Consider the following 56606-nt stretch of genomic DNA (forward strand, 5'->3'; position numbering starts at 1 on the left):
TTCGGACCGCCTTCCAGCGGACCCTCCGGGCTTCGTTCTTTCGTGTTTCCAGCTTATCAGATGTTTTCCGCTCCGTTTTCCGGAGTTTCATTCATTCGATTCGCTTTCGCCTTTCGGCGCTCCCGAACTCTATCAGAGCTTTTCGGTCCGTTTTCCCCGGTCATTCTCGAATTACTATTCGAGCTTGTTCCGAGGGGCCGTCCCGTGGGGCAACCCGGAGAACACTACTCCCCTCCGGGGCGGAGACCAAATGCTCAGACCGCCGGGCTCGGCCGGGTGACCCGCTCGGCGACCGCAACCGTGGCGCGTCGCGGCAGGAGCCGGGGCGCCAGGGTCCCGAGACGGTTGAGGAAGCCGTCGACGACGCTCGGCCGCCCCTTCTCCAGCGCCGCCAGCGTGGTGGCGACGACCTGCTCGGGCCGTCGGCGGATGCCCACAGCGGCCTGCTCGCCGGCGACGTCGAAGAAGGGGGTGTCGGTGGCACCGGGGCAGATCGCCAGGGCGCGGACGTTGCTGCCGCGGAGTTCGTTCGCCAGGGCTTCGGTGAAGGAAAGCACGTACGCCTTGGTCGCGCCGTAGACGGCCATCCGGGGAATCGGCTGGAATGCGGCCGTACTCGCCACGTTGACCACCGCGCCCCGGCCGCGCTCGACCATGCCGGGCAGCAGCCGGGCGGTCAGGTCGGTGAGCGTGGCGCAGTTGAGCTGCACCTCCTCGGCCATCCTCGTCGGATCGCTCGTGGCGACGGTGCCGAAGGTCGCGAAGCCCGCGTTGTTGATCAGGACGTCGACCGTCACCTCCAGCTTCTCGACGCGGTCCTGCAGCTCCGCGGCGGCGCCGGGGCGGGCGAGGTCGAGCGGGACGACGTGCACGGTGACGCCGTGCGCCGCTGTCAGCTCCTGCTGGAGGCGGTTCAGCTTGTCCTCGCTGCGGGCGACGACGACGAGGTCCGACCCGCGGGCGGCGAGCTCGCGGGCGAAGGCGGCCCCGATGCCGGTGGACGCTCCCGTGATCAGGGTGGTCTTGCGGGCGAAGTCCATGACTCTCCTCGATACGACGGGGTGCGGTTGTGGTTGGCGGCTGGCAGTTGGCGCTCGGCAGTCGGCGGTCGGCGAACACCCGGGTCCGCTCCACGGGCCCCAATGTAGACACCGACAACAATGTTGTCAATGACTACATGCTCGTATGCTGATGCCCATGCGAACGGGCCACTACCACCACGGAGACCTCCGCGCCGCGCTACTGGAACGCGCCGAACAGACCCTGCGCGAGCAGGGCGCCGACGCGCTGTCCCTGCGCGAGCTCGCCCGCTCGCTCGACGTGAGCCACGCCGCGCCCAGCCGCCACTTCAAGGACCGGCGCGCCCTGCTCGACGCCCTCGCGCTCGCCGGCGTCCAGCGGCTCACCGCCACGGCCCGCAGCGGTCTCGCCAGGAGTGGGGACGGCTTCCGCGAGCGGGCCTTCGCCGTCGCCCGCGCGTACGTCGACTTCGCCGCCGACCACGGCGCACTGCTGGAGCTGGCCTTCGCCCGCAAGCACGACCCCGCCGTGACGGACGGACTGGAGCTCGCCTGGCAGCCGCTGAAGGACGACCTCCGCGCGCTCATCGCCCTCGGCCAGGCCCAGGGGCTGATCCGGGCCGGCGACGCCGACCGGATCGGCGCCATCCTCTTCACCGCCGTCCACGGCGTGGCCGCCCAGACCGCGAGCGGTCGGCTCTCCGGCCCGGCCCTGGACGAGGTCTTCGACGACCTGCTCACCCACCTGCTCCGCGGCCTGGCGCCGGGCACCGACGACGAACCGCTGGCCGCGCCCGCCGCCCCGACCTGCTGACCGCCGCCCAGCGGCTGCCACCCCACCGGCTGTCACCCCGCCAAAGAGCGGCCGACCGCACCCGGCCTGCGCCGAGTGCGGTCGGGTCGGGCCGGGCCGTCTCCTACTTGAACAGGCGGTCGCCGCTGGTGGCCATGCGGTGGGTGCCGCTGTGGCGGTTCACCCAGTCCTTGACCAGGTTGACGGCGTTGGCGCACTGCCAGCTGTTGTCGTACTCCCGCACGCCGGTGAAGGCGCCGTAGCCGGCGATGATGCCGTCCACCTGCGCGTCGCCCAGCAGCTTGTCGACGTACCAGGGGTCGTTGTAGGTGGTCGTCCAGGAGAGGGTGGCCGCGAGTCGTCCGGCGGCCCGGTCGGCGGCTCCCTTCTTCAGTTCCGCGCAGGTGTTGTAGGTGGCCTCCGTGCAGTTGCCGAAGCCCTTGGTGATGTCGCTGTCGCCGTAGTCCATCGCCCGGCGGCCGGCCGGGAAGCCGGCGCCGGACTTGGCGAAGGCGCTCTGCACCTGGTCGCGGGTACCGGTCGTGGTGATGCCCTCCAGCGGGCCGAGCCTGCCCTCCAGGCTCTTCCAGCCCCGGCCGCCGGCGTCCGGGGTGCTGCCGCCGTGGTACTCGTAGAAGCCGTAGAGCACCTGGATGCCGGCGGCCGTCAGCCGCTGGGCCTTGTCGCGCAGTCCGGCGACGCTGCAGGTGCGGTTGGGCTCCTCGCCGCAGTAGTTGGGGTCCTTGATGTCCAGCCAGACCAGCGACAGCCGGCGTCCCGCGTCGGCGTTGGAGACGATGCGGTCGAGCATGCTGTCGAAGCTGGGGCCGAGCCGGTTCTCGCCGGCCGAGGAACAGTCGTGGTAGGCGCGCCACTCGTTCGGGTTCCACCAGGCGCAGACGTCGATCTCGATGGCGTTGGCGCCGTGGTTGATCGCGGCGTCCACGCCGTCCAGGGTGTCGACCCGGTGCGCGATGGCGTAGATCGGGTGACGCTGGTCGGCGGCGGCCGCCGCCGGGGTGGTGCCGAGCGCGGTGGCGCCGACGATCCCGCACAGCGCCGCCGCCAGTGCCGGGAGGGTTCGCGAGCGGGCGCCGCGCCTGGGGTGAGTGGCCAAGGGGAACACTCCTTCTTGTTGGTGTACTGACAGGACGATCCCACCAACTGCGCCTCGGCGTACGGCGAACGGGCGATGAACGGCATCCGGGGGACTCGGCCAGGACACCGGAACGGTCGTCCGTCAGCCGAGCGGCGCCAGCACCCCGTGGTCGTCGGAGGAGTACGCGTCGAGGCCGGGGTGGCGCTTGAGCAGGTCCGCCACGTCGTCGAGCGCCCCGGGCTGCTCCGTCATCCGCCGCGGCACCACCAGCCGGCCGCCCTGCTCGGGCGGGACCAGCCCGCCCACCAGGGTGCGGCGGACGGTCCGCTCGTGCCGGGTGCCCCGGCCGGTGCTCCCGTACGGGTCTCGGGCCAGGGCGCTGACGCCGCCGCGGGCGGAGAGCTGGTCGAGCTCCGGGACCAGCCGCCAGACCTGCTGGGCGTGGTGGCTCTGCACCGAGCCGGCCAGGTTCGCCTCCAGGCCGTGGGCGTGGCACAGCTCCACGAAGAACCGGATCTCCTCCAGCGAGAGGATTCCGGCCCTGGCCAGACCGTGCCGGTCGGTGTCGTGGCGGTCGAGGTCCGCGAGCTCCGGGCTGCCGGCGGTGGAGACCAGTCCGATCCGGGCGACCTTCAGCAGGATGCTGGTGTCCACCATGATCGCGTCGGCACCGGCCGCGGCGCTGGCCTCGACCACCGCGCGGATCGCCTCCCGGTCGGTGCGACGGCCCGGCGTCAGGCCGTGACTCCGGTGGGCGAAGGGCTCGTTGACGGCCACGAAACCGGTGGGCGCCTCCGCCGGCAGGGCGCCGGACGCCCTCAGCCCGGCCAGGTCCGGCCGCCGGCCGTCGAAGAGCGGCCCGCCGTGCACGTCGAGCAGCGCGTCCGCGTATTCGGCGAGGTCGAACGCCCCGGGCGTGGACGGCGCGCACGGGTAGTACTCCCGCAGGCCCACCAGGGCGCGCCGCACCTGCGGCAGCGTCTTGCGGGCGTCCCACAGGTCGAGGTCCTGGGCGAACAGTACGGACATCACCCGGGTGTGCGACAACTGCTCGCTCCGGCGCAGCGTCGTCGTGATCTCGCCGAGCACCTCGGCCAGTTCACCGGTCCGCATGCCGTCCAGGCCGACCTTGACGATCCCGCAGGGATGCACCCGGGTGCCCATCGCCAGGGCGACTCCGAGGGCGGCCTGCGCCGCCTTGCCGACCTGCTCGTACGCCGACTTGGGCAGGGCCAGGCCGTTCTCCGCGCGCCGGAACAGCAGCTGGTCCTCACCGATGTTGGTGCTCAACTGGACCGGGAGGTCCCGCCGGGCGGCCAGCACCGCGTCCGCGATGTCCATGATCCGGCGCGGCTTGATGGTCCCGAGCGCGCTGCGCGGATCCTCGCTGTCGATGATCCGCGCACCGCCGAGGACCGCCTCCCGCGCCTCCTGCGGGTCGAAGACGCTGACCAGCAGCCGTCGATCCGCTCCGACCGCGCCGGGTATGCCGGACATTCCGATGGTCGACACCGTTCCCCCTCCGAAAGCTGACGCTCGTTTCGGGGGTCAGTCTTGACCGCCGGGGGACCCCTGCCGACCGATCGACGATCGGCCACCACTCGAAGGAGTGAAGATCCTTGACATTCCCCCTCCGCGACCTGCGCCCGCTCGCCCGAGGACCTCGCCGAACTCGCGGGCGGGCCCTGGGTCAGCGCCTCGGGCCGACAGCGGCGTACAGCGCGCCGCCGGTCACCAGCAGCGCCACCGCGGTCCAGGTGGACGCCTCCGTGCCGGGGGGAAAGGTCATCCAGCCGAAGGCCTTCCCCACGGTGGTGGGCGGCAGCGGCGGGACGAGGACGGCGAACGCCAGCCAGCCGGTCGGCAGGACCCAGGCCAGGTGCGCCCCGCAGAGCACCGCCCCGAGCGCGGCCAGGCCGACCAGGCCCGCGCTGTCCCGGACGACGACCTCGGTGGGGACGAACGTCGGGCCCACCGCCTGGACCGCCAGCAGCGCCGCACCGGCGGCCGCGCCGATCAGCACCGTGTGCGCGGCCCGGCGGGGCGCCCAGCGGATCGCGGCCGTCCGGTCCAGTGCGAGGTCCTGCCCGCCGAGCCCGACGGAGCCGGCCGCCACGCCCGCGGTGAGCAGGTAGAACGCGGTCGGGTCCATCGCATCCGTCGCGCCCGTGCCGTAGCCCCGGGTGAGGGCCCACACCGCCAGCGCGACGAGCACGACCGCGGCGGCCGAGGCGGGCACCTGCCGTGAACGCGCGTACAGCGTCAGCCACCTCATCGCGACACACCTCCCACCGGCACCTCGCGCAGCCTTGCCGTGCAGGAGAGGGCGGCGGTGCGCAGCTCGGCGATCCGCGAGCGCTGCTCGGCGGGCGCCATCCCCTTCAGCTCCTGCCAGAGGGCGTCGGCGTCCGCCCATGCCCTGCGCGAGAACGCGTCGGTGTCCTGCTCCGCCATCGGCCGGAGGGCGGGGTCACCGAGGGCCCAGCTCACGACGGCGCTCTGGAGGGCGACGTCGTTCTGTGACCCGCCCTCCCGGGAGGTGCGGGCGTGGCAGCTCGGTGCCAGCCCCTGGGCGACCAGTGCGCGGGTCAGGTCGTTGCCGGTCGCATCGATGAACAGCTGATCGTCGAAGTCGACCAGCACCGCGTCGGCGGGGAGCGAGCGGGGATCGCCGAGCGCGCGCAGCGCGGTGTCCTCCCGTACCGAGGTCGGCGCCTTGTCGCCCAGGGACTCGTGCAGCACGCGCAGCGCCTCCCGGCCGCGCGGCGCGAGCTCGGCCAGGTGCGAGCGGCTGGCCCGCGTCACGCACACCGGTCCGTCGCACACCATGGCCGCGGCGGCCTTGTCGACGACGTAGCTGTCGCGCGCGGCGGCCGGCAGGACCAGCAGGGCCACGGCGGCGCCGGCCAGGACGGGGGCCACCGCGAGCAGCCGGGCCCGGCGGGTGGCGGCCGCCAGCAGCGCGAGGCCGGTGGCGAGCAGGCCGAGCAGCCAGACCGTCTGGCCGAGGTGGACGGAGTCGGAGAGGGTCAGCAGCATCTGCCGCGGGTCCGCGGTCACCGGGGACAGCAGGCCGATCCGGTTCGACGTCCTGCTCTCCGGCACCTCCCCTTCGATCCGTATGCGCAGCATGCCCGTCACCGCGAGGCAGGCCACCACCAGGGCGGGCGGGGTGAGGACGGAGGGCAGCGTCCGCGCGACGCCCATGGCGAACACGGCGGCCGCGACGAGGCCCAGGACCGCCACCAGCGAGATCGGCAGCCAGCCGAGGCCCATGTAGGTGGTCGGGCCGAACGCCACCTGCGCTCCGCCCACGACGACGAGGAGGCCGAAGCCCACTGCCAGCGCGAGCGCGATCGCACCCGCCGGCAGCGCCGCACGGCGCCAGGCCGGCAGCGGCGTGGTCGTCAGCAGTTCGGTCATCCGCGAGCGGGGTTCACGCAGTCCGTACACCGCCCCGATGCCGACCACGAGCGGCAGCCAGAAGGCCAGCAGGGAACGGGTCCACATGGCCATGGTGGTCCACTGGGCCGTCCACCCGGCGGTGCCCCTCGACCAGATTCCGTCGTACAGGAGGAAGACCGCCAGGCTGCCGCCCAGGACGACGGCTCCGGCCCACGGGGCGGCCGAGCGCTTCAGTTCGGTTCGCAGCACACGTCGGTTCACCAGGCGCTCCCCTGCTGTCCGGAGGTGCGGAGCAGCGCCGAGTAGCCGCGCTCCAGGGGGCTGTCGCCGGGGTGCTCGGTGCTGCCCGCGGCGGCCAGTTCGTCCGGCGTGCCCTGGAAGACGAGGCGGCCGTCGGCGAACAGGACCACGTCGGAGCAGGCCGCGGCGACGTCCTCGACCAGGTGGGTGGAGACGACCACGCAGGTGTCGCGGCCCAGGTCGTGCAGCAGCTCGCGGAAGCGCAGCCGCTGTGCCGGGTCGAGGCCGGCCGTCGGCTCGTCCAGCAGCAGCACCGCCGGGGAATTGACGATGGCCTGGGCGATGCCGGCCCGCCGCACCATGCCGCCGGAGAGGGTCTTCATCCGGTGGTCGGCGCGGTCGGCCAGGCCCACCCGTTCCACGGCGCGCTGGACGGCCTCGGGGACGTCCTTCTTCGGGACCTCCTTCAACCAGGCCATGTACTCGACGAACTCGCGCACCGTGAAGCGCTTGTAGTAGCCGAAGTCCTGCGGGAGGTAGCCGATGCGGCGGCGCAGGGCCCGGTGGTCGCCCGCCCGGCCCAGGGAGGTGCCGAGCATCTCCAGTTCGCCCTCGGTGGGGCGAAGCACCGTGGCCAGGGTCCGGATCAGGGTGGTCTTCCCCGCCCCGTTGGGCCCCAGGAGGCCGTGGGCGCCGATGCCCAGGGAGAGGTCGAGGCCGTCGACGGCCATCTTGTTCCGTCCGACGCGGACCTTCAGGCCGTCGGCCCGGATCTCCCAGGCGTAGGTCTTCGGCGCGGTGTCGGCCGCGCTCGTCACGGGTGTCATGCGGTGGTCCCTTTCGATGGTGGACGTTCGAGGGTGGACATGGGTTTCACAGCGTCGAGTACGCGTCCCTGCGGGCGATCACGGCGCCGGCGCCGAGCGCGAGGAGCAGCCCCCACAGGGGCAACCGGTCCGGTTGCAGGGCCAGTTGCAGGACGGAGGGGACGCGGCCGGTGAGCGACGCGGGGGCCAGGACGACGGCGCCCCAGGCGAGCGCCAGCCCGACGGCGGCGCGGGTCACCCCGACCACGCTGCCCAGTGCCAGGGCGGTGGAGGTGAAGGCCAGGGAGGGCAGCAGCCACTGCGCGGCCGTCATGGTCCCGGTCAGCCATCCCCCCAGCAGCAGCGGGGGCAGGACCACCACGAGGACCGCGGTGGTGCGCCTGAGCAGCAGGGGCAGACCGGCCCGGGCGGTCGAGGCGGTCAGTTCGTGTGCCGGGTCCAGGCCGCTGGACCACGACGCGGCGACGCCGCACAGCGGCAGCACCGGCGCGATCAGCGACACCAGTGAGGCGCCGCCGAAGCGCTCCGCCGGCGCGGCCGCGTCCAGCAGCAGCGCCAGCAGGGTGACGACGGCGGTCATGGCCAGCCACGGGGTCATCACCGGCGTCAGCCAGGACGACACCCATCCCGGCCGGTGCCGCCGCGGGGCCACTGCGGCCGCCGCGTCCAACTGCGGTTCCAGGCCGGCCCGGACGGTGTCGACGAGCGCGGCGATGCCGGGTACCCCGGTGGCCACGGAGGCCGCCAGCCGGCTCCGGCAGGGCGCGCAGGTCTCCAGGTGGGCCTCCAGTGCCCAGACCGTGTCCGCCGCGATCGTCGTGTCGCCACGTGCGTAGTCGTCGATCAACTGCCTGGACGCGTGTTCCCTGCTCATGCGAGTGCCTCCCGCATCGCGATCCGGGCCCGACGGGCACGGGTCTTGACCGTGCCTTCGGGCAGTCTGAGCAGGACGGCGGTCTCGCGGACGGAGAGCCCGTCGAGCACCGTGGCCTGCAGTACCTCGCGGAGTTCCGGCGCCAGCCGTCTCAGGGCGTCGCCGACGTCGCCGCCGACGGTCCCGGCGAGCGCCTCCTCCTCGGCCGCGGGCACCACGGCCCGCTCGGCCGCGGCGACCGGCGGTTCGGCGTGGTGGGCGCGGCGCCGGAACGCGTCGACGAGGCGGCGTGCCGCGATCGTCCACAGCCACCCGACGGCCGTCCCGCCGACCGCGCTCCCGGCGAACGCGCCGGCCGCGCGCCACACCGCGAGATAGGTCTCCTGCATGACTTCGGCGACGATCTGCTCGTCCGCGCAGCGGCGGCGCAGCCGCACCGCCAGCCATGGCGACGTACGCCGGTACAGCTCGTCGAACGCCCCGCGGTCTCCCCTGGCCACCAGCCGGAGGAGGCGCTCCTCGTCCACCTCGTCCAGTGCTCTCCTGCGTGATCTCACACCAGCCAGACGCGAGATCCGGCGCCCGGGTTCTGGATCCGGCGTGACCTGCGCCACATTCCGCGCCCGGGCCGCCGGCTCCGGCTGATCGGTCGGTCAGCCGGAGGGCGGGACCGGCGCCCGCGCCGCCGGTAAGGTGGTGGATCGTGGCCAGTCGTAAAACGTCGATCATGGAAGCAGCGGCGCGGGTGATCGCGCGGCGCGGGGTGCGCGGACTGCGGGTGGAGGAGCTCGCGGCCGAGGCGGGTGTGTCCACCGCGCTGATCTACTACCACTTCAAGGACCGTACGGGGATCCTCCGGCAGACGCTGGAGTTCATCAACGACCGGGCGGAGCGGTACACGACCGAACGTGCCGAGGACGCCCCGCCGCTGACGCCCCGCGAGGAGTTGGAGCAGACGCTGCTGCTGGAGCTCCAGGACACCCCGGAGGTGCGGGAGAACAGCACCGCCTGGGGCGAGCTGCGGGCGAGCGCGGTGTTCGACGAGACGCTGCGCGAGGACCTGGCGCGGGCCACCCGGATCTGGGTGCAGGAGGTCGCGGAACTGCTCGGCGACGTGCGGCCGATGGCCTCCGCGGTCGCGCTGGCCGGCGCGGCGGAGCGGCTGACCGCGCTGCTGGAGGGGCTGAGCACGCGCTGGCTCAGCGGCAGCCTGCCGCTGGCGCACGCCCGCACCCTGCTGACCGAGGCGATCGAGGTCGAGGTGGCCCGGCTCGGGTCCTGAGCCGTACGGACCGCGCAGGGCTTGTCACGCTGCGCGGGGAGCCCGTCAAGGATGCGTTATGGCGCGCCCATGAGTTTGACTGAACTTTCAGTCAGTGCGAGCCTGAAGCCGCAGGAAGGGTGCTGCCGCCGGCCCGTCCCCGTGGTGCGCCACCGCGTCGCGGCGCGAAGAGTGGGATCCGGCGGCCCTCGGCGCCCTTCCCGGCACCGTCGCACGATCTGGAGACCCTCATGACCCACTACCCCGACGACCGCTCCACCGGGCCGTACCCCTGGGTGCCGGCGGACGACGTCCCGCACGCGCGGACCTGGATGTCCTGGCCCTCCCGCAGGGGCGTGTGGGGACTGCGCCTGGGCGGCGTCCAGGAGGACATCGCCCTGATCGCCCGCACGATCGCCGAGTTCGAGCCGGTGGTGATGTGCGCCCCCGACGACTGGACCGCCGGCAAGGCCCGGTCCCGGTGCGGCTCCGGGGTGGAGGTGATCACCGCCATCCCCACCGACGACCTGTGGATGCGCGACACCGCGCCGGTGTTCCGCCGGGACGGGTACGGCGGCCTGGACGCCGTGATCCTCAACTTCAACGGCTGGGGCAACAAGCAGGTGCACCACGACGACGCCCGGGTCGCCGAGCGCCTCGCCGCCCGCCGCGGCCTGCGCCACACCTACGCGGACTTCGTCGGCGAGGGCGGCGCGATCGAGACCGACGGCGACGGCACGGTGATGGCCACCGAGAGCAGCCTGGTCAACAAGAACCGCAACCGCGGCATGAGCCGGGCCGAGATCGAGGAGTCCGTCCTGGAGGCCTACGGCGCGGACACCATGATCTGGCTGCCGGGCATCAGGGGCGAGGACATCACCGACGACCACGTGGACGTCACCTCCCGGTTCGTCCGCCCCGGCGTGGTGATGGTGCAGCTGCCGCCGGCGGACCGCAACGACTCCTGGGCACGGGACGCCCGCGAGCAGTTCGCGATCCTCTCCGCCGCCACCGACGCCCGGGGCCGCCGCCTGCACGTCATCCCGGTGCACGGCCCGGACACCGTCCGCTCCCGCAGCTCCAAGTTCGTCGACTCCTACCTCAACTTCGTCCTCGTCAACGGGGGCGTCATCACCGCCGAGTTCGGCGACGCGTACAAGGACGCCGCCGCCCGGGAGACGCTCGCCGCGGCCTTCCCCGGCCGCGAGGTGGTGCAGATCGACGTCGACCGCCTGATGGCCGGCGGCGGCGGCATCCACTGCTCGACCATGCACGAACCGCTGCCGTAGCCACCGGGCGGCCCGCGTCGCAGCCGCGGCCGCCGCACCGCACATCCTCCACCGCACCGACCACCACAGCCGGAGTGCCCGTATGTCCCCTGCCCTGTCCCGCCGTACCCTGATGCGCCGCCTCGCCGGTGTCGGCGCCGGTGTCGGCGCCCTCACCCTCGGCCTCACCGCCTGCGACCCCAACGGCATCGAGGACGGCGCCACCCTGCCGCCCCCGCAGCCCGGCGGCACCCCCGGTGTGCGCCGCTTCGGCGCCGAGTGGGAGAAGCACCTGCGCACCGTGATGTCCTGGCCGGCCTCCGAGAACATCTGGGGCGAGCAGCTGCCGGACGTCCGCCGGGACGTCGCCGGCCTGGCCCAGGCCATCGCGGCGCGCGAACCGGTCGTGCTGATGGCCCGCCCCGAGCAGCAGGACGCCGCCCGGAAGGCCTGCGGCTCGGCCGTCGAGGTGGTGCCGATCGCCGTCGACGACCTGTGGGCCCGGGACACCCTGCCGGTGTTCGTCGAGGAGGGCGGCACGGTCAAGGGCGTCGACTTCAACTTCAACGGCTGGGGCGGCAAGCAGCAGCGCGGCAACGACGCCAAGGTCGCCCGGACGGTACTGGCCAAGTACGGCGTGGAGCGGGTCGAGACCCGGCTGGTCGCCGAGGGCGGCTCCTTCGAGACCGACGGCCAGGGCACCCTGATGGTGACCGAGAGCTCCGTCGTCAACGACAACCGCAACCCGGGCATGACCCGGGACCAGGTCGAGGCCGAGCTGAAGCGGGTCCTCGGCGTGAGCAAGGTGATCTGGCTGGCGGGCGTCAAGGGCAAGGACATCACCGACGCCCACGTCGACTGCCTGACCCGCTTCGCCGCCCCCGGCGTCGTCCTGCTCGACCAGGCCTTCCCCGGCACCCCGCCGGACGTCTGGTCCCGCTCGGCCGACCAGGCCCGCGCCGTCTTCAAGGACGCCACCGACGCGACCGGCCGCAAGCTCCAGGTGGTGGAGCTCCAGCAGCCGGACCCGGACCGGATCACCGGGCGCGGTGACGCCTTCGTCTCCTCGTACATGAACTTCTACATCGGCACGAAGGGCGTCTACCTGCCGAAGTTCGGCGATGCCAGGGCCGACGACCGGGCCCAGCAGATCATGAAGCAGTACTTCCCGGGCAGGGAGATCGTGCCGGTCAAGATCGACGCGATCGCGGCCGGCGGCGGTGGCATCCACTGCGCCACCCACGACATCCCCGCCCTGGGCTGAGCGGGCGGCGGGCCGGCTCCCCGGGTCGTCCCGGAGGGTCGGCCCGGCGCCCGGGGCCGGGTCCGGTCGGCGGGCCGGACCCGGCCCCGCCTCGTCACGCCGCGGGCTGCTGCTGGGTGACGCAGTGGATCCCGCCGCCGCCCGCGCCCAGGCTGTCGATGTTCAGCTGTTCGACGGTGCGGCCGGGGAACATCCGGGCCAGGGCGGCCCGGGCGGCACTGTCGGCCTTGGTGTCGCCGAACTGCGCCGCGATCACCGCGTTGTTGCACAGGTAGTAGTTGGCGTAGGAGCCGACGAAGTTGGGGTCGGTCGAGCGGATCAGGTTGTAGTCGGGCCCCTGGATCTGGCTGACCCCGAACGGAGTTCCCTGGGCGCTGGTGGAGGTGGTCAGGATCCGGTACTGCTGCCGTGCGTCGTTCGACCAGGCGTCGGTGTCGCTCGCCAGCGGCATCTGGACCGCGGCCGTCCCCGCGCCGAGGAAGCGGGAGGTGGCGTCCACGTGGTCGTCGGTGATGTCCTGGCCGGCGACACCGTTGAACCAGATCACCTTGGTGGCGCCGTAGGCGGCGCACATCGCGCTCTCGACCGCGGCCTGGGACATGCCGGGGTTGCGGTTGGCGTTGAGGATGCTGCTCCGGGTGGCCATCAGCGTCCCGGCCGCGTCCGTCTCGATGGCGCCGCCCTCGGCGACCAGCCCGGCGGCGGTGAACGGCAGGCCGAGGTAGGCGGCGACGCGCCCGGCGACCAGGGCGTCGTTGCCGTGCGGGTTCTGGTGGTTGCCCCAGCCGTTGAAGTTGAGGCCGATCGTGTCCAGGCCGCCCGCGCCGTCGGTGCGGAAGACCGGGCCGGTGTCGCGCATCCAGCAGTCGTCGACCGGGACGTCCCCGATGACGGTGACGGTCGAGCCGCACATCGACCGCGCCTTGGCCACACTGGCCGGGTTGGCGCACATGGTGACCGGCTCGTACTTCGCGATGGTTCTGGCGATGAGGGCGATGTTCGACTGGACACCGCCGAGCTTGTTGCGCCAGATGGTGCTGCTGTCCGGCCAGGCCATCCAGGTGCGGGTGTGCCGGACGGTGTCCAGCGGCACCCGGAAGCCCGCGGCGAGGCCGGCGCCGGCGGCGGCACCCGTGGCGGTGCGGCGGTGCGCCGCCTGGGCCGGCCCGCCGGTCGCGGCCGTCAGCGCGGTGCCGGCGACGACGATCCCGGCGGCCGTCAGGAACCGGCGGCGGCCGAGCCCCTCCGCGGCCGTCGTCTCGGTTCTGGAGCGGTCGTCCATCACTGCCTCCATGTCAACGTCCACTGCTTGTGCAGCAGTTGACCGAAAAGGTAAAACTGGCCAAGCGCTCGGTCAATACTTTGCGCAGCCATCGTTCCCGATGCGCCCCTGCGGCACTCCCCCGGTCGTTACAGTGACGGCCATGGCGACACAGGCGACAGGCACGGCCGCACGAACGGCCTCCGCGGCGGGCGGCCCCGGCCGGACCCGCGCTTCCGCCAAGGGCGAGCAGACCCGGGCCCGGCTGATCGCCGCGGCCCGCACCCTGCTCGCGGGCGACGGCGCCGGGCGGTTCACCACCCGCAACGTGGCCGCGCTGTGCGGGGTCTCGCACGGGATGTGCCACTACCACTTCGCGGACCGCACCGACCTGATCGTCGCGGTCGTGGCGGACATCCGGCCCGAGTGGATCACGCCGCTGGAGGAGGCGGTCGCCGGTCCCGGCGGCTACGCCGAGCGCTCCGAGCGGGTCCTGACGCTGCTCACCCGGCCCGAGAGCCCCGACCTGGCCCGACTGCACGCCGCCCTGCACTGGCTCGCCCTCAACGACGAACGCGTCCGCGCGAGCCTGGAGGCCGAGTACGCGCGCTGGCGGGCCTCCTTCGTGGGCCTGTTCCGCTGCCTGCTGGAGGAACGCGGCGACGGCGGCGACCCGGTCCCGCTCGGGGAGGCCTTCGCCGCCGCCGTGGACGGACTCGCCGCCATCGGGTCGCTGGACGGGACGGTGGACGCCGAGCGGGTGCTGCGGACCCTGCTGGAATCGCTGTCGTCCACCCCCCGGCCGTCCACCCCCCGGCCGTCCGGCGCCTGACGGTCCGCGGAGGGACCGCACGCCGCCCGGACCCGCGTCACCCGACCGTCCGGAGCCCGACCCGCGCGGCCCGCCCCCGCGCCGCCCGACCCTCCGCAGCCCGACCGGTCACGGGGTGGAGCCGGGCGCCACGGGCTGCTGCTGGGTGGCGCAGTGGATGCCCCCGCCGCCCGAGGCGATGTGGTTGATGCCGACCTGGGTGACCTTGCGGCCCGGGTGGAGGTCGCCGAGGATGCCGGCCGCCCGGTCGTCGGTGGCCTGGTCCCCGAAGCGCGGGACGATGACGCCGCCGTTGCAGACGTAGTAGTTGATGTACGTGGCCAGGAAGTCCTTGCCCGCGCCCGGGATCAGGGCGGTGTCGGGCTCGGGGAGGTCGACCACCTTGAGCGTGCGGCCCTGGGCGTCCGTCTCCGTCTGCAGCACCTGCAGCGCCTGCGCGGAGGCGGTGGTCCAGACGTCCGGCGGGGCGTCGGCGGCGGGACGGTGCAGGACCACGGTGCCCGGCTCGGCGAAGCGGGCGAGGGCGTCGACGTGGCAGTCGGTGATGTCCTGCCCGGCGACGCCCTGGAACCAGATCACCTTCTCGACGCCGAGCAGGTCCTTGAGGCTCGCCTCGATCTGGTCGCGGGACTTGCCGGGGTTGCGGTTGCCGTTGACCCAGGAGCTCTCGGTGGCCATCAGCGTCCCCTCGCCGTCCACCTCGATGCCGCCGCCCTCGCCGGTGATCGGCGCCTGGATGCGGGTGATGCGGTAGTGGTCGAGGAGGTAGCGGGCGACCAGGCTGTCATTGGCGTGGGTCTGCTTGTCGCCCCAGCCGTTGAAGTTGAAGTCGACCCCGGCCAGCCCCTGCGGGCCGGTGACGAAGGTCGGGCCGGTGTCCCGGGCCCACAGGTCGTCGACCTTCAGTTCGAGCACCTCGACCGAGGAGCCGACGGCCTGCCGGGCCTGGGCCGCCTGGTCGGGGCGGGCCAGCAGGACGACCGGTTCGAAGCCGGCGATCGCCTGGGCCAGCCCCGCGATGTCCTGCCGGACCCCGGGCAGCTGGTCGCCCCACACCTCCTCCAGCGCCGGCCAGGCCATGAAGGTGCGGGTGTGCGGGCCGGACTCGGCCGGCATGGCCCACCCCCCGGCCGCCGGGCTCGTGGACGGGGCCGCGCCCGAAGCCGTACCGCTCCGGTCGGACTGCTCCTCCGATCCGCCGTCGGAGGAGCAGCCACCGGCCAGGGCCAGCGCGGCGAGCGCGGCCCCGGACCGCAGGAGTGAGCGGCGGGACGGCCGGGGGTGAGCCATGGGGCCTCGTTCCGGTTGGTGTCGGGGTTCGGCTCCGCAGGCTACTGACCGGAAGGTCAGATTCCGGCGCGGCGCGCACCCGCCGTTCGGGGGAATCCGCTCACGGCCCCTCGGCCCTCTCTTTCGGATCACGTCAGGCGGCCGCCTCCCGCTCGCGGCGCAGCCGGTGCTCGGTGCGGATGCCGGACCAGGCGGTGCAGGCCAGGCTGGCGGCGATGACGCCCTCGGCCCAGAAGAACGCCACGTAGTCGATCAGTGATCCGATCGGCGGCGACCCGGGGGCCGCGTTGCGCATGCCGATCAGGGCGAACAGGCTCGCCGCCATCCAGCCCAGGGAGGGCCAGACCAGCCCCTCGCGCTTGCGGTACAGCACCTCGGCGGCGCCGAGGACGGCCAGGGCGATGGCCCACATGGCCGCGATCATGAACCAGGAGAGGATGAAGGTGCTGCGGGACCGGGTGATCCGCGCGTCCAGGGTCACGGCACCGGAGCTCGCGGTGGTGACCTGCGGGCGCAGGACGAAGAACGGGTCGGTGTCGGTGAGGACCAGGCCGACCGGCACGGCCGCGCCCCCGCTGGTGGCGGTGAAGCCGGCCTCGGTGCGGTAGCGGTCGAACGGGTAGTCCGTCTTGGTGCCGTCGTACGTCCCCACCTGGACGAGCTGGGACGCCGCGGCCTCCCCCTCGGCCGCCCGGATGGTCACCCTGGGGGTGCCGGTGACGGTGATCTCGACGGGGCGGGCGAATGTCTGGGAGTCCGGCCCGGCGGCGAACCTGCCGTGCGGGACGGGCGTGACGTAGAGGGTCAGCTGCTGGGCGGTCGGGTCCACGTCCTGGGCGGTGACGTCCAGTTCGATCCAGTCGGGCGTCGACGGGATCGCGAGTTCCCTGGTCTGTTCGCGGGTGTCGCGCTCGTTGAGGTACAGCCCGATCCCCGACCCGCAGAGGGTGATGACCACCGCCAGGACGGCGGCGAACCGCCAACGGCGGCGGGGGGCTCGGTGCGCGGCCCGGTCGGTCGCGCTGGTGTCGTCGGTGGTGACCTGCACGGTCGTCCTTCCTGCGGCGGTGGCGCCGGGCCGGCAGGTTCGCTGCCGCCCGGCGTCGCCCGCCGGTGTTGCTCGGTCACCCCGGCCCGGCGGGTCCCACCACCTGCCGGGCCGGGGCCGTCTTACAGGGCGCGGCGCGCGGCGGCGATCCGGTCGGGATCCCAGCCGGGCCGGGGGACGGACTCCAGCAGCAGCCGGGTGTAGGCGTGCTGCGGGGAGTCCAGGACGTGGGCGGTGGGGCCGGATTCGACGATCCGTCCGTGGCGCATGACGACGACCTCGTCGGTCACGCAGCGGACGACGCCGAGGTCGTGGGTGATGAACAGGTAGCCGATGCCGGTCTGTTCGCGGATGTCGGCGAGCAGGTTCAGCACCTGCGCCTGCACGGACACGTCCAGGGCGGCGACCGCCTCGTCCAGCACCAGGACGGCCGGCTGGACGGCCAGCGCCCGGGCGATGGCGACGCGTTGGCGCTGGCCGCCGGAGAGCTGCCGGGGCAGCGCGTCGGCCGCCCGGGTGCCGAGGCCGACCTGGTCGAGGAGTTCCCGGATCCGGGCCTCGTGGTCGGTGCCGGGGAAGTGCAGCCGCAGGGTCTCGCGGAGCACGGCCTCGACGCTGGTGCGCGGGTCCAGGGAGAGGTACGGGTCCTGGAAGACCATCTGGACCTCGCGGGCGCGGGCCAGCCGCTCGGCCCTCCCCCGCACCCGGCCGCCGCGGGCCCGGCCCCGGACGGCGACCCGCCCCTCGTCGGCCTGTTCGAGGCCGACGACGATCCGGGCGGTGGTGGTCTTGCCGGAGCCCGACTCGCCCACGATGCCGAGCGATCCGCCGGCGGCGAGGGTGAAGGTGACGTCGTCCACCGCCCGTACGGTGCCGAAGGTCCGGCACAGTCCGGTGACCTCCAGTGCGGCCTCAGGCATCGGCGCGGCTCCCTTCGAGCGGGTGGTGGCAGGCGACCGGGAGCGCCACGGGGGTCTCCTCGCGGCACCGGGAGGTCGCGTACCGGCACCGCGCGGCGAACGCGCATCCGGTCAACTCCTGGCGCAGGTCCGGCGGTTGGCCGTCGATCGCGGCGAGGCGGCGGCTGTCGGACTCCAGCCCCGGGGTGGAGGCCAGCAGCGCGGCGGTGTAGGGGTGGCGGGGACTCTCGAAGAGCGCTGCGGCGGGGCCCGTCTCGGCGATCCGCCCGGCGTACATGACGTAGACGCGGTCGCTGATGGCGGCGGCGAGGCCGAGGTCGTGGGTGACGAACAGCAGGCCGGTGCCGAAGCGTCGGCGCAGCTCCCCGAGGAGTGCGATGACCTCGGCCTGGCTGGTGACGTCGAGCGCGGTGGTGGGCTCGTCGGCGAGCAGCAGGACCGGGTCGCCCATCAGCGCGGCGGCGATCATGACGCGTTGGAGCATGCCGCCGGACAGCTGCCCGGGGTGGCGGTTCAGCAGTTCCGGGCCGAGGCCGACGGCGTCGAGCAGTTCGGCGGCGCGCCGGTCGGCGTCCTCCCGGCCCATGGCGCCGGTGAGGCGGACGCTCTCGGTGAGGAAGTCGCCGACGCGGCGCAGTGGGTTGATGGCCGCCCGGGGGTCCTGGAAGATCATGGCGGCCCGGCCGGTGCGCAGGGCGCGCAGCCGGTCGGGGCCCATGGTCAGGACGTCCTCCCCGTCGACCAGGACGCTGCCCTCGGCGGTGGCGCCGGGCGGCAGCAGGCCGAGGGCGCTGCGGGAGGTGAGGCTCTTGCCGGAGCCGGACTCGCCGACCAGGGCGACGGTCTCCCCCGGGCCCACGGTGAGGTCGACGCCGTCGAGGACGGGTCGGGCGGTGCCGGGCAGGCGGAGCCGCAGGCCCCGGACGTCGAGGGCGTTCACACGCTGCTCCGGTTCGTGGCTGCTGCGGTTCATGGGGTCCTCCGGGCGACGCGGTCGGCCCAGCGCTCGCCGACGACGTTGAAGGCGACGACGGTGAGCACGATGAGGACGCACGGCAGGATCGCGGAGAGCGGGTAGCCGTGCTGGATCGCGGTCTGGCCGTCGAAGACCATCCGCCCCCAGTCGGGGGTGAGCGCGGGGACGCCGAGGCCGAGGAAGGAGAGGCCCGCGAGGTCCATCAGGGCGTAGCCGAAGTTGATCGTGGACTGGGCGAGGACGATCGGGGCGATGTTGGGCAGGACGTGCCGCAGACAGATCTGCAGGGTGGAGTGGCCCTGGACCTGGTAGGCGCTGACGTAGGGGCGGGACCGTTCGGCGAGGACGAGCGAGCGGGTGAGCCGGGAGACGTACGGCAGGTAGGCGACCGCCAGGGCGACGACGGGGGCGAGCAGGCCCTCCCCGTACACCGAGACGATCAGGATGGCGAGCAGCATGCCGGGGAAGGCGAAGACGAGTTCGGTGCTGCGGGACAGGACGGAGTCGAGCCAGCCGCCCCGCCAGCCCGCGGCCAGGCCGACGGCCACGCCCGCGACGGTGGAGAAGGCGACCACGCCGAGCGGGCCGAGCAGGGAGGTGCGGGCTCCGAGCAGGAGCCGGGAGAGGGTGTCGCGGCCGGCGGTGTCGACGCCGAGCAGGTGGTCGGGCGAGGGGCCGGCCAGGGCGTTGCCGAGGTCGACGGCGTTGGGGTCGTCCGGTGCGATCCAGGGGGCGAGCAGGGCGGCGAGCACCACCAGGGCGACGATGCCCAGGCAGGCCAGGTGGAGCGGGGCGCGGGCGGCCTTGAGGCGGCCGAGACCGGGCCGGCGGGCGAGGGCGACACTCATGCGTCGGACCTCCTCGTGCCGAGGGCGACCCGGGGGTCGACCAGCGGGTGGAGCAGGTCGACGACCAGGTTCACGGTCATGAACAGGGCGACGACGAGCAGGGAGATGGCCTGGACGGTCGGGAAGTCCTTGGTGGTGGTGGACAGTTCGAGGAGCTGGCCGATGCCGCCGACACTGAAGGCCGACTCCACCAGGATCGTGCAGACCAGCAGGGTGGAGACGATCAGGCCGCCGGTGGTCAGCACGGTGCCCAGCGAGTTGCGGAACACGTGGCGGCGGATCACCTCGCGTTCGGGCACGCCCCGGCTGCGGGCGACGGTGACGTGCTCGCCCTCCAGGGCGTCCAGCATCGCCGAGCGGGTGACCCGGGCGAGCATCCCGATCAGGTACAGCGCGAGGGCGACCGCGGGCAGGGTGAGGTGCCACAGCAGGTCGGCGAAGCCGTCGCCGGTGCCGCTGGTGGGGAACCAGCCCAGCTTGACCGCGAACAGGCCCTGCAGTAGGACGGCCGCGACGAAGGAGGGGGTGCCGACGGCGAGCGTGGTGGAGAGCAGGATCGCCGAGTCGGTCGCGCCGCCGCGCACCGCGCCGATCCAGCCGAGCGCCAGACCGATGACGACGACCACCACCAGGGCCATGGCCACCAGCGTCAGGGTCGCCGGCAGGCGGTCGGCGAGCAGCGTGGAGACGTCGGTGCGGTAGGTGATGGAGCGTCCGAAGTCCCCCTGCAGCACCTGGCCGAGCCAGCGGAAGTACCGGACCAGGAACGGGTCGTCGAGGTGGTACTGGTCGTTGATCGCCTGCAGGGCGGCCGGCGAGGCCGACCGGCCCGACAGGAGGAAACTCGCCGGGTTGCCCGGCGCCAGGTACATCGCGCCGAAGACCACGAAGGAGGCGCCGAGCAGGGTCGCGGCCATCTCCGCCAGTCGCCGGGCGGCGAATCTCAGGAAGTTCACCGGGCGGCCCCCACGTCGGCGGCCCACGGGTAGTACATGTACGCGATGGTGGTGGGGGCGCCGGTGATGCGCTTGTTGAGGAAGACGGCGGTCGGCCACTCGGCGACCGGGATCCAGAGCAGCTGCTGGGAGGCGGTCTGCTGGAGCTTCGCCTCGATCGCGCCGCGCCTGGCCGGGTCGTACTCGGCGGTGGCCTGGTCGACGAGGTCGTCGTAGGCCTTGTCGCTGTACCCGGCGAAGTTCTGGTAGGCGCCGGTCCGGAAGTTGACGAGCAGGTCGAGCGGGTCGGTGATGGAGTCGTAGTACGTCTCCGGGAACAGGTCGATGCCCTCGCGCGCCTTGGGGTCGGTGAACAGCGCGGTGAAGGCGTTCGGGGCGATCGTCCTCAGCTGGACGTCCAGCCCGATCCTCGCCCCGGCGGCCTGGACGGCGGTGGCGAGCAGGGAGACGTCCTGGCCGATGGTGCTGGTGGCCATGACGATCGTCCGGCCGCTCGCGCCGGCCTCCTTGACCAGGGCCTTGGCCTTGTCGATGTCCTGCGCCGTGGGGGTGAGGCCGTCGAAGGCCGTCCTGCGGACGTCGTCGGGGGCCGCGCCCCAGGCCGCCCTGGTGGTGAGGGAGCCGGTGACGGTGCCGGCGCCGGAGAGGCCGGCCTTGACGAAGCCGGAGCGGTCGAGGGCCAGGGACAGGGCCTGGCGGACGCGCAGGTCGCCGAGCGGGCCGTGCATGCTGGTGACGTTGACGTTGACGGTGCTCAGGCCCTCGCCGAAGTAGAGCGTGCCCGGGCCGTCCTTCTTCAGCCGGTCGTAGCTCTCGGTGGGGATCAGGTAGCCGCCGTCGACGTCCCCGGTGAGCATCGCGTTGGTGCGGGCGGACGCGTCGGTGAGGAAGCTGAAGACGACCTTCCCGGCCTTGGCCCTGGTGCCCCAGTAGCCGTCGAAGCGCTGGAGTTCGATCGACTGGCCCTTGGCCCAACCGCCCAGCTTGAAGGGGCCGGTGCAGTCGAGGCCGCCGCTGGTGCCGTAGTCCTTGCCGGCCGCCTCCACCCCGGCCCTGGCGGCGACCACGCCGGCGGCCGTCGCCATGTACTGCGGGAACTGGGAGTCGGGCTGCTTGAGCTTGACGGTGACCTGGAGCGGGCCGGTCGCGGTGACGGAGTCGACGTTCTGGAACACCTGCGCCCAGGCGGAGGCGTTGTCCGGGTTGGTCTGCCGGCCGAGGCTGTACACGACGTCGTCGGCGGTCATCACCGTGCCGTCGTGGAAGTGCACGCCGGCCCGCAGGTCGTAGACCCAGGTGGTCGGGTCGGGGCTGGACGCCTTCTCGGCCAGGCCGGGGGCCAGGGTGAGCTGGGGCGTCCAGCGCATCAGGCTCTCGCAGACGTTGGCGAGCACGGTGTTCTGCGGGTAGTCGAAGGCCTGGACGTAGTCCAGGGTGGGCGGTTCGGCGTAGGTGGCCCAGGTGAAGGAGTCGAGCTCGCCCTTGGCCGCCGGGGTGTCGGCGGAGAGCTGTACGGCCGACCCGCCGGCGCCGCGGGGCGGGCCGGAGCAGGCGGCGACCAGGGCCGCGGCCGAGAGCAGGGCGGTGGCGAGGACGAGCCGCCGCCGGGCCGCGGTGCGTCTCGCGGGCGCGGTGGGAGTCATGAGGGTTTTCTCCGTTCGCTGGCGAGGGTCAGGCGCGAGCAGCCGCGGACGGCGTGGCGGTGGTCTGCGTGGCATCGGCCTGCGTGGCGGTGGCCTGCGTGGCATCGGCCTGCGTGGCGGTGGTCCGCGTGGCGGCCGGGATCTGCTGGGTGATGCAGTGGACGCCGCCGCCGCCGTAGGCGATCACCCGGGCGCGCACGCCGACGACCTTGCGGTCCGGGTAGGCGGCGGCCAGCACGGCCAGCGCCGCCGCGTCCTCGGGGTGGTCGGCGACCGGCACCACGACGCCGCCGTTGGCGAGGTAGAAGTTCAGGTAGCCGACCTCCACCTCCCGGCCGTCGACCTCGACGAAGGCGGCCTGCGGCAGGTCGACGATCTCGAAGGGCCGGCCCTGGGCGTCCGTGGAGTGCTCCAGCACGGCGCGGTTGGCCCGCATCCGCACGTAGTCCGGGTGGTCGGGATCGGCCGGGAGCTGCACCACGACCTTGCCGGGGGCGACGAAGGCGCAGACGCCGTCGACGTGCCCGTCGGTCTCGGTGTCCAGCGCCCCGCCGTACGGCAGCCAGACGATCGTGGTGACGCCGAGCCGGGCCTTCAGCTCGGCCTCGATCTCCTGCCGGGTCATCTCCGGGTTGCGGTTGGGGTGGAGCAGGCACTGCTCGGTGGTGATCAGCGTGCCCTCGCCGTCGACGGTGATCGCACCGCCTTCGAGGATCATCCCGGAGCGGATCGCCGGGGTGCCGAGGTGCTCCAGCAGCAGGCCGCTGATCCGGTCGTCGGCGTCCCAGGGGCTGTGCTTGCGGCCCCAGGCGTTGAAGCGGAAGTCCACGCCGGCCCGGCGGCCGTCGCCGTCGAGGACGAAGATCGGCGCGGAGTCGCGGAACCAGGAGTCGTCGGTGGGGAGTTCGACGACGGTGATGCCGGTGCCGGTGCCGGTGCCCGTGCCGCAGTGGGCGCGCGCCTCGTCGCCGTGGCCGGGCGGGGCCACCATGGTGACCGGTTCGAACTCCGCGATGGCGCGGGCGACCGCCGCGTACTCGCGCTTCACCTCGGCCAGGGTGTCGCCCCACAGGTCCGGGCGGACGGGCCAGGCCATCAGGCAGCCCTCGTGCTCGGTCCACTCCGCGGGCATTCGGTACGTCACGGGAAACCTCTTCTGGTCGGTCCCCGGCCGGTCCGGCGCGTTCGGGGCGCGGGCCGGTCGAGGGGGAGGGTGGTGGGAGCGGAAGGATCCCCGGCGGCCCGCCTCCGTGGGGTACCGGACGGGCCGCCAGGGGGTCTCAGAGCGCCGGCGGGACGGCCGGCTGGGACTGGGTGGCGCAGTGGATGCCGCCACCGCCGGAGGCGATGGTGTCGATGTTCAGCTGGACGACGTCGCGGCCGGGGAACTCGGCCCGCAGGATCGCGTAGGCCCGGGCGTCGGCGTCGGCGTCGCCGAACTGCGGGACGAACACGGCGCCGTTGGCGACGTAGAAGTTGGTGTAGCTGGACAGGAAGTCCTTGCCGCGGCCGCGGATCCGGGCGCGGTTCGGGCCGGGGAGTTCCACGACGGTCAGCGGGCGGCCCTGGGCGTCGGTCGCGGTCCGCAGGACCTGCCTGGCCTGCTCGTAGACGTCGATCCAGATCCGGTCGGTGCCGGGGCCGGGCCGGTCGAGGAGCACCCGGCCGGGCGCGGTGAAGCGCGCCAGGCAGTCGATGTGGTAGTCCGTGATGTCCTGGCCCGCCAGACCGGCCAGCCAGATCACCTTGTCCATCCCGAGCGACGCCTTCAGGGCCTGTTCGACCTGGTCCTGGGACATCCCGGGGTTGCGGTTGGGGTTCACCAGCGAGCTGACGGTGGCCAGCAGGGTGCCCTGGCCGTCCGTCTCCAGGGCGCCGCCCTCGCCGACGAAGGGGGCCCGGACGCGGTCGACGCCGTACTCGGCGAGGAGGGCGGCGGCGACCGCGGCGTCCTCGGTGTAGCGCTGGTAGTAGGGGGTGCCGGTCTTGCCCCAGCCGTTGAAGTTGGTGTCGACGCCGGCGACGGCGCCCGGTGCGACCACGAAGGTCGGGCCGAAGTCGCGGATCCACAGGTCGTCGTTGGAGATCTCGACCACGGTGATCGCGTGGTAGGCGCCGGGGCCGCAGTAGTAGCGCGCGTCGGCCGCCTGGCCGGGGCGGGCGACCATGACGACGGGCTCGTAGCGGGAGATCTCGTACGCGACGCGGGCGATGTCGTCGCGGACCGCCGAGAGCTGGGTCCGCCAGATCGAGGACAGGGCCGGCCAGGCCATGAAGGTGCGGTCGTGCCGGTCGCTCTCGGCGGGCATCCGCAGCCGCGTGGTGCTGCCCGCCGCGGCCGGGGCGACGGCGTCCGCCGCGGCGGGGGCACCTGGCGGGCCGGCGGTCGCGGCCCGGGCGGTGGCCGGAAGGGCCGTCCCCAGGGCGATCAGGGGTACGGCGGCGGCGCCCAGCCGGAGCAGGCCGCGTCGTGAGGGTGTGGGGGTGTGCATGGCGCTCCCTGGATGACGTGGGAGGTGGGGGGTTGCCCCGCATCCTCTACCGTACTGAAAATTCAGTCAAGCTTTTGATGCAGGACTCCTCGAAAACCCTGAAACGATCATCAGGCAGCTGGCCCGACCAGCCGAGGAGCACATAGAGTGGGCGCCCATGTCGGACCGTCGGACAGAAATACTCAAGGCCGCCACCAGGGTCATCGCCCGGCGCGGCGTACGCGGACTACGGGTGGGCGAGCTGGCGAGCGAAGCCGGGGTGTCCACCTCGTTGATCTACTACCACTTCACCGACCGGGCCGGCCTGCTGCGCCGGACGCTCGACTTCATCAGCGACCGCGCCGACCACTACACCGCCGAACCGGACCCGGTGCCCCGGACCGAGGACCCCCGCGCCGACCTGGAACAGGTGCTGCTCCTGGAGCTCCAGGACACCGTCGAAGTACGGGAGAACAGCACCGCCTGGGGCGAGTTGAGAGCCACCGCGGTCTTCGACCCGGAGCTTCGCGAGGACCTCGCGCGAACCACCCACACCTGGGTGCACGACGTCGCCGAACTGCTCGCCCGGGCCGATCCGGGCGGTACCGCGCCGGCGCACGCGGCGGCCGCCGAACGGCTGACCGCACTCGTCGAGGGCCTGAGCGTGCGCTGGCTCAGCGGCTCGCTGCCGGTCGAGCACGCCCGCCGCCTGCTGCGCGGGGCGATCGAGGCGGAGCTGGGCGACCCCCGGTGAGGCGCCGGGGGCGGCGGGGACGCCGGGACCGGCGGGGCCCCGGACGAGCCGGCGGCGACGGATTCGGCCAATCCTGACGGAACCTCTAAACTCTGCGAGGCCGTGCCCGCCGCACGCCGCTTCCGCGGCCGTCGGGCCCCGCGCGCCCGAGTCCCCGACCGCCGACGTCCCGACCGCCGACACCACCGACCGCCGACGTCCCGACCGCCGAGAGAGGCAGCCCGCATGTCCGCTGACCGATCCCCTTTCGCCCTCCAGCCGGTCTTCCAGGAGCTGACCCCGGACGACCCGCGCGAGGTCGGCGGCTACCGGCTGTACGCGCGGCTCGGGGCCGGCGGCATGGGCCGGGTCTACCTCTCCTACACCCCCGGCGGGCGGCCGGTCGCACTCAAGGTGGTGCGGCCCGAACTGGCCGAGGACCCGGAGTTCCGCGCCCGGTTCGCCCAGGAGGTGGCCAGCGCCAGACGCATCCACGGACTGTTCACCGCCCAGCTCGTGGACGCCGGCGTGGAGGCCGCCCCGCCGTGGCTGGCCACCACGTACGTGCCGGGCCCGTCCCTGCAGCAGGTGGTCCGGCGCTTCGGCCCGCTCCCCGAACGGACCGTCCTGCTGCTGATCGCCGGCATCGCCGAGGCGCTGCAGGCGATCCACGCCACGGGGGTGGTGCACCGCGACCTCAAACCGGGCAACGTGCTGATCGCCCCGGACGGCCCCCGGGTGATCGACTTCGGCATCGCCCGGGCCGCCGACGCCACCGCGCTCACCGGCACCGGGCTGCGCATCGGCTCGCCCGCCTACATGGCACCCGAACAGGCGATGGGCCGGCCCGCGACCCCGGCCACCGACGTGTACGCCCTCGGCGCCCTCGCCGTCCACGTCGCCGGCGGCAACCCGCCCTTCGGCGACGGACCGGACCCGTCGACGCTCTACCGGACCGTCCACGAGGAGCCGGACCTCACCCCGGTCCCGGCGGGCCTGCGCGAGCTGCTGCTGCACTGCCTCGCCAAGCGGCCCGAGGACCGGCCGACCACCGCCGAGGTGATCGCCGCCGCCCGGAGCCACCCGGCGGTCGGCGGGCACCTCAGGTTCGGCGACGACTGGCTGCCGCACCGTCTGACCAGCCAGATGACCCGGCACGCCGAGCTGCCGCAGGTGCCGGCCGAGGCCGAGCGGGGTGATTCCGGCGGGCAGGGCGGTATCGGTGATCCGGGCGGTTCCGGCGGGCAGGGAAGTTTCGGTGATCCGGGCGACCGGACGGACGGGCCGGGCTGGGCCTCGGCCCGTACGGTCCTCGCCCCGGTGGCCGTCCCGACCCCCACCGTCGTCGCGTCCGGGCCGCTGCCGGAGCCCGCCGCGGCCTCCGGGCGGGTGCCGGCGCCCTCGGCGTCCGGCTCCGTCCCGGTGCCCTCGGCCGGGGGCGGCCCGGCGAGGCGCGCCCGGGCCGGAGGAGGCCGCAGAGGGGCCCTCGGACGAACGGCGCTGATCGCCGCCGTGGCCCTGACCGTCGGCGCCGCGTCGGCGGTGTTCCTGCTCGACGACCCGGACCAGGTGGAGGCCGCCACCGAGGAGGCCCCGGTGTCCGGCACCGCCGCACCGGTCACCCCGGCCCCGCCCGGCCCGTCGGCCCCCACCGGATCCCCGTCCCCCACCCGGTCGGCCCCGACCGCGCCGACCGCTTCCGCACCGCCGCCCGTCACCGACTACGCCGCCGTCTACCGCGGGGTCGAGCTGACCTCGGCGGACTCCTCCTACGAGTTCGACCTCGCCACCGGGACCGTCGTCCCGGTCGACAGCGCGATCTGGTACGTCGGCCGCGGCGACGGCGAGTTCCTCGTCCCGGAGGCCGCCGACACCTTCATCGGCCGGGACGCCGGCCTGGGCGTCGCCGACTGCCTCAAGGGGCTCGGCGCCCGGCCGGCCGGGCGGGTGCCGTTCGGCGCCGTCGGACCGCGCGGCGCGTTCTGCGTCCGGTCCGCGGACGGCCGGGACCTCGCCGTGGTCCGGGTGCTGTCGACCGCCGGCGCGGACGGGCCGGTCAGGGTGTCCCTGGACCAGTACCGCCGCAACGGCTGAGAGCCGCCGCTCCCGCACCGACTGGTGGGGAGCGGCGGCTCTCGGACGTCCCGGGCGGTACGCGGCCGACGGGACGGTCAGGGGTGCCGGGCCGGTTCGGCCGGACCGCCGCCGGACGGACCGCCGCCACCGGAGGGGGCCGTGCCTGACCGGCCGGTGCCTGACGCGGCTCCACCCGGCTGGGTCCCGCCGGATGGGGCACCGCCGGACTGGCCCTCGCCCGCCGGGGCGCCGCCGGGCGGGGCCGCCTCCTCCCGCAGGGCCGCCGTCTCGGACTTCAGGATCCGCATCGACTTCCCCAGTCCGCGCGCCATGTCGGGCAGCTTCTTGGAGCCGAACAGCAGCACCAGCACGGCCACCGTCACCAGCACGTGCCAGGGTTCCAGACCATTGCGCAGCATCGCCGCCTCACCCGGCCTTTCATCGTCGTGACCGGGCCGTCCGTTCGGCGGCCCGGTCGTCTCGGGGTGGTTTGGGTGACTTCACCGTAAAGCTTGACTGATTTTTCAGTCAATGCGAGAGTTCAGTCTCGGTGATGCCGGACGACCCCGTCCACCGGGACGACCTCGTCCACCGCCCAACCGGCGCCGCGCGACCGCTCCCCCGGAGCCCGCCCCTCCCGCCGAACCGGAACCACCCCCAGCCCCACCGGAGTCCAGCGTGTCCCAGCCCTCCCTCGCCCGCCGCACGGTACTGCGCTCGCTCGCCGGCGCCGGCGCCATCGCCCTCGGTGCGACCGCCTGCGCCGCCTCCGGCGACGACCCGGCCGACTCCGCGGCCCCGACTGCCTCCGGCACCCCCGGCCAGGCGCCGACGCAAGCGCCCGCACATCCCCCCGCGTCCACCCCCGCCCCGGCACCGGCCCGCGGACGCCGGCTCGGCGGCGAGTGGGAGAAGCACGAGCGGACCTTCATGGCCTGGCCCGCCTCCGAGAACGTCTGGGGCGAGCAGCTCGGGGCCGTCCGCCGGGACATCGCCTCGGTGGCCAGGGCCATCGGCGAGCGCGAACCGGTGGTCCTGCTCGTCCGCCCCGGCCAGGAGGCCTCGGCCCGCAACGCCTGCGGCTCGGACGTCGAGCTGCTCTCCGTCCCCGTCGACGACCTGTGGGCCCGCGACACCGTCCCGGTCTTCGTGGAGGAGGGCGGAAAGGTCCAGGGCGTCGACTTCAACTTCAGCGGCTGGGGCGGAAAGCAGGAGCACACCAACGACGGCCGGATCGCCCGCACCGTCCTGGAGAAATACGGGATCGAGCGGATCGAGACCCCGGTCACCGCCGAGGGCGGCTCCTTCGAGACCGACGGCGAGGGCACGCTGCTGGTCACCGAGAGCTCCGTGGTCAACGAGAACCGCAACCCGGGCCGCACCCGCGACGAGATCGAGGCGGAACTCAAGCGGGCACTGGGCCTCACCAAGGTGATCTGGCTCGCGGGCGTCAAGGGCAAGGACATCACCGACGCCCACGTCGACTGCCTCGCCCGCTACGCCGCCCCCGGGGTCGTCCTGCTGGACCGGGCCTTCCCCGGCACCCCGCCGGACGTCTGGTCCCGCTCAGCCGACCAGGCCCGCGCCGTCCTCGCCGAGGCCACCGACGCCGCCGGCCGGAAGCTCAAGGTGATCGAGATCGGCCAGCCCGACCCGGACCGGATCACCGGCCGGGGCGACGCCTTCGTCTCCTCGTACATGAACTTCTACATCGGCAACAAGGGCGTCTACCTGCCGAAGTTCGGTGACGCCAAGGCCGACGGCCACGCCCAGGAGGTCTTCAGGGACCAGTTCCCGGGCCGCGAGATCGTCCCCCTGCCGATCGACACCATCGCCGGCGGCGGGGGCGGCATCCACTGCGCCACCCACGACCAGCCCGCCGGCTGACCCCGCCGTCCCGCACCCGTCCCCCTCTGTCCCCCTCTGTCCCGCACCGTCCCGCACCGTCCCGCACCGAGGGAGAAGGGAACCCCTGTGCAGCTGACCCCCACCGAACGCGACCGGCTGCTGATCTTCACGGCCGCCGAACTCGCCCGCGCCCGCCGCGCCCGCGGCCTGCGGCTCAACGTCCCCGAGGCCGTGGCACTCATTTCGGACACCGTCTGCGAGGCCGCCCGCGACGGCCTCCGGCTGGCCGAGGCCGTCCGGCGGGGACGCTCCGTCCTCGCCGCCGACGATGTGCTGCCCGGCGTCCCCGACCTGGTCACCGAGATCCAGGTCGAGGCCGTCTTCGAGGACGGCACCCGGCTCGCCGTCATCGCCGACCCGTTCGGCGGCGGCACCCTCGGCGCGGCCGCGCCGGGCGCCGTCCTCCACCACGGCGACCCCGGCGACGGCACGAGCGGCCACGGCCACGGCGACGGCCGCACCGCGCCCGGGCCGGAGCCCGTGCACACCCTTACCGTGCGCAACACCGCGGACGTGCCGATCTCGGTCACCTCGCACTTCCACTTCTTCGAGGTCAACCCTCGGCTCGCCTTCGACCGCGCCGCCGCCTACGGCACCCACCTCGCGGTACCGGCCGGCTCCTCGGTGCGCTTCGACCCCGGCGCCACCGTCGAGGTCGACCTGGTGCCGATCGGCGGCGAGCGCGTCGCGATCGGTTTCGCGGGGCTCGTGGACGGCCCGCTGGACTCGCCGCGGGCACGGCAGGAGGCCCTGCGCCGGGCGGCCGAGCAGGGCTACCTCGGAGCGGCCGAACAGGGCCGCTCCGGAGCCGCCGAACAGGGCCGCCCCGGAGCAGTCGACGACGGGCAGGAGAACCAGCCGTGAGCAGCAGCATCGAAGCGTCCGAGTACACCGCCGTGCACGGCCCGCGCGCCGGGGACCGGGTCCGGCTCGGCGACAGCGGTCTGGTCGTCCGGGTCGAATCCGACTCCCAGCGGCCGGGCGACGAGTTCCTCGTCGGCTTCGGCAAGACCGCCCGCGACGGCCTGCACCTCAAGGCCGCCGCCGTCCGGGACACCTGCGACCTCGTCATCAGCAACGTGCTGGTGATCGACGCGATCCAGGGCATCCGCAAGACCTCGATCGGCATCCGGGAGGGCCGGATCGCCTCCATCGGGCGGGCCGGCAACCCGGACACCCTGGACGGCGTGGACGTGGTCGTCGGCACCGGGACGGCCATCGTCTCCGGCGAGGGCCTGATCGCCACCGCCGGCGCCATCGACACCCATGTCCACCTGATGTCCCCGCGGATCATGGAGGCCTCGCTGGCCTCCGGCGTCACCACCGTCATCGGCCAGGAGTTCGGCCCCGCCTGGGGCGTCGGCGTCAACTCGCCCTGGGCACTGCGCCACGCCTTCAACTCCTTCGACGCCTGGCCCGTCAACATCGGCTTCCTGGGCCGCGGTTCGTCCTCCCACCCCGCCCCGCTCGTCGAAGCCCTCGCCGAGGGCGGGGCCTGCGGCTTCAAGGTCCACGAGGACATGGGCGCGCACACCCGCGCCCTGGACACCGCGCTGTCCGTCGCCGAGGCCCATGACGTCCAAGTGGCCCTGCACACCGACGGGTTGAACGAGTGCCTCTCGGTCGAGGACACCCTGAGCGTCCTCGACGGGCGGACCATCCACGCCTTCCACATCGAGGGCTGCGGCGGCGGGCACGTCCCCAACGTGCTCAAGATGGCCGGCGTGCCGAACGTCATCGGCTCCTCCACCAACCCCACCCTGCCCTTCGGGCGGGACGCGGTGGCCGAGCACTACGGCATGATCGTCTCCGTCCACGGTCTCAAGACCGACCTGCCCGGCGACGCCGCGATGGCCCGCGACCGCATCCGGGCCGGCACCATGGGCGCCGAGGACGTCCTGCACGACCTCGGGGCCATCGGCATCACCTCCTCCGACGCCCAGGGCATGGGCCGGGCCGGCGAGACGGTGCGCCGCACCTTCGCCGTGGCCGGCAAGATGAAGGCGGAGCGCGGCCCGCTGGAGGGCGACGGCCCGGACGACGACAACGAGCGCGTGCTGCGCTACATCGCCAAGCTCACCGTCAACCCGGCCATCGCCCACGGCCTCTCCCACGAGGTCGGCTCGATCGAGATCGGCAAGCTCGCCGACATCGTGCTGTGGCAGCCGGCCTCCTTCGGCGCCAAGCCGCAGCTGGTCCTCAAGGCGGGCTTTCCCGCCTACGGCGTCACCGGTGACCCCAACGCCGCCACCGAGACCTGCCAACCGCTCGTCCTGGGGCCCCTGTTCGGCGCTCACGGCGCCACGCCGGCCGACCTCTCCGTCGCCTTCACCAGCCGCGCCGCCGCCGAGTCCGGCACCCGGGACCGCCCCTACGACACCATGACCACCCGGCGCCGCCGCGTCGCGGTCCGCCACACCCGCGGGATCGGCCCGCGCGACATGGTCCGCAACACCCGCCTCGGCGAGGTCCTCGTCGACTCGCGCGAGGGTCTCGTCACCCTCGACGGCACGCCGCTGCGGTCCTCCCCCGCCGAGGAAGTCCCGCTGAACCGGCTGTACTTCCTCTGAGCCGCCCGCACTCCGCCGGCCTCCGTCGGGCAGCCGCCCGCCGTCCGAAGAGGGCCCGCACGGCGTCGCCCCGGGCACCCTCGTGCCCGGGGCGGCGCCGTGCGCGGTGCCGTCAGTAGGTGACGATGCCCGGGTCGGAGAGGCCGGGGGCGCCGGTCTCGACGTGGCCGGCGAGGCGGCGCACGAAGTCGGCGGTCGCGCCCGAAGTGACGGTCACGTCGTACCAGTTGCGGCAGGCGCTCAGGTCGACGGTGCACGTGACGGTCGCACCCCGGCGGACGGTGAGGGCCTGCGGCGTGCCGCCGTAGGCGTTGGTGAGGGTCAGCACGACGTCCGCGGCGCCCGCGTTGGTGAGGGTGAGGTCGAGGTTGCCGGTGGTCGCGTTGTGGCGGGCGGCGACCTCGGGCCCGGCGGTCTTGCCGGGGTTGCGGAAGCGGCGCAGGAAGCCGTTGGGGCCGAACACGGTGAGGTCCGTGACGCCCTTGGAGTACGTGGTGTTCCAGGCGTCCGCGATCGTCCGGCCCGCCTCCGTGGTGTACGTCCACGGACCGTCGGTGCGGTTGGGCGAGGTCACCAGGAACTGGGCGCCCGCCGCCGCGCCCGCGCTGAAGGTGAGGCGGTACTTGCCCGCGGCGGTGTCGGCCGCCCCGTCCACGTACGGCGCGTACGCCAGCGGGCGGGTGGGCTTCGCGCCCGCCTCCTGCTTCGGCATGGTGCCGGTGGCGGGCGGGGTGGGCACGTAGTCCGGGTGGCGGTTGCGGTCCGCCGGGGCGTAGCCGGCCGTCGAGGGGAGCGCCGCCGCGGTCGTGTTCGACGCGGTGAAGTCGAAGGCGGAGGTCAGGTCGCCGCAGATGGCGCGCCGCCAGGGCGAGATGTTGGGCTCCTGGACGCCGAAGCGGCGCTCCATGAAGCGGATGATCGAGGTGTGGTCGAAGGTCTCCGAGCAGCTGTAGCCGCCGGTGCTCCAGGGCGAGACGACCAGCATCGGGACCCGCTGGCCGAGCCCGTACGGTCCGGCCGAGTAGCCGATGCCGCCGCCGAAGTAGTCGGCGGTGGTCGCCACGGTGGACAGGCCCTGCGAGGCGGAGGAGGGCGGGAACGGCGGCACGACGTGGTCGAAGAAGCCGTCGTTCTCGTCGTAGGTGATGAACAGCGCCGTCCTGGCCCACACGTCGGGGTTGGACGTCAGCGCGTCCAGCACCTGGGAGACGTACCAGGCGCCGTAGTTGGCGGGCCAGTTGGGGTGCTCGGTGAAGGCCTCGGGGGCGGCGATCCACGAGATCTTCGGCAGGGTGCCGGCCTGCACGTCGCGCCGCAGGTGGTCGAACAGGCCGTCGCCCGCCTTGGCGTTGGTGCCGGTGCGGGCCTTGTCGTACAGCGGGTCGCCCGGCTTGGCGTTGCGGTAGTTGTTGAAGTAGAGCAGCGAGTTGTCGCCGTAGTTCCCGCGGTACGCGTCGCCGATCCAGCCCCACGAGCCGGCCGCGTCCAGTCCGTCGCCGACGTCCTGGTAGATCTTCCAGGAGATCCCGGCCTTCTCCAGCCGCTCGGGGTAGGTCGTCCAGCTGTAGCCGGCCTCCTGGTTGCCGAGGACCGGACCGTTGCCGGCGACCCCGTTGCCGGTGCAGCCCGTCCACATGTAGTAGCGGTTCGGGTCGGTGGAGCCGATGAACGAGCAGTGGTAGGCGTCGCAGATGGTGAACGCGTCGGCGAGCGCGTAGTGGAAGGGGATGTCCTGGCGGGTCAGGTAGGCCATCGTGGTGGCCGTCTTGGCGGGCACCCACTGGTCGTACTTGCCACTGTTGAAGGCCTTGTGGCCGCCGGCCCAGTCGTGGTTGAGGTCCTGGACGAACTGCATCCCGAGGTCGCTGACCTGGGGCCGGAACGGCAGCACCTCCCGCTTGAGGCCGTCCGTCTGGTGCCACACCGAGCTGCCGCTCGGCAGGGTGACCGGGCGGGGGTCGCCGAAGCCCCGGACGCCCTTCAGCGCCCCGAAGTAGTGGTCGAACGAACGGTTCTCCTGCATCAGCACGACGATGTGCTCGACGTCCTGGAGGGTGCCGGTGCTCCCCTGCGGGGCGATGGACGCGGCGCGCGCGATGCTCTGCGAGAGCGACGAGAACGCGACGGTGGCACCGGCGAGTTGGAGGAAGCGACGACGATTCAGCTCTGCCATGGGTGGATTGACCTCAGCATGTCAGGAGGGTGGAGGACGGCGCCCCCAAGGACAGCGCGCGCGGGGTACCAACCGGCGGCCCGTTCATGACCGGCCGCCGTACGGCAGACGAACGCATCAAGTTGTACGGACAAGGTGTGAATCCGCTTCCGTGCGCCGTGAAGTCCACCAGCGCGCCCCGGTGCGAAGGGTGCGCAGGTGGTGCGCCGGACCGCAGACTGGGTCCCGACCCCTCACCGGAGGAACGACGATGCCCACCGCCAGCCGACCACCGGCCCCTCCCGTCGCACCCGGACGGCTCCCGCTGATCGGCCACGCGCTCGCACTGTGGCGGCGTCCGCTGGAGTTCCTCGACAGCCTCACCGCCTACGACCCGATCGTGGCCACCCACCTCGGCCCGAAGCCCAGCTATGTGCTGACCGGCCCCGACCTGGTCCACCGCGTACTGGTCACCGAAGCGGCGAACTACGCCAAGGGCCGCTCCTTCGACAAGCTCCGCCCCTACCTCGGGAACGGACTCGCCACCTCCGAAGGGGCCTTCCACCTCCGCCAACGGCGCCTGGTGCAACCGGCGTTCCTCCACCAGCAGATCGCCCACTACGTCGACACCATGGCGCGGCTGGCCGCCGAGCGCGCCGACTCCTGGCGGCCCGGTCAGGTGGTCGACGTCACCCGGCAGATGCTGGAGCTGTCCCTCGCCATCGTCACCTCGACGCTGTTCTCCACCTCCCTCGACGCCTCCGCCGCCGCCGAGATCCGCCACGCCATGCCCGTCGTCCTGCACGGCATGTACACCCGGGTGCTGGACCCCACGAACCTGTGGCACCGGCTCCCCACACCGGGCAACCGCCGCCTCGCCGACGCCCACGACCGGCTGCGCCGCGCCATCGACCACCTGATCCACGCCGACCGGGCCGACCGGGCCGACCGGGCCGACCGCACGAGCGGGCGACCGGACCTGCTGTCGATGCTCCTGCAGGCCCGGGACGCCGACAGCGGCGAGGCCATGACCGACCGCCAGCTCCACGACGAACTCATCACCCTGCTGGTGGCCGGCACCGAGACCGCCGCCGGCGGGCTCGCCTGGCTCTTCCACGAACTGGGCCGGCACCCGCACCTCGACCGGCGACTCCACCAGGAGCTGCACGACCACGCCGTACTCCCCCTCACCGCCGACCAGTTGCCCCGGCTCGGCCACACCCGTCGCGTCGTCGACGAGGCCCTTCGGATGCGCAACCCCGGAGGCATCACGATCCGCCGCGCGATCACCGACGTCGAACTCGGCGGCTACCGCTTCCGCGAAGGCACCGAGTTCATCTTCAGCGCCCTCGTCCTCCACCGGAACCCCCGGCACTTCCCCCATCCCCTGCGCTTCGACCCCGACCGCTGGCTGCCCGACCGGCCCCCCGCCCCGCGCGGCGCGTTCGTCCCCTTCGGCGCCGGCCACCACCTGTGCATCGGGGAGTCCTTCGCGCGCACCGAGATGCTGACCGTGGCCGCGACCGTGGCGAGCCGCTGGCGGCTGACGCCCGCCCCGGGAGCACGGGTCCGGGGCGTCATGACCAGCACCAACCACCCCGACAACCTCCTCATGACGGTGGAACCGCGCCCAGAAGCCGACTGAATCACCAGCACCGACCGGAAGCCGACCGGAAGCCGACCACCCCGAACGGCGGGCCCGGTGCGCGGCGATCAGGTCGCGGTACCAGCCGTACGAGGCCTTCGGGGTGCGGTGCCGCGTCGCGAAGTCGACGTGGACCAGGCCGAAGCGCTGGCGGTAGCCCTCGGCCCGTCGAACAGCCTGTCGTTCCATCCGTGACGGTACTCCGCCAAGCCGTCGAGGAGAAGGTCGGCAAGCCGGCCGGAGGTACGGACCGGTGACGGGCAGCGCCGGCCGAAGCGCCGCCGCGTCACGGCGCGCGTGCGGTGCCGCCCGGCTCAGAGCCAGCCGCGACGGCTCGCCTGGACGCCGAGCTGGAAGCGGGTCCGCGCGCCGAGCAGCTCCTGGAGACGGGTGATGCGGCGGGCCACCGTCCGCTCGCTGACGCCGAGTTCGCGGGCGATCGACTCGTCGGTCAGGCCACCGCTGAGAAAGCTGAGGAGCCGCCGGTTCTCGGCGGTGGCAGTCGTCGCGAGATCGTCCCCCGTCTCGGCGGCGGGCAGCGGGACGGCGATCTGCCAGAACGACTCGAAGATGCCGATCAGCGCGTCGAGGAGGTCCGACCGCTGCACGAGGATGTGGTGACGGCGGTCCCAGTCGCTCGCGGGAGGACACACCAGGGCGAAGCGGTCGTCGCACACGGCCATGTTCAGCGGAACGTCGGGAAAGACCCGTGCTCGCTCGCCGAGTTCCACGGAGGTCCGGACGGCCGCCCTGGCGGCCCGGTCGCGCAGGACGTGGGATCCGTAGACGACCGAACACGTGACGCCGCGTGCCAGGGCGTCCCGACTTCCCGGGGCCAGGGTGTTGGACTGCGCCGATCGGCCGGTGTAACCGATGGTCAGGGCGCGGATCTGCTCGGTGGCCTCGTCGTAGAGCCGCCGGACGAGTGCGCTGCGGGCCGCCGCCGTCCGGGCGATCTCGATGTAGTCGGCTCCTCCGACGTGGTGGTCGCGCCAGAAGCGGGACAGCTCCTCGATGCCGCTGCGCAGCGCGGCGAGTTCCCTGCTGCGGCTCTCCACCACCGCGTCGAGGGCAGCCCGCGGGGGGCGGGCGACCAGCTGCGGTCCGTCCGGTTCCACCAGGCCGAGCCCGGTCAGTTCGCCGATCGCGGTGCTCATGGCACGCGAGCTCACGCTCAGGGCGCTCGCCAGTTCCGGCACCGCCGCCGGGCCGCGCTCGACGAGGGCGAGGTAGGCATTCTCGGCCGTTTTGCTGATATCTATACCAACAATCGAATGCATATGCCAATTCTCGCACGTACGGTCCCCACCGGGCGAGTGCCGTCGGACACAGCCCCCGCGTCCGTTTCAGCACGGTGGGCGCGGTCGTCCGGTGCTCCCCGAGGACGTGGTGGTCCGGTGCTCTCCGAGGACATGTGGGACCTGTCTGCTTCCTGCCATGCCGGATTTCGACACAGCGAACTCTTCAGTAACAGATCCGTTCCTCGCAAACTCTGCATACGGCACAGCCGACCGTTCCCCCCCTCCGCCGGAAACCCCCATGTCGTCTCGCACATCTAGGAGTTCACTCGTGAAGAAGACCCTCGCCTGGGCCGTCACCGTGGTGACCGCGGCGACCTGCACCCTCGGTGCCGCCCTGCCGGCCGTGGCCGCCGACACCACGACGCCCCCCGCCGCCACGTCAGCCGCCGTCACCTCCGCCGCCCCCGGCTCCACGTTCGACACCTCCCGCCTCTCCCCGGACCTGAAGGCCCTCGCCGACCAGGCCCTGGCCCAGCTGCCCGCCGACTGGCAGCAGCACCGCGATGCCGCCACGGCCGCGTTCGGCATCCACGACACCCAGTGGGCCGCCCTCCGCGACAGCGTCATCAACCCGGGTGACTACCAGTGCGAGAGCAACGCGCTGAGGGACTACCAGCGCACCCTGCTCCAGGGCGCCAACTTCGAGCCGCTCTTCTTCCTCTACTTCCTGGGCGTGTTCGACATGCCCACCTACGACGCGCTGTACTTCGGCAGCGAGTCGAAGTCCAACACCTTCGGCGTCAACGGCGAGTACACCAACGAGCTGACGTCCGAGAGCAAGGACCTGAAGAGGTTCTGGGACATCCACTCCGACGACATCCAGCTCGTGCCGATGCACGGCCGCGAGCTCTTCTCCTCCCCGGAGCGGCTGGCCCCCGTGGTGAGCCTGATGTACGGCATCCCGGAGGAGAACCGCAAGGTGGCGCTGGGCCTGGCCTCGCTGATCATCGACGTGATCAACCTCGACCCGGTCCTCCAGGGCGGCGACAACCCGTTCTTCACCCTCAACGCGTTCGCCTTCTCCGAGAAGGGCGCCCCGCACCCGGCGGGCATCGGCGACCGCATCGTCATGGGTGACGGCATCCTGGAGGCCATGCGGGCCATCGGTCTGGGCACCACCGCCCCGCGCGCCATCCTCGCCCACGAGTTCGGCCACCACGTGCAGTACGAGGACGACCTGATCGGCGACCGGGACGGCACGCCGGAGGGCAGCCGCCGCGTCGAGCTGATGGCGGACGCGTACGGCACCTACTTCCTCACCCACTCGCGCGGCGAGGCCCTCAACGCCAAGCGCCTGCTGGACTCCGAGAAGTCCTTCTACCAGGTCGGCGACTGCGCCTTCTCCAGCCCCGGCCACCACGGCACCCCCAACCAGCGCTTCGCGACCGCCTCGTGGGCCGCCGGCGTGGCCAACGATGCCGCCAACCAGGGCCACATCCTGCCCTCGCTGACGTTCGACGCGCTCTTCGAGACGAAGCTCCCGGACCTCGTCAAGCCGGACGCGACGAACTGAGCACCCCGAGCGACCGGTTACGGCCCGGCAGGCCCCGAGGCCTGCCGGGCCGACCGACCGACCGACCGACCGACCGACCGACCGACCGACCGGGGCACTGTAGTCGAACAACGCCTCAACTACGGCTCCACGCAGGTCGGTTGCCGCTGCGGGCACTTGAGCAGTGACACGAAGTCCCGGACCGCGACGACGTGGTGCTCGTGGAAGGTCCGGACCCGCTCGACCGGGGACGGAATGCCCGGTCAGGTGACCAGGCCGTGGCGGTAGGCATGGACGACGGCCTGGACCCGGTCACGGAGTTGAAGTTTGGTGAGGATGCGGGAGACGAAGGTCTTGACGGTCTCCTGGCTGATGACGAGGGTTGCGGCGATCTCGCGGTTGGAGAGGCCGTCCGCGATGAGGCGGAGAACTTCCAGTTCGCGAGGTGTGAGCGGGATGTCTCGGTGGGTCTTCTCGGCGGGGCGGATGCGGGCGGCGTAGCGCCCGACGAGGCGGCGTGTCACGTCGGGGTCGAGGAGGGCCGCTCCGGTGGCCACGGTCCGGATGCCGTGGAGCAGTCGGTCCGGAGGGGCGTCCTTGAGGAGGAAGCCGCTGGCGCCGACGCGCAGTGCCTCGTAGACGTATTCGTCCAGGTTGAACGTGGTCACCACGAGGACCTTGGCGGGGTGGGGCACTCCGACGCCGGCCAGCAGGCGGGTGGCTTCGAGGCCGTCGAGGACCGGCATGCGGATGTCCATCACGACGACGTCGGGTCGCACCTTGCGGGCGAGGTCGACCCCGGTCCGTCCGTCTCCGCACTCGCCCGCCACCTCCATGTCGGGCTGGGCGCCAATGATGGTGACCAGGCCGGTGCGGACCAGCATCTGGTCGTCGCAGACCAGGACCCGGATCGGTGCGCTCACGAGGTGCCGTCGGCGGGGATGCGCGCCCGGACGGTGAAGCCGCCGTCCGGGCCGCGGCCGGCGCTGAAGTCGCCGCCCAGAACGTCGACGCGCTCGCGCAGGCCCGCCAGGCCCCGTCCGCTGCCGGAGGCGACGGCGGTGGCGGTGGCGGCGGGTGAGCCGGTTCCGTCCGTGCTGACCTCCACGGTGATCTCCCTCTCGCAGCGCTGAACCCGCACGGAAGTGCGGCTGCCGTGAGCGTACTTGAGGGCGTTGGTCAGTGCTTCCTGCACCACCCGGTAGGCGACGAGGTCGGCGCTGCCGGTCGAGGCGGGCGCTGTGCCCCGCTCGGTGAAGTCCACGGGCTGTCCGGCCCGGCGGGTCTGCTCGACGAGCGTGAGGACCCTGCCGACGGCCGGTGTCCTGGCCTGCGCGGCCTCCGCCGGGCCGACGCCGTGGTCGGTGCCGTGGTCGGTGCCGTGGTCGGTGCCGTGACCGGGGTTGAGCAGGTCCAGCAGGTGACGCAGGTCGGTGAGGGCGCGGCGGCCGGTGTCGCTGACAGCGGTCAGGGACTGCTCCAGCCGCTCGGGTGCGGCGGTCAGGTAGCGGGCGGCCTCGGCCTGGACGACCATCGCGGTCACGTGGTGGGTCACCACGTCGTGCAACTCGCGGGCGATGCGGCCGCGTTCGGCAGTTCGGGTCTCGGCAGCCACACGCTCGCGGCGGGCGGCCTCCGCGGCCCGCGCGGAACGCAGCCACGCCCCGGCTCCCCAGGCCAGGGCGAGCGCCAGGTAGAACGTCACGAACCCCGTCGCCGTCTCGCCGCCCGAACCGAGCCGGGCGAGCGCGATCGCCAGCGGCACGTACGCCACGGACAGCAGGACCACGGTGGTGCGCCGGCGCCGCTCCAGATGGAAGCCGGCACTGATCAGCGCGACGGGCAGGGCGGTGCCGGCGGCCGAGTGGTAGCCGCACAACTGGTCAAGGGCGAAGCCGCACGCCACCAGCGCGAGACAGCTGACCGGCCACCGCCGGCGCACCACGAGGGAGAGGCATTCGAGCGCGAGGGCCACCACGGCCAGCGCGTCGAAGGGGCGGGTCGGCAGATCCCCGACCTGCGTCCCGTGGCCGCTCAGACCCGGCAGGAACGACGCGACCAGGAACAGTGTCCCGAGAGGGAGGTCGCGGAGGGTGACGTCGAGCCGGCGCCACACCTGACCGGCCCCCTGAAGGCTCATCACCGGGCGAGTGTAGCCAGGGCGTCGACGCGCTCGGCACGCCGGCGGGGGACGATGTGGCCGCGCCGACGGGCCAGCCACAGGAAGACGACTGTGAGCAGCGCGCCGAACAGCGTCGCGTACACGCTGGCCTCCGGGCCGAACTCGCCGCCGGTGATCAGCTTGGCCCCCGACGTCGAGGCGCCCAGCAGTCCGTGCGTGTCGCCGTTGCCCGAGACCTCGGTGCCGAAGATGCCGGACTCCGCGAAGTTCCAGCCGAAGTGCAGGCCGATCGGCAGCCACAGGGAGCGGGTGGCGGCGTACGCGGCGGCGAGCATGCCGCCGGCCTCGATGGCGATGGCGAGGCCGCCCAGCAGGGTGGCGTCCTTGTTGAGCAGGTGGGACGCACCGAACACGGTGCCGGACAGGGCCAGCGCGAGGTACGTTCCGAGGCCGCGCTCCACGAGCCGGAAGAGCAGGCCGCGGAACATCAGCTCCTCCGTGACGGCGGCGCCCGCCATGAAGCCGACCAGCCCGATCGCCCCGGTCGGCGAGCCGAGGCCGTGCACCTCGTAGTCCCCGAGGAAGTAGATGTTCGCGATGACGGATCCGAACATCGCGACCCCGATCACCAGCCCCCGCAGGAGCGCCCCGGGCGCTCCCCCGCGGGCCAGTTCCGTGACCGGGCGCCGCTCGGTGCGCCCCACGACCCATCGGTAGACGAGCACCGAGAGCACGACCGTCAAGCTGCCCACGAGGAGCGAGAGCCACGGGTTGTCCTGGACCGCGGCGGCACTTTGGCCGCAGACCGCACCGACCAGGACCACGGCCAGGACCTGCCACACCGGTTTCATGACGACTCCCTCTTCGGTTCCGTTTCCGGTTCCCAGTCCGGTCCGCGACCAAGGCGCCGCGGCTGAACTGAACGTTAGGGAGACGGTGATCAGGAGTCGTCACCTCACAGGGGACACCTGCGCGTAGCTCTCACGGGGGACAGAACCCCGATTCCGGTCCGCTACCGCGCCGCGAGCTTCGCCCGGTGGGCGGCGATCAGGTCGCGGTACCAGGCGTACGAGGCCTTCGGCGTGCGCCGCTGCGTCGCGAAGTCGACGTGGACGATGCCGAAGCGCTGGTGGTAGCCCTCGGCCCATCGAACAAGCTGCCGTTCCATCCGTGACGGTACTCTGCCAAGCCGTCGAGGAGAAGGTCGGCAACCACCTCCTCGACCGCGATGCGGATGCCCTCGCCGTCGAAGTCGCCGTGGTAGCGCAGGAATGCGCCGTCGTCGGAGAGTCGGCGCAGCAGGTCGATCACGGCGGTGTTGGGCCAGCCGGAGATGCAGACCAGTGGCGGGCAATGCCGGCCGAAGCTCAGATCCGTTCCGCACGGCCGGCGGGGGCCGGGCCAAGGATCACGACGGTGTCTCCCGTCTGCGGAGACGGGATGTCGTGTTCGGTGACCGGAACCAGGCGGCCGTCGGTGCGCACCACGAACAGGGCGTCGTGCCCTGCCGGCGTCGCGCCGTTCACCGGTTGCGCCACGACGTCGGCCCCGGCACCGTACCGGCGCATCAGCCGAGGCCTGGTGAGCCCGGCACCGAACAGGATGTCACCGCCCAGGAACGGGGCGACGACGCCGTGGCTGGCTGCTGGAGGCCCGATCCGGTAGACCGGTCCTTCCACGCTTCCCCGCAGGACCACCGACGCCAGTGCGTTGAAGTCGTCCTCGGCAGTGAGAAGCAGTACCACGGTGATGCCCTCCAGCTCGGCGCCCTCCCCGGTGGCTGCCGCCAGCAGTTCTCCGGGTGCCAGCTCGAGTCCGGCTTGTTCGATGCGCTCACGCTGTTCTTCGAGACCGGCCCAAAGCAGCACCTGAAGACCAGCGGCTTTCAGGGCCAGGCCCAGGTCGACCACCCAGGGCTCACCGCCCACCAGCAGCGGCCGGGAACGGCCCGAGCGCACGACCCCCAGGCGTCGGGCGACGAGCGTCGCGGTCAGCCCGTAGAGCGTCACCGTGGCGACGATGACCACGAAGGTAGCCGGGAGGATCTTCGAGGCGCCGACGATCCCCTTGTTGACGAGGCCGGCCGAGAAGGTCGAGGCGGTTGATGCCGCGATGATGCCGCGCGGCGCCATCCAGCCGAGGAAGGCACGCTCCCTGCGGGGAATGTCAGTGCCGAGCGTGGACACCAGAGCCACCAGCGGCCTGGCGACGGCAACCAGGACGGCCGACAGGCTCAGCGCGGGGAGCAGTACGTGCCGCAGCGACTGCGGTGTCACGGTGGCCGAGATGGAGACGAAGAGCACCCCGAGGATCAGTGTGACCAGTGTCTCGAAGAACGGCCGACGCACTGGGAAGTCGAAGCGTCGCAGGTTGGTGACAGCCAGGCCCATCACGACTGCGGCGATCAGCCCGGTGTCTTCGCGGAGCACGTCGCAGACCGCCGCCACGCCGATCACCACGGCGAGCTGCGCGGCGGTGCCGAGCACCTCGCCCAGCCGCAGTCCCTGCACCAGCGCCCACAGCAGGACCGCTCCGACGGCCCCACCGGCCAGGCCGACGCCCACGCTCCCCAGGAAGTGTGCCGCCCCGCTCCCGAACCGACCCCTGGTACTGGCGTCGACCGCGTGGAAGACGAGCGCGCCCAGGATCGCACCCACCGGATCGATCAGCGAGCCCTCCCAGACCAGGAGGTGCCGCAGCCGGTCCGTCGGGCGGACGAAGCTGAGCAGCGGTCCCACGACAGTCGGCCCCGAGACCACCAGGATGGCCCCGAGCATCACGGCCGCTCCGTAGTCCAGGCCGAGCAGCGGTTTCGACACGAGCGTGCCGATCGCCCAGGTGAGAAGCACCCCGATCCAGATCAGCCGGATGACGACGCGGCGCATGTGCCCCTGCAACTTCGCCAGGTCGAGCCCGAGACCGGCGTCGTAGAGGATCACCGCCACGGCGAGCGACACCAGAGGCGAGAAGGCTGCGCCGAGCAGTCGCTGGGGATCGACGTCGCTGGTCAGCGCGCCTGCGGTGAAGCCGACGGGCAGCAGGACGATCAGGGCGGGGACGTGCAGTCGGCTGGCCAGGATCTGCGAGCCGACGGCGAGCACCAGGATCAGGCTCGTCCCGATGAGGATCTGGTTCGTCGTCATGTCATTACTCCGGCAGGCCAGTTCACCGGAGGGGCTGGTAGCGGCTCTTGCCGGCCGGCCAGCGGCCGAGCAGCGGCGTCAGGGTGACGATCGCCCGGTCCTCGCGTTCCGCCCACCAGGTGCGCATCGGCGCGAGTCCGGCTCCCCCCGAAGCGGACGCGAACGTCGTCGGAAGCTCCATCACGAACGGGGCGGCGTGCCTCGGGTGGACAGGAGGACGGCTCCGATTACCACAGCCAGGCGCGCGAGCCACGCGAGCAGGACGGCAAGCCCGTTGCGTACGCCGTTCCGCGCCTGGAGGATCAGGATGAACGCGGCGATCGGCACCGGTTCCGGAGTGATCGCCAGGCCGATGAGGACGAGGTCGAGGAACCATGGCCTCGGTCACTTCCCCCATGGCGAGATGCCCCATCTGACGGTGTGCCGCTCGCCCGGTCCGAGGGCGACGATCGACGCACCGTTGCGGAGGGCGTCCGGCGGACAGGACATCGGTTCAATGGCGACCGCGCGACGACGTTCCCCCTCCGGCAGGGTGTCGCCGGTGTACACCTGCAGGAAGTCCGCCCCCTCGCCGAGCCAGACATCCGTACCGTGTTCCCCCGACGGGTGGGCCAGGCGTACCACGGCACGACCACGGGCGTCCCGGTCGAGATCGCCGAACGGGGTGTCCAGGTGCTGGGCGCCGATCGCCCTCGGTGTGCGGAAGTCGTACGGCGTGCCCGCGACCGGTTCGACGGCCACGGGCAGGCCCAGGTCATCGGTGCGGACCCAACTCCGCGCCGGAACGGTCAGCACCGCGTCGTCGACCGTGGCCGTGCCGACGGTGAGGTAGGGATGCTGGCCCACCCCGTACGGTGCGACGCTCGCGCCCTGGTTCAGAGCGGTCACGGCCACCTCGAGGCCCTCGTCGCCCAGGACGTACTCGGCTCGGACCCGCAGGTGGAAGGGATAGCCCGGCTGCGGCCACAGCGTGACTTCCAGCACGGCTCGGCTGTCCGCCTCCTCCAGCACCTGCCACGAGGTCCAGCGGAGCAGACCGTGGATCGCGTTGCCGTTCACCGGCTCGGTCAGCGGCAGTTGCAGGTCCTGTCCGTGCCATCGGTAGCGGCCGCCCCTGACCCGGTTCGGCCACGGCACCAGGAGTTGGCCGCGTCCTCCCGTGATCCGGTCGTCGGCAGCGAAGCCGTCGAGCACCGGACGTCCGCCGGTCGCGTAGTCCCGAAGGGCACCGCCCAGTTCGACGATGACCACGGACTGACTCCCATGACGCAACGTCAGCTGCCGTCCGGTCCGGCTCTCGCGCACGCGGCCTCCTCGCACTGCCCGAGGGTGGGCACAACCCACGAACCCGGGCGCCGTGGCGGCCCGACAGGTGCAGGCCCCTCGATCGGCAGGGTGCGGGCGCGCAGGGTCCAAATCAAGCGAGACACGATCCCACCTCCGGAAGAGCTCGGTGGGTTCGCCCTTTGAGACGATTCCTGGCGCGGTGGGCGTCCTCATCAACCGTCCGGTGAAGCTCTCGATGAGATCCCCGCTCCCCGACAGCCCGAGCCGTTCGGCCAGCATGGCCCCCAACGTGCTCTTGCCTGACCCGGAAACGCCCAGAACCACGAGGATCGTCGTCCGGCGCGGTGATTCCGCGCTTCGTTGCCATGCCACGATCCTCGGACCACTCTTGGGCTGTCGCCTCCCGCAGTGCCGCCGTGGGTGTCAACGGCTGTTTCGAAGGCTGATCTGCCGCCAGATCGCTCGTTGGAACCTGAGTGTGAGGACACCCACCGCGATCAGCACGACGATGTTGAGCAGAAGCTGCAGCAGTGAGCCACGCGCCTCGCTCCAGCTCGCGAAGGCACAGGACACGCCGATGTCAGCGGCCGCCGGGACCGTGGTGACCGAGATGAACACGCCGAGCAGGGCGCTCGTCCTGGCCTGGGTCAGCGACATGATCCCGACCATGCCGGCGAGCACTGCGACGGCCAAGGAGAAGAAGTTCGGCGTGTTGATCAGGTCGGAGACCGGCCTGACACCCAGCGTGAACGCCTTCGGCTGAATTCCCAGACCCCGGACCAGTAACGAGAACAGGAGCGTGAAGGCCACGGCCAGCGAGAAGCCGACGAGCAGCGCAAACAGCCCTTGCCGAATCCGCGGCCCGTTCCTCCGGTCTATGCCCAGAGCCACGCTGGTGATGGCGCCGTACTCGGGCCCCACGACCATTGCCGCGACGATCAGGATCTGGGAGTTGGTGAGGATTCCCACCGAGCCGATGATTCCAGCGATGATCAGATAGACGTAGAAGCTCGGCAGATAGGTCCCCTCGGCCCGGATACGCGCCTCGACCGCCTCCCACACCGGTGCATGCGCGAGCGCCCCGAGCTGGTGTGTCTCCGCCTCCTCCGCGAGTCCGGAGAACGCCATGTCGACCGACTCGATCACGACCGAGCCACGCCGGTCGACGTCCAGCTCACGGAGGTTGCGCAGGACCTCGTTCGCCGCACCTGCCAGCACGTCGCACTCGATGGCGTCGCCGTCCGGGTGACGTGCCGTACCCGCGAGCACGACCAGGTTGAAGACGTAACGGTCGCCGGTCAGCATGTCGACCGTCTCGTCGGTGACGTCCGGCGGAGTCACCAGCCGGAGATGGACCATCTCCATGTAGCCCCTCCGCAGCCGGGGAAGTCCAGTGGCGGCGCGTGCGTACCGCCCGAGGCCAGTACCGCCGGGGGGACGATCGTCGGCAAGTCGAGCGGCCCGGCCGGTACCGCTTCCGGGCGGTCTGGGCCGCGGCCTGTCCCGGTCCTGCCCGCCGACGCCGGGCAGGCACGTGGCTGCTCCGTCTGGAGTACCAGGCGGGCAGACGCGCCCTTCCTGGTCACAGCGGATTCCGGGAGTCGTCGGCACCTGTCGTGGAGCGCGTGCGCGCGGCTGGTCGGATAGTGGAACGCAGGGGGTCCTCCCGAGATTGCGGAGACACCATGGACCGCTACCCGCCTATAGCCGACCACGGCCTGGTGGGCGACCTGCAGACCGCCGCGCTGGTCTCGTCGCAAGGGGTCGTCGACTGGTTCGCAGCTCCTCGCTTCGACTCGCCCAGCATCTTCGCCGCCCTGCTCGACCACGACCGGGGCGGCTACTTCCTCTTCGCACCGGAAGAGACGGAGGTCACGTACAAGCAGCTCTACTACCCCGACACGGCCGTCCTGGTGACCCGGTTCATGTCCCCCGACGGGGTCGGCGAGGTCGTCGACTGCATGCCGCCCGACCGGACGGGCAAGCCCACCGACCGGCACACGCTGATTCGCGTCGTGCGCGCGGTGCGGGGCACCGTGCGGTTCGTCCTGGACTGCCGACCGCGGTTCGACTACGGCCGCGCCACTCACGTACTCGATCTCCAGGGCGAGACCGCGGTGTTCCGTGCCCCGGAACTTGCCGGATACCTGCAGAGCACCTTCCCCGTGGAACGCAACGGGGACGACGTGCGCGGAGAGGTCACGCTGAACGCCGGGCAGCTGGCGGGTGCCGCCTTCACCGTCTGCGGCCCGGACGGGGCCCCGCCCGCGCCGATCACCGTGGAGGAGCTCAACGACCAGCTCTTCGACATCGGCAACTTCTGGCAGGGCTGGCTGCGCACCTCCACCTACCGCGGCCGATGGCCGAACATGGTGAACCGCTCCGCCATCACGCTCAAACTGCTCACCTACCACCCCACGGGCGCCCCGGTCGCCGCGGCGACCATGGGCCTTCCCGAGCAGGTCGGCGGCGAGCGCAACTGGGACTACCGCTACACCTGGGTCCGTGACGGCTCACTGTCCGTCCGAGCACTGCTCGACCTCGGATTCGTCGAGGAGGCCACCCGGTTCACCCACTGGCTGCGCGATCGCTTGGCCGAACGAGCGAGCTCCGACGGCGAGCGTCTGCAGATCATGTACCGGGTCGACGGCGATCCCGACATCCCCGAAGTGATCCTCGACCACTTCGAGGGCTACCGCGGCTCGGCCCCGGTCCGGGCCGGCAACGCCGCCATGGACCAGCTGCAGCTCGACATCTACGGCGAGGCGCTCTACGCCCTGGCCGAGGGCGGCACGGTGGGCCAACAGACGGGCTATCACGGGTGGAAGGCGCTCGCCGCCACCCTGGACTGGCTCGCCGACTCCTGGGACCGTCCCGACGAGGGCATCTGGGAGACCCGTGGCGGACGCAAGGACTTCACCTACAGCCGGGTGATGTGCTGGGCCGCCTTCGACGTCGGGCTGCGTCTGGCCACCGAGTTCAGCAGGCCCGCCGACCTCGCGCGCTGGACCACCGCCCGCAACGCCATCCTCGAGCAGGTGATGACCCGCGGGTGGAGCGACAAGGAGCAGGCTCTCGTCCAGCACTACGACGGGGACGTCCTGGACGCGTCCTTGCTGCTCATCCCCCGGGTCCGCTTCCTCGCTCCCAAGGGCCCGGGCTGGCTGTCCACGCTGGACGCCATCGACCGCAAACTCGTCTCCGACAGCCTCGTCTACCGCTACGACCCGGCCGCCTCACCGGACGGTCTGCGAGGCTCCGAGGGCACGTTCAGCCTCTGCACCTTCCTCTACGTCGATGCGATGGCCCGGGCCGGCCGGACCGAGCAGGGGCGCTACGCCTTCGAGAAGATGCAGACCTACGCCAACCACGTCGGTCTCTTCGCTGAGGAGGTCGGGCCGCGCGGGGAGCAACTGGGCAACTTCCCACAGGCGTTCACCCACCTCTCGCTGATCATGGCCGCCACCACCCTCGACGAAGCACTCGACCGCGAACAGACCCGCTGAGCATCCATGACGACGCACACAGGATCCGCCGGCCCACCACCGCTGAGTTCGGCCGAGTTCCGCGCGCTCTACCAGCGCGTGCGACGCGAGGCCTTGCGGGACACCGCCGACCGCGGCGCACTGGACACCCTCGCACCGACGCAGGTGCTGGCAGCTGCCGGTGAGGTCCGATCAGGTCGCACCGTCACGCTCGCCGCCGTCATGGAAACCCGGGTGCGCCCCGGCAATCCCGAGCCGTGCGAGCACCAGATGACCGGCGTCGTCGACGGCAACATCGAGGCGAACGGCCTGCAGTTCGCTGCGGACCGCTTCGCCATGAACGTGCACGGCGACGCCGACAGCCACATCGACGCCCTGTGTCACGTCGTCTACGACGGCACACTGCACAACGGCGTGGCCGCGAGCAGCCTGACCGTGACCGGGGCGACGAAGCTGTCCATCGACGTGGCGCGGGACGGAATCGTCGGCCGCGGCGTGCTGCTCGACATCCCCCGTCTGCGCGGCGTGCCGTGGCTCGAACCCGGCGACCACGTGACCGGAGAGGAACTGGCCGCCGCCGAGACCGCGCAGCATCTGCGGGTCACTCGAGGGGACCTGCTCTTCGTGCGGGTCGGCCATCGCCGCCGTCACCGCGAACTCGGGCCGTGGAACGCGACCAAGGCTCGCGCCGGGCTTCACCCCACCGCGATGGAGTTCCTGGCGGACCGGCAGGTCGCGGTGCTCGGCAGCGACGGCAACAACGACACCGCTCCCGGCACCACGGAGGGTGTGGCCTTCCCGGTGCACGTTCTCGGCATCCACGCCATGGGACTGCACCTGCTGGACTACCTGCAGTTCGAGGATCTGGTGCCGATCTGCGAGGAGCAGGACCGCTGGTCGTTCCTCTGCGTGATCGCCCCGCTCCGGCTTCCCGGCGCCACCGGATCACCCGTCAATCCCATCGCGATCCTGTGACGTGCGAACACTTCGAGAACGGGAGCCCATCGTGGCCGACACCCAACACTACGACGTCATCATCATCGGCACCGGCGCGGGTGGCGGCACGCTCGCCCACCGGCTGGCGCCCTCCGGCAAGCGGGTGCTGATCCTGGAGCGCGGGGACTACCTGCCTCGCGAGATCGACAACTGGGACTCCACCAAGGTGTTCGTGCAGGGCAAGTACCTGGCGCAGGAGACCTGGTACGACCGGCACGGCCACGAGTTCACCCCGGAGGTCAACTACTACGTCGGTGGCAACACCAAGTTCTACGGCGCCGCGCTCTTCCGGCTGCGCCCCCAGGACTTCGGCGAGCTGCGCCACCACGACGGCATCTCGCCCGCCTGGCCCATCCGCTACGAGGACCTGGAGCCCTACTACACCCAGGCCGAGCACCTCTACCTGGTGCACGGCAAGCACGGCGAGGACCCCACGGAGGGTCCGGCCGACGCGCCGTACGCCTACCCTCCGGTGGAGCACGAGCCGCGCATCCAGCAGCTCAGCGACGACCTGGAGAAGCAGGGGCTGCATCCCTTCCATCTGCCGATCGGCGTGAACCTCACGCAGAAGGAGAACGGGCGGGCGACCCATGACAGCGTCTGCATCCGCTGCAACCGGGTCGACGGCTTCCCCTGCCTGGTGAACGGCAAGGCCGATGCCCAGGTGGTCTGCGTCGATCCAGCGCTGAAGCACGACAACGTCTCGATGATCACGGGCGCCGATGTGCGCCGCCTGGAGACCGATCCGACCGGACGCACCGTCACCGGCGTGGTCGTGGAACTCGCGGACGGCTCGGCGACGGGGTTCAGCGCCGACATCGTGGTCGTCGCCTGCGGAGCAGTGAACTCCGCCGCCCTGCTCCTGCGTTCGGCCGACGACCGGCACCCGAACGGGCTGGCCAACAGCTCGGACGTGGTGGGACGGCACTACATGCGGCACAACAACCTGGCCCTGATGGCGATCTCGAAGGAACCCAACCCCACCCAGTTCCAGAAGACCCTGGCGCTCAACGACTGGTACCTCGGCTCGGACGACTTCGACTACCCGCTCGGCGGCATCCAGATGCTCGGCAAGTCGGACGCCGAGCAGATCCACGGTGAGGCGCCGCGGTGGGCCGGCAAGTTCTCGCCGAACATGCCGTTCGAGGTACTCGCGCACCATGCGGTCGACTTCTGGCTGTGCGGTGAGGACCTGCCGCTGCCCGACAGCCGCGTCACCCTCGACGGCGACGGGAACGTCCACCTGTCGATCGACGAGAAGAACAACACGACCGGGCTGAGGAAGCTGCAGCACAAGCTGCAGGGCATGCTCGGGCAGCTGGGCATGCACGAGCACCGCCTGCTCGACCACAGCATCTACCTGCACAAGGGAATGCCGATCGGGGCCACCGCCCACCAGGCCGGCACCGTGAGGTTCGGCGACGACCCGAGAAGCTCGGCCCTGGACGTCAACTGCAAAGCGCACGACCTGGACAACCTCTACGTCGTCGACACCGCCTTCTTCCCGAGCATCGGCGCGGTGAACCCGTCACTGACCGCCATCGCCAACGCCCTGCGGGTCGGCGACCATCTGATCGACCGGCTGCGCTGAACGCCCTCAGGTCCGCACAGGACAGCGGCCGAACCGGAGGGGTGCCCGGTCGGGCTAGGGGTTGTCGCCCGGTGCCTGAGCCCCTCGCGTATCGGAGTCGGTGAGGGGCTCCAGGTCGCCGAGCGTGTCGAGACGGTAGAGCAGGACGAGGGCCGGCCCGACCAGCACGACCGCGATCACCGTGACGATCGCCAACCAGCGCAACGTGTGGGCGGCTCCCGCGGCCTGTGCCACCGTCAACGATGTGGGCAGCAGGTACGGGCGCTGGGCGAGGCCCCAGGCGGCCACGGTCAGAGCGACGCCGGCCACCGAGGTGTAGCGGCACCAGCGGTACTCCCGCCGCGCGAGCAGCAGTGCGGTGAGGGCGGCGGCGAGGGCGGCGAGGATCACGAGCGCCAACCCGGCTCCATGGGTAAGGCCGTGCCAGACGTACTCGGCGTCGTGGTGGGTGACGGGGATGCCAATGACCGCCAGCACCACGATGGCTGCGAGGCTGCAGAGCGCTCGGAACCGGAAGTACCGGACCAGGTCGTCGGCTCCGAAGCGGCGCGCGTCCGCGGTGAGGAAGACGGCGCCGAGGTACGCGGTGGCCGCGACGGTGAGCAGCCCGGCGACGATGGACGTGGGATTGGCCCAGGCGTCGGAGGAGGCCGTGGTCCCGGGCGCGACCCGGCCGGAGGCGATGCCGCCGATGACCACGCCGAAGAAGAAGGGGGTGAGCAGTGAGGAGACCGCGAAGACCGCGCCGTAGATCCGCCGTCCGGCCAGGCTCCGGGTCGGCTTGCGCAGGGCGAAGCCTGCGCCGCGCAGGACCAGGCCGATGGCGGCCAGGGCCAGCGGCAGCCACATGGCACCGAACACGGCCTGGAACATCGTGGGGAAGCCGGTCCACATGATGATGAAGACGAAGATCAGCCAGACGTTGTTGGCCTCCCAGACGGGTGCCATGGCATGGTCGATCAGCCAGCGGGGCCGCTCGCCGCGCTCGGCTCCCCCGGCCAGCAGATCCCAGAACCCGGCGCCGTAGTCGGTGCCCCCGGCGCAGGCGTAGGCGGCGACTGCCAGCACCAGGACCCAGGAGATCGCGTCGGCCATCATGACGCACCACCAGGTGACTGCGGCGTACCGGGATCCGGCGCGGCTCCGGTGGTTGCCATGGTCCCTTCCCTTGGGCCGTACGGAGTGCCGGCCTCCGGACCGAGCGCGCCGGCCTGCCCGGCCGGGCTCTCGTCGGCGATCCGCCAGCGGGTGCGCATCTTCAGCAGCACGGCGAGGAAGGCACCGAAAATGAGCACATACACGGCCACCACGATGCCGAACATCGTCCACAGTGAACTCACGCGGGTGGCGGTGACCGCGTCGGAGACCCGCATGTTGAAGTAGACGATCCAGGGTTGGCGGCCGACCTCGGTGGTGATCCAGCCGCACTCCACGGTCAGCAGACTGGCGGCCCCGGCGACGGCAGCGCAGCGGAAGAACCACCGGGATCGGGGGAGATCACGGCGGCGCCACCAGCACCACGCATACCAGAGGGCGAGCAGGATCAGCAGGCTGCCGATGGTCGCCATGATGTCGAAGGCCCAGTGGACGATGGTCGCCTGGGTGGCGGTGGGGCGGTCGTCGGCGGCCACCGAGGTCAGGCCGGTGACCTGGGTGCTGGGCTTGAATCCGGCCAGGATGGAGTCGAGTTGGGGGATCTTGATGCCGCCGGAGATCGTTCCGTCCTCGTTGAGGCGCCCGAACAGGTACTCCGGCACGTGGGTGTCGGTGTTCCAGACGATCTCGGCGGCGGCGAACTTGACCGGCTGCTTGTGGAAGACCTGCCGGGCGAGATTGTCGCCCAGGAAGAACTGGACCGGCGTGAGGATCGCGGCGACGGTGAACGGCACGGTGAAGCCGAGCCTGTGGTACCGGTCGCGGCGTCCGCGCAGCCAGCCGACCGCGTAGACCCCGGCGACCACGTAGCCGGCGGTCAGGAACATCGCCACCGCGAAGTGCCAGTACTGCGGGCCGAAGATCGGTGTGAAGATCGCCTGCCGCACCGTGACATCGACCGGGTTGCCCTGGGCGTCGAGAGTGAAGCCCTGCGGGGTGTTCATCCAGGAGTTCGCCGCGATGATGCCGAAGGCTCCCAGCAGCGCGGCCAGCGGCAGCGGCGTGCCGAGCCAGAAGTGCGTCCAGGGCCTGAGCCTGCGCCAGCCGTACAGGTAGATCGCGATGAGGACGGCTTCAAGGAAGAACGCCCAGGCCTCGACGCCGAATCCGAGACCGAACACGTCCCCCCAGCGGCCCATCATCCTCGGCCACAGCAGTCCGAACTCGAAGGAGAGGATAGTACCGGTGACGATCCCGATGGCGAACTGCACGGCCATCACCGCCGACCAGCGCCGGGCCAGCTTCAGGGCCACGACGTCACCCTTGCGCAGCCCGCGATAGTGCATCAGGAGCGTGATGAAAGGCAGCGCGACACCGAACGGGACCAGGAGGATGTGGGAGCCCAGGGTGAAGGCCATCAGCTCGCGCGCGGGCAACGTCTGGGGTGGGGTGTTCGCGAGAAGAAGTGTGGTGCTGTGCATGTGTGCCTCGATGGCTCGATCCGTGTGGCGCTGGGTCAGTGAGCCGGCGGGGCCGGGTCGGTCGGGGCGCGGGTTCCGGCGGAGGTGAAAGCGCGCTCGCGGCGGGACCCGGAGGCGAACACGATCAACCAGGTGAGCAGCGCTCCGATCCTGCTGCGGAAGCCGGTGAGGAAGGCGATGTGGATGAACAACCAGGCCAGCCAGCCCGTGACCCCTGACACGTTCAGCCGTCCGACCTTGACGACCGCCCGGCCCCGGGAGATGTAGGCGGCGCTGCCGAGGTCCAGGTATCTGAAGGGCTTCGGCTGTTTGGTCCGGCCTTCCACGGCGCGGCGGATCGCGCGGCCCGTACAGGCACCCGATTGCATCGCGACCTCGGCCAGGCCCGGCAGCCTGTTCAGACTCATCAGGTCGCCCACCACGCGGATCTCCGGGTGGCCGGCGATCGTGAGGTCGGGCTCGACGAGGATCCGGCCGGCCCGGTCCTGCTGGGCGCCGGTCGCCCGGGCCAGCACCCCGGCGAGCGGTGGCGCCTCCATGCCCGCCGTCCACAGCACGGTGCGCGCGTCGATCCGGGTGATCGCGCCGGCACGGTCACGCGCCGTCAGGCCGCGCTCGTCCACGCCGATGACCATCGCTCCCATGTGGAGCTCGACCCCGAGGCCCTTCAGTGTCCCGGCCGCGCGGCGGGCCAGGGTCGGCCCGAACGCGGCCAGCACGGAGTCGGCCCCCTCGAGGAGCAGCACCCGCGCCTGCCCGGGCTCGATCGTGCGGAACTGCCTTTCGAGCGTGTGGCCGGCGATCTCGCGGATCTGCCCGGCGAGTTCGACTCCGGTCGGCCCGGCCCCGACGAGCGCGAAGGTGAGCCACGCCTGCCGCTCCCGGGCGTCCGTGGTCGACTCAGTCCGGGCGCAGCGGTCGACGAGGGTCACGGCGACGGGCGACCGGCGCAGCGCCCGGGCGGCGAACAACCCGGCGAATCCCCCGCCGAGGATCACCACTCGGCGGGGCGTGATGTGGTCCTCCATCGCGGTGTCAGCCGCCGGTTGCGAAGCCGGGGAAGAGCGTCATTCCGCCGTCCACGTAGAGCGTCGTGCCCACCACGTAGTCGAGCAGGTCGGAGGCCACTGCCACGACGGCGTTGGCGATGTCCTCCGGGTCACCGACGCGGCGATAGGGGATCAGCCGGAGGAGGTCGGCCTCGGCCTCGGGGGTGTCCCAGGCGTCCTTGTTGATGGGGGTGCGGATGGCGCCGGGGGCGACCGCGTTCACCCGGATCTTCTTGGGCGCCAGCTCTTGGGCGAGCGTCTGCATCATCATGCCGACGCCGCCCTTGGAGGAGGCGTAGTTCACGTGCCCCGACCAGGGAATGATCTGGTGGACCGAGCTCATGCAGATGATCTTTCCGGCGGCGCGGGACACCTCCGGGACGACGCCACGCCGCAGGAACTCCTTGGCCGCCTCCCGGGCGCAGAGGAACTGGCCGGTGAGGTTGACGTCGATGACCTTGTTCCACTGGGCCAGTGTCATCTCCGTGACGGGAGCGTCCCGCTGCAGGCCCGCGTTGGCGACCATGATGTCGATGGTGCCGAGCTCGTCGACCATGCCCGAGACCATCTGGACGACCTGCTCCTCGTCGGACACGTCGGCCTCGTGCGCGTAGGCACGGACCCCGAAGGCCTCGATCTCCGCGACCACCTTCTCGGCCTCGTCCGCGCCGACAACGTAGTTGACGACGACGTCCGCGCCGGCCCGGCCGAGAGCAATCGCCGTGGCCTTGCCGATGCCGGAGTTGGCACCGGTCACCAGGGCCTTCTGCCCGGCCAGGAGCTGCGAGTGGATCACCCCGCGATTCTCACCGACACTGCCTGCCACGACTTCTCCTTCGGATCTGTGGGCGGCCCGGCGGGCAGTGACGGACCGCCCGCCCCGGTGCCCATGCTCTTCCAGGCTCCACACTTCTCGGCGAGAGAAGCACCATCAGGCACGACGAGCCCGAAGCGCCACGCAGTGCTCACCCGTTCGGTAGTGAGCGCCACGCAATCGGACTAGAAAGCGCCGCACGATCCGGAGATGTCGGCTCGAATGACCCTTGACGGTCCCGACTTCAGCAAAGCGTGGAGGAATCGGACCTTCTGCTGTCAGCATCGACCGAGTCGGCACAGTAGGTGGTGTCGGGAAAGCGACTTGATGTCACCGGACGAGCCCACGGGCGATCCTGCGGCGGCGCCGCCCGCCGACCCATTCGGCCCCCTGCGGACCAAGGGCTACCTGGCGCTCCTGGTCATCTCGGCCGTCCTCGGCGTGCTCCTGTCGGCGGGCGCGTACGGCTTCCTCCAGGCCGTCGACCAGCTCCAGAAGGCGCTCTACACCGATCTGCCGAACGGACTGGGATTCCACGGGGCACCGCCCTGGTGGCCGCTGCCCCTGATGGGGCTGGCAGGACTTCTGGTGGCACTGACCGTCCAGTACCTGCCCGGCAACGGCGGCCACCAGCCGGCCGAGGGGCTCAAGACCGCAGGCGTCCCTGCGGCCGCCGAACTGCCCGGGATCCTTCTCGCAGCGCTGGCGTCGCTGGGTTTCGGCGCGGTGATCGGGCCCGAGGCGCCCCTGATCGCGCTCGGCGGAGGCCTGGCCGTGTACGTCGTCCGGCTGCTCAAGCCGGGCGTCGATGCCAGGGCCCAGGCCGTGGTCGGCGCCGCGGGAAGCTTCGCGGCCATCAGCGCCCTGCTGGGCTCGCCCCTGCTCGGAGCGTTCCTGCTGATGGAGGCGTCAGGACTCGGCGGCCCGGTGCTGGGGATCGTACTGCTGCCCGGTCTGCTGGCCTCCGGAGTCGGGTATCTCGTCTTCATCGGGCTCGGCGCCTGGACCGGGGTCGGGGCTGGCACGCTGACGATTCCCAGCCTTCCCGCAGTGAGCCATCCGAACGTCGCCCAGTTCGGCTGGGCTCTCGCCATCGGGGTGGCGGCGGCGTTCGCCGGCACGGGAGTCCGGTGCCTCGCGCTCTTCCTCCAGCCGCGCGTCAACCACAGACGGTTGCTGCTCACACCGGTGGCCGGCCTCGCCGTGGCAGGGCTCGCCATCGCGTACGCCGAGGGCGTGGGGAAGCCGCCATCCGACGTCCTGTTCTCCGGTCAGTCCGCGCTGCCCCAACTGCTGCTCCACAGTACGAGTTACTCGGTGGGAGCACTGACACTGCTAATCGTGTGCAAGTGGCTCGCCTACGGTGTGTCA

The 56606-nt window shown here is 72.1% G+C and carries 48 protein-coding genes and 3 pseudogenes (1 of these 51 running past the window's edge); 16 read left to right on the forward strand and 35 right to left on the reverse strand.

What is annotated here, in order from left to right:
* Positions 1 to 254: 254 nt before the first annotated feature.
* Entirely contained in the window at positions 255 to 1040 is a 786-nt protein-coding gene (locus ACGFSC_RS16690; RefSeq protein ID WP_359899015.1) for an SDR family oxidoreductase, read from the reverse strand.
* A 157-nt stretch (positions 1041 to 1197) separates the two neighbouring features.
* On the opposite strand from ACGFSC_RS16690, the gene ACGFSC_RS16695 reads away from it, so the two are divergent.
* On the forward strand, positions 1198 to 1833 hold the full coding sequence (locus tag ACGFSC_RS16695; protein ID WP_359899013.1) for a TetR/AcrR family transcriptional regulator: 636 nt from the start codon (positions 1198 to 1200) through the stop codon (positions 1831 to 1833).
* A gap of 103 nt (positions 1834 to 1936) precedes the next feature.
* Here ACGFSC_RS16695 and ACGFSC_RS16700 read toward each other — a convergent pair whose 3' ends face one another.
* From ACGFSC_RS16700 to ACGFSC_RS16730, 7 genes are all read right to left on the reverse strand, one after another.
* Complete coding sequence (locus tag ACGFSC_RS16700) at positions 1937 to 2929, reverse strand: phospholipase (RefSeq protein ID WP_359899011.1); 993 nt, start codon at positions 2927 to 2929, stop codon at positions 1937 to 1939.
* 123 nt (positions 2930 to 3052) lie between these two features.
* On the reverse strand, positions 3053 to 4423 hold the full coding sequence (locus ACGFSC_RS16705) for a (5-formylfuran-3-yl)methyl phosphate synthase (protein ID WP_359899009.1): 1371 nt from the start codon (positions 4421 to 4423) through the stop codon (positions 3053 to 3055).
* Positions 4424 to 4601: 178 nt separating this feature from the next.
* On the reverse strand, positions 4602 to 5186 hold the full coding sequence (locus ACGFSC_RS16710) for a hypothetical protein (protein ID WP_359899007.1): 585 nt from the start codon (positions 5184 to 5186) through the stop codon (positions 4602 to 4604).
* Positions 5183 to 6577 (reverse strand): hypothetical protein, encoded by a 1395-nt coding sequence (locus ACGFSC_RS16715; protein ID WP_359899005.1) that lies wholly within the window; start codon positions 6575 to 6577, stop codon positions 5183 to 5185. Before ACGFSC_RS16715 ends, ACGFSC_RS16710 begins: the two co-directional genes overlap by 4 nt.
* Positions 6574 to 7383 carry an ABC transporter ATP-binding protein gene (locus tag ACGFSC_RS16720; RefSeq protein ID WP_359899003.1) on the reverse strand — a complete coding sequence of 270 codons (810 nt, stop codon included), beginning with the start codon at positions 7381 to 7383 and terminating at the stop codon, positions 6574 to 6576. The genes ACGFSC_RS16715 and ACGFSC_RS16720 overlap by 4 nt, the downstream gene beginning before the upstream one ends.
* 46 nt (positions 7384 to 7429) lie before the next feature.
* Positions 7430 to 8257 (reverse strand): zf-HC2 domain-containing protein, encoded by an 828-nt coding sequence (locus ACGFSC_RS16725; RefSeq protein ID WP_359899001.1) that lies wholly within the window; start codon positions 8255 to 8257, stop codon positions 7430 to 7432.
* Entirely contained in the window at positions 8254 to 8757 is a 504-nt protein-coding gene (locus ACGFSC_RS16730) for an RNA polymerase sigma factor (protein ID WP_097234875.1), read from the reverse strand. The genes ACGFSC_RS16725 and ACGFSC_RS16730 overlap by 4 nt, the downstream gene beginning before the upstream one ends.
* Positions 8758 to 8960: 203 nt before the next feature.
* Between ACGFSC_RS16730 and ACGFSC_RS16735 the strand changes: the two genes are divergently transcribed.
* The 3 genes from ACGFSC_RS16735 to ACGFSC_RS16745 all read left to right on the forward strand — a co-directional run bounded on the left by ACGFSC_RS16735 (position 8961) and on the right by ACGFSC_RS16745 (position 12050).
* Complete coding sequence (locus ACGFSC_RS16735; protein ID WP_359898998.1) at positions 8961 to 9539, forward strand: TetR/AcrR family transcriptional regulator; 579 nt, start codon at positions 8961 to 8963, stop codon at positions 9537 to 9539.
* Positions 9540 to 9769: 230 nt separating this feature from the next.
* A complete protein-coding gene (locus ACGFSC_RS16740) occupies positions 9770 to 10807 on the forward strand; it encodes an agmatine deiminase family protein (RefSeq protein WP_359898996.1) in 1038 nt (345 codons plus the stop codon).
* 82 nt (positions 10808 to 10889) lie between these two features.
* Complete coding sequence (locus tag ACGFSC_RS16745; RefSeq protein WP_359898994.1) at positions 10890 to 12050, forward strand: agmatine deiminase family protein; 1161 nt, start codon at positions 10890 to 10892, stop codon at positions 12048 to 12050.
* A 94-nt stretch (positions 12051 to 12144) separates the two neighbouring features.
* On the opposite strand, the gene ACGFSC_RS16750 is transcribed toward ACGFSC_RS16745, so the two are convergent.
* Positions 12145 to 13332, reverse strand: coding sequence for an agmatine deiminase family protein (locus ACGFSC_RS16750; RefSeq protein WP_359898992.1), 1188 nt, complete (start codon positions 13330 to 13332; stop codon positions 12145 to 12147).
* 142 nt (positions 13333 to 13474) lie between these two features.
* On the opposite strand from ACGFSC_RS16750, the gene ACGFSC_RS16755 reads away from it, so the two are divergent.
* The gene (locus ACGFSC_RS16755) at positions 13475 to 14143 is read left to right on the forward strand and encodes a TetR/AcrR family transcriptional regulator (protein WP_359898990.1); all 669 of its coding nucleotides are present in this window, start codon (positions 13475 to 13477) and stop codon (positions 14141 to 14143) included.
* Positions 14144 to 14251: 108 nt separating this feature from the next.
* Here the strand turns inward: ACGFSC_RS16755 and ACGFSC_RS16760 are convergent, their stop codons facing one another.
* The 9 genes from ACGFSC_RS16760 to ACGFSC_RS16800 form a co-directional block, all read right to left on the reverse strand.
* On the reverse strand, positions 14252 to 15433 hold the full coding sequence (locus ACGFSC_RS16760) for an agmatine deiminase family protein (RefSeq protein WP_359898988.1): 1182 nt from the start codon (positions 15431 to 15433) through the stop codon (positions 14252 to 14254).
* 133 nt (positions 15434 to 15566) lie between these two features.
* Positions 15567 to 16481: a DUF4436 family protein gene (locus ACGFSC_RS16765; RefSeq protein WP_359898986.1), complete on the reverse strand. Its 915-nt coding sequence runs from the start codon at positions 16479 to 16481 to the stop codon at positions 15567 to 15569.
* 122 nt (positions 16482 to 16603) lie between these two features.
* Entirely contained in the window at positions 16604 to 17401 is a 798-nt protein-coding gene (locus tag ACGFSC_RS16770) for an ATP-binding cassette domain-containing protein (RefSeq protein WP_359898984.1), read from the reverse strand.
* Positions 17394 to 18374 (reverse strand): ABC transporter ATP-binding protein, encoded by a 981-nt coding sequence (locus tag ACGFSC_RS16775; protein WP_359898982.1) that lies wholly within the window; start codon positions 18372 to 18374, stop codon positions 17394 to 17396. The genes ACGFSC_RS16770 and ACGFSC_RS16775 overlap by 8 nt, the downstream gene beginning before the upstream one ends.
* On the reverse strand, positions 18371 to 19225 hold the full coding sequence (locus ACGFSC_RS16780) for an ABC transporter permease (protein WP_359898980.1): 855 nt from the start codon (positions 19223 to 19225) through the stop codon (positions 18371 to 18373). The genes ACGFSC_RS16775 and ACGFSC_RS16780 overlap by 4 nt, the downstream gene beginning before the upstream one ends.
* Positions 19222 to 20181 (reverse strand): ABC transporter permease, encoded by a 960-nt coding sequence (locus tag ACGFSC_RS16785; protein WP_359898978.1) that lies wholly within the window; start codon positions 20179 to 20181, stop codon positions 19222 to 19224. The genes ACGFSC_RS16780 and ACGFSC_RS16785 overlap by 4 nt, the downstream gene beginning before the upstream one ends.
* On the reverse strand, positions 20178 to 21824 hold the full coding sequence (locus ACGFSC_RS16790; RefSeq protein ID WP_359898976.1) for an ABC transporter substrate-binding protein: 1647 nt from the start codon (positions 21822 to 21824) through the stop codon (positions 20178 to 20180). Before ACGFSC_RS16790 ends, ACGFSC_RS16785 begins: the two co-directional genes overlap by 4 nt.
* A gap of 28 nt (positions 21825 to 21852) precedes the next feature.
* Complete coding sequence (locus tag ACGFSC_RS16795) at positions 21853 to 22968, reverse strand: agmatine deiminase family protein (protein WP_359898974.1); 1116 nt, start codon at positions 22966 to 22968, stop codon at positions 21853 to 21855.
* A 136-nt stretch (positions 22969 to 23104) separates the two neighbouring features.
* Positions 23105 to 24316, reverse strand: coding sequence for an agmatine deiminase family protein (locus ACGFSC_RS16800; protein WP_359898973.1), 1212 nt, complete (start codon positions 24314 to 24316; stop codon positions 23105 to 23107).
* A 157-nt stretch (positions 24317 to 24473) separates the two neighbouring features.
* On the opposite strand from ACGFSC_RS16800, the gene ACGFSC_RS16805 reads away from it, so the two are divergent.
* The gene (locus tag ACGFSC_RS16805) at positions 24474 to 25049 is read left to right on the forward strand and encodes a TetR/AcrR family transcriptional regulator (protein WP_359898971.1); all 576 of its coding nucleotides are present in this window, start codon (positions 24474 to 24476) and stop codon (positions 25047 to 25049) included.
* Positions 25050 to 25274: 225 nt separating this feature from the next.
* Entirely contained in the window at positions 25275 to 27122 is a 1848-nt protein-coding gene (locus ACGFSC_RS16810; protein ID WP_359898969.1) for a protein kinase, read from the forward strand.
* Positions 27123 to 27199: 77 nt separating this feature from the next.
* Here ACGFSC_RS16810 and tatA read toward each other — a convergent pair whose 3' ends face one another.
* Positions 27200 to 27523, reverse strand: a complete 324-nt coding sequence (gene tatA / locus ACGFSC_RS16815; RefSeq protein WP_359898967.1) for a Sec-independent protein translocase subunit TatA — start codon at positions 27521 to 27523, stop codon at positions 27200 to 27202.
* Between the two features lie 259 nt (positions 27524 to 27782).
* Here tatA and ACGFSC_RS16820 point away from each other — a divergent pair, with 259 nt between their 5' ends.
* From ACGFSC_RS16820 to ACGFSC_RS16830, 3 genes are all read left to right on the forward strand, one after another.
* A complete protein-coding gene (locus tag ACGFSC_RS16820) occupies positions 27783 to 28991 on the forward strand; it encodes an agmatine deiminase family protein (RefSeq protein ID WP_359898965.1) in 1209 nt (402 codons plus the stop codon).
* An 87-nt stretch (positions 28992 to 29078) separates the two neighbouring features.
* On the forward strand, positions 29079 to 29876 hold the full coding sequence (locus tag ACGFSC_RS16825; protein WP_359898963.1) for an urease subunit gamma: 798 nt from the start codon (positions 29079 to 29081) through the stop codon (positions 29874 to 29876).
* The gene (locus ACGFSC_RS16830) at positions 29873 to 31582 is read left to right on the forward strand and encodes an urease subunit alpha (protein ID WP_359898962.1); all 1710 of its coding nucleotides are present in this window, start codon (positions 29873 to 29875) and stop codon (positions 31580 to 31582) included. The genes ACGFSC_RS16825 and ACGFSC_RS16830 overlap by 4 nt, the downstream gene beginning before the upstream one ends.
* Before the next feature lie 112 nt (positions 31583 to 31694).
* Here the strand turns inward: ACGFSC_RS16830 and ACGFSC_RS16835 are convergent, their stop codons facing one another.
* A complete protein-coding gene (locus ACGFSC_RS16835; RefSeq protein ID WP_359898960.1) occupies positions 31695 to 33755 on the reverse strand; it encodes a phosphocholine-specific phospholipase C in 2061 nt (686 codons plus the stop codon).
* Between the two features lie 250 nt (positions 33756 to 34005).
* Between ACGFSC_RS16835 and ACGFSC_RS16840 the strand changes: the two genes are divergently transcribed.
* Complete coding sequence (locus ACGFSC_RS16840; protein ID WP_359898958.1) at positions 34006 to 35379, forward strand: cytochrome P450; 1374 nt, start codon at positions 34006 to 34008, stop codon at positions 35377 to 35379.
* A gap of 51 nt (positions 35380 to 35430) precedes the next feature.
* Here the strand turns inward: ACGFSC_RS16840 and ACGFSC_RS16845 are convergent.
* Positions 35431 to 35544, reverse strand: a pseudogene (locus tag ACGFSC_RS16845) (family 1 glycosylhydrolase); the annotation flags it as partial.
* A gap of 149 nt (positions 35545 to 35693) precedes the next feature.
* Positions 35694 to 36659 (reverse strand): helix-turn-helix transcriptional regulator, encoded by a 966-nt coding sequence (locus tag ACGFSC_RS16850; RefSeq protein WP_359898956.1) that lies wholly within the window; start codon positions 36657 to 36659, stop codon positions 35694 to 35696.
* Positions 36660 to 36948: 289 nt separating this feature from the next.
* Between ACGFSC_RS16850 and ACGFSC_RS16855 the strand changes: the two genes are divergently transcribed.
* Positions 36949 to 38193 carry a hypothetical protein gene (locus ACGFSC_RS16855; RefSeq protein ID WP_359898954.1) on the forward strand — a complete coding sequence of 415 codons (1245 nt, stop codon included), beginning with the start codon at positions 36949 to 36951 and terminating at the stop codon, positions 38191 to 38193.
* A 119-nt stretch (positions 38194 to 38312) separates the two neighbouring features.
* Here ACGFSC_RS16855 and ACGFSC_RS16860 read toward each other — a convergent pair whose 3' ends face one another.
* The 9 genes and pseudogenes from ACGFSC_RS16860 to ACGFSC_RS16900 all read right to left on the reverse strand — a co-directional run bounded on the left by ACGFSC_RS16860 (position 38313) and on the right by ACGFSC_RS16900 (position 46089).
* On the reverse strand, positions 38313 to 38429 hold the full coding sequence (locus tag ACGFSC_RS16860) for a DUF3050 domain-containing protein (RefSeq protein WP_359899023.1): 117 nt from the start codon (positions 38427 to 38429) through the stop codon (positions 38313 to 38315).
* A 6-nt stretch (positions 38430 to 38435) separates the two neighbouring features.
* Positions 38436 to 39095, reverse strand: coding sequence for a response regulator transcription factor (locus tag ACGFSC_RS16865; protein WP_359898952.1), 660 nt, complete (start codon positions 39093 to 39095; stop codon positions 38436 to 38438).
* Positions 39092 to 40312 carry a histidine kinase gene (locus ACGFSC_RS16870; protein ID WP_359899021.1) on the reverse strand — a complete coding sequence of 407 codons (1221 nt, stop codon included), beginning with the start codon at positions 40310 to 40312 and terminating at the stop codon, positions 39092 to 39094. The genes ACGFSC_RS16865 and ACGFSC_RS16870 overlap by 4 nt, the downstream gene beginning before the upstream one ends.
* On the reverse strand, positions 40312 to 41145 hold the full coding sequence (locus tag ACGFSC_RS16875; protein WP_359898950.1) for a CPBP family intramembrane glutamic endopeptidase: 834 nt from the start codon (positions 41143 to 41145) through the stop codon (positions 40312 to 40314). The genes ACGFSC_RS16870 and ACGFSC_RS16875 overlap by 1 nt, the downstream gene beginning before the upstream one ends.
* Positions 41146 to 41306: 161 nt before the next feature.
* Positions 41307 to 41441: pseudogene (locus ACGFSC_RS16880) on the reverse strand (family 1 glycosylhydrolase); the annotation flags it as partial.
* Between the two features lie 86 nt (positions 41442 to 41527).
* Positions 41528 to 41665, reverse strand: a pseudogene (locus tag ACGFSC_RS16885) (DUF2399 domain-containing protein); the annotation flags it as partial.
* Positions 41662 to 43437, reverse strand: coding sequence for a sodium:proton exchanger (locus ACGFSC_RS16890; RefSeq protein ID WP_359898946.1), 1776 nt, complete (start codon positions 43435 to 43437; stop codon positions 41662 to 41664). The gene ACGFSC_RS16890 and the pseudogene ACGFSC_RS16885, both read right to left, overlap by 4 nt.
* A gap of 384 nt (positions 43438 to 43821) precedes the next feature.
* A complete protein-coding gene (locus tag ACGFSC_RS16895) occupies positions 43822 to 44742 on the reverse strand; it encodes an aldose 1-epimerase family protein (protein WP_359898944.1) in 921 nt (306 codons plus the stop codon).
* A gap of 405 nt (positions 44743 to 45147) precedes the next feature.
* Positions 45148 to 46089 (reverse strand): DUF389 domain-containing protein, encoded by a 942-nt coding sequence (locus tag ACGFSC_RS16900; RefSeq protein WP_359898942.1) that lies wholly within the window; start codon positions 46087 to 46089, stop codon positions 45148 to 45150.
* Between the two features lie 320 nt (positions 46090 to 46409).
* Between ACGFSC_RS16900 and ACGFSC_RS16905 the strand changes: the two genes are divergently transcribed.
* Genes ACGFSC_RS16905 through ACGFSC_RS16915 form a run of 3 tightly spaced genes read left to right on the forward strand, consistent with a single transcriptional unit; the run spans position 46410 to position 50796 of the window.
* Positions 46410 to 48230, forward strand: a complete 1821-nt coding sequence (locus tag ACGFSC_RS16905; RefSeq protein ID WP_359898940.1) for a glycoside hydrolase family 15 protein — start codon at positions 46410 to 46412, stop codon at positions 48228 to 48230.
* 6 nt (positions 48231 to 48236) lie between these two features.
* A complete protein-coding gene (locus tag ACGFSC_RS16910; RefSeq protein ID WP_359898938.1) occupies positions 48237 to 49184 on the forward strand; it encodes a cyclase family protein in 948 nt (315 codons plus the stop codon).
* A gap of 31 nt (positions 49185 to 49215) precedes the next feature.
* The gene (locus ACGFSC_RS16915) at positions 49216 to 50796 is read left to right on the forward strand and encodes a GMC family oxidoreductase (protein ID WP_359898936.1); all 1581 of its coding nucleotides are present in this window, start codon (positions 49216 to 49218) and stop codon (positions 50794 to 50796) included.
* A 54-nt stretch (positions 50797 to 50850) separates the two neighbouring features.
* On the opposite strand, the gene ACGFSC_RS16920 is transcribed toward ACGFSC_RS16915, so the two are convergent.
* Genes ACGFSC_RS16920 through ACGFSC_RS16935 form a run of 4 tightly spaced genes read right to left on the reverse strand, consistent with a single transcriptional unit; the run spans position 50851 to position 55247 of the window.
* Positions 50851 to 51894 (reverse strand): cytochrome d ubiquinol oxidase subunit II, encoded by a 1044-nt coding sequence (locus tag ACGFSC_RS16920; RefSeq protein ID WP_359898934.1) that lies wholly within the window; start codon positions 51892 to 51894, stop codon positions 50851 to 50853.
* On the reverse strand, positions 51891 to 53372 hold the full coding sequence (locus ACGFSC_RS16925) for a cytochrome ubiquinol oxidase subunit I (protein WP_359898932.1): 1482 nt from the start codon (positions 53370 to 53372) through the stop codon (positions 51891 to 51893). Before ACGFSC_RS16925 ends, ACGFSC_RS16920 begins: the two co-directional genes overlap by 4 nt.
* A gap of 35 nt (positions 53373 to 53407) precedes the next feature.
* Entirely contained in the window at positions 53408 to 54400 is a 993-nt protein-coding gene (locus tag ACGFSC_RS16930) for an FAD-dependent oxidoreductase (protein ID WP_359898930.1), read from the reverse strand.
* A gap of 7 nt (positions 54401 to 54407) precedes the next feature.
* Positions 54408 to 55247, reverse strand: a complete 840-nt coding sequence (locus ACGFSC_RS16935) for an SDR family oxidoreductase (protein ID WP_359898928.1) — start codon at positions 55245 to 55247, stop codon at positions 54408 to 54410.
* A gap of 315 nt (positions 55248 to 55562) precedes the next feature.
* Here ACGFSC_RS16935 and ACGFSC_RS16940 point away from each other — a divergent pair, with 315 nt between their 5' ends.
* Positions 55563 to 56606 carry the 5' portion of a chloride channel protein gene (locus ACGFSC_RS16940; protein WP_359898926.1) on the forward strand. The gene runs 309 nt beyond the window's last position, so 1044 of the gene's 1353 nt are visible here — the first part of the coding sequence; the start codon lies at positions 55563 to 55565; the stop codon falls past the right edge of the window.

The organism is Kitasatospora sp. NPDC048715 (assembly GCF_043198905.1).
Taxonomy (GTDB): Bacteria; Actinomycetota; Actinomycetes; order Streptomycetales; family Streptomycetaceae; genus Kitasatospora; species Kitasatospora lactacystinica.

Bases quoted from the DNA above. Each gene is read 5' to 3' on its own strand.
- ACGFSC_RS16840 (WP_359898958.1), top strand. From the start codon at position 34,006: ATGCCCACCGCCAGCCGACCACCGGCCCCTCCCGTCGCACCCGGACGG.
- ACGFSC_RS16805 (WP_359898971.1), top strand. From the start codon at position 24,474: ATGTCGGACCGTCGGACAGAAATACTCAAGGCCGCCACCAGGGTCATC.
- ACGFSC_RS16920 (WP_359898934.1), bottom strand. From the start codon at position 51,894: ATGATGGCCGACGCGATCTCCTGGGTCCTGGTGCTGGCAGTCGCCGCC.
- ACGFSC_RS16760 (WP_359898988.1), bottom strand. From the start codon at position 15,433: ATGGCTCACCCCCGGCCGTCCCGCCGCTCACTCCTGCGGTCCGGGGCC.
- ACGFSC_RS16695 (WP_359899013.1), top strand. From the start codon at position 1,198: ATGCGAACGGGCCACTACCACCACGGAGACCTCCGCGCCGCGCTACTG.
- ACGFSC_RS16780 (WP_359898980.1), bottom strand. From the start codon at position 19,225: ATGAGTGTCGCCCTCGCCCGCCGGCCCGGTCTCGGCCGCCTCAAGGCC.
- ACGFSC_RS16930 (WP_359898930.1), bottom strand. From the start codon at position 54,400: ATGGAGGACCACATCACGCCCCGCCGAGTGGTGATCCTCGGCGGGGGA.
- ACGFSC_RS16905 (WP_359898940.1), top strand. From the start codon at position 46,410: ATGGACCGCTACCCGCCTATAGCCGACCACGGCCTGGTGGGCGACCTG.
- ACGFSC_RS16850 (WP_359898956.1), bottom strand. From the start codon at position 36,659: ATGCATTCGATTGTTGGTATAGATATCAGCAAAACGGCCGAGAATGCC.
- ACGFSC_RS16740 (WP_359898996.1), top strand. From the start codon at position 9,770: ATGACCCACTACCCCGACGACCGCTCCACCGGGCCGTACCCCTGGGTG.
- ACGFSC_RS16750 (WP_359898992.1), bottom strand. From the start codon at position 13,332: ATGGACGACCGCTCCAGAACCGAGACGACGGCCGCGGAGGGGCTCGGC.
- ACGFSC_RS16810 (WP_359898969.1), top strand. From the start codon at position 25,275: ATGTCCGCTGACCGATCCCCTTTCGCCCTCCAGCCGGTCTTCCAGGAG.
- tatA (WP_359898967.1), bottom strand. From the start codon at position 27,523: ATGCTGCGCAATGGTCTGGAACCCTGGCACGTGCTGGTGACGGTGGCC.
- ACGFSC_RS16710 (WP_359899007.1), bottom strand. From the start codon at position 5,186: ATGAGGTGGCTGACGCTGTACGCGCGTTCACGGCAGGTGCCCGCCTCG.
- ACGFSC_RS16725 (WP_359899001.1), bottom strand. From the start codon at position 8,257: ATGAGCAGGGAACACGCGTCCAGGCAGTTGATCGACGACTACGCACGT.
- ACGFSC_RS16720 (WP_359899003.1), bottom strand. From the start codon at position 7,383: ATGACACCCGTGACGAGCGCGGCCGACACCGCGCCGAAGACCTACGCC.
- ACGFSC_RS16870 (WP_359899021.1), bottom strand. From the start codon at position 40,312: ATGAGCCTTCAGGGGGCCGGTCAGGTGTGGCGCCGGCTCGACGTCACC.
- ACGFSC_RS16790 (WP_359898976.1), bottom strand. From the start codon at position 21,824: ATGACTCCCACCGCGCCCGCGAGACGCACCGCGGCCCGGCGGCGGCTC.
- ACGFSC_RS16690 (WP_359899015.1), bottom strand. From the start codon at position 1,040: ATGGACTTCGCCCGCAAGACCACCCTGATCACGGGAGCGTCCACCGGC.
- ACGFSC_RS16910 (WP_359898938.1), top strand. From the start codon at position 48,237: ATGACGACGCACACAGGATCCGCCGGCCCACCACCGCTGAGTTCGGCC.
- ACGFSC_RS16835 (WP_359898960.1), bottom strand. From the start codon at position 33,755: ATGGCAGAGCTGAATCGTCGTCGCTTCCTCCAACTCGCCGGTGCCACC.
- ACGFSC_RS16875 (WP_359898950.1), bottom strand. From the start codon at position 41,145: ATGAAACCGGTGTGGCAGGTCCTGGCCGTGGTCCTGGTCGGTGCGGTC.
- ACGFSC_RS16890 (WP_359898946.1), bottom strand. From the start codon at position 43,437: ATGACGACGAACCAGATCCTCATCGGGACGAGCCTGATCCTGGTGCTC.
- ACGFSC_RS16775 (WP_359898982.1), bottom strand. From the start codon at position 18,374: ATGAACCGCAGCAGCCACGAACCGGAGCAGCGTGTGAACGCCCTCGAC.
- ACGFSC_RS16755 (WP_359898990.1), top strand. From the start codon at position 13,475: ATGGCGACACAGGCGACAGGCACGGCCGCACGAACGGCCTCCGCGGCG.
- ACGFSC_RS16925 (WP_359898932.1), bottom strand. From the start codon at position 53,372: ATGCACAGCACCACACTTCTTCTCGCGAACACCCCACCCCAGACGTTG.
- ACGFSC_RS16770 (WP_359898984.1), bottom strand. From the start codon at position 17,401: ATGCCTGAGGCCGCACTGGAGGTCACCGGACTGTGCCGGACCTTCGGC.
- ACGFSC_RS16745 (WP_359898994.1), top strand. From the start codon at position 10,890: ATGTCCCCTGCCCTGTCCCGCCGTACCCTGATGCGCCGCCTCGCCGGT.
- ACGFSC_RS16800 (WP_359898973.1), bottom strand. From the start codon at position 24,316: ATGCACACCCCCACACCCTCACGACGCGGCCTGCTCCGGCTGGGCGCC.
- ACGFSC_RS16900 (WP_359898942.1), bottom strand. From the start codon at position 46,089: ATGGAGATGGTCCATCTCCGGCTGGTGACTCCGCCGGACGTCACCGAC.